Origin of the sequence: Tepidimonas sp. HKU78 (assembly GCF_049860815.1) — a bacterium.
Lineage (GTDB): Bacteria > Pseudomonadota > Gammaproteobacteria > Burkholderiales > Burkholderiaceae_C > Tepidimonas.
On the sequence record NZ_CP187547.1, the window covers coordinates 497679 to 554701 of the forward strand.

49 protein-coding genes, 1 tRNA gene and 6 pseudogenes (2 of these 56 cut by a window edge) are annotated in these 57023 nt (G+C 66.7%); 33 read left to right on the forward strand and 23 right to left on the reverse strand.

Translation table 11 applies throughout. The features are described from left to right. A protein-coding gene (gene hdeD-GI / locus ACPYIS_RS02495; protein ID WP_425973832.1) for a heat resistance membrane protein HdeD-GI crosses the window boundary here: on the reverse strand, positions 1-129 show its 5' end (the start). The gene continues 483 nt to the left of window position 1, outside the view; the window shows 129 of its 612 coding nt (coding positions 1-129); it begins with the start codon at positions 127-129; its stop codon lies beyond the left edge, outside the window. Positions 130-218: 89 nt separating this feature from the next. Then, positions 219-1106 carry a heat resistance protein YfdX2 gene (gene yfdX2, locus ACPYIS_RS02500; protein ID WP_425973834.1) on the reverse strand — a complete coding sequence of 296 codons (888 nt, stop codon included), beginning with the start codon at positions 1104-1106 and terminating at the stop codon, positions 219-221. 135 nt (positions 1107-1241) lie between these two features. Here yfdX2 and ACPYIS_RS02505 point away from each other — a divergent pair, with 135 nt between their 5' ends. After that, complete coding sequence (locus ACPYIS_RS02505; protein WP_424895139.1) at positions 1242-2207, forward strand: IS481 family transposase; 966 nt, start codon at positions 1242-1244, stop codon at positions 2205-2207. 69 nt (positions 2208-2276) lie between these two features. Here ACPYIS_RS02505 and yfdX1 read toward each other — a convergent pair whose 3' ends face one another. The 7 genes and pseudogenes from yfdX1 to ACPYIS_RS02540 form a co-directional block, all read right to left on the reverse strand. Further along, positions 2277-3191 (reverse strand): heat resistance protein YfdX1, encoded by a 915-nt coding sequence (gene yfdX1, locus ACPYIS_RS02510; RefSeq protein WP_424859294.1) that lies wholly within the window; start codon positions 3189-3191, stop codon positions 2277-2279. 22 nt (positions 3192-3213) lie between these two features. Beyond that, positions 3214-3672 (reverse strand): small heat shock protein sHSP20-GI, encoded by a 459-nt coding sequence (gene hsp20-GI / locus ACPYIS_RS02515; protein ID WP_395141910.1) that lies wholly within the window; start codon positions 3670-3672, stop codon positions 3214-3216. 87 nt (positions 3673-3759) lie between these two features. Next, positions 3760-5577 (reverse strand): ATP-dependent zinc metalloprotease FtsH, encoded by a 1818-nt coding sequence (ftsH, locus tag ACPYIS_RS02520; RefSeq protein WP_424859295.1) that lies wholly within the window; start codon positions 5575-5577, stop codon positions 3760-3762. 27 nt (positions 5578-5604) lie between these two features. Then, a complete protein-coding gene (gene cls, locus ACPYIS_RS02525; RefSeq protein ID WP_425973836.1) occupies positions 5605-7035 on the reverse strand; it encodes a cardiolipin synthase in 1431 nt (476 codons plus the stop codon). 17 nt (positions 7036-7052) lie between these two features. Beyond that, positions 7053-9902 (reverse strand): annotated as a pseudogene (gene clpK, locus ACPYIS_RS02530) (heat shock survival AAA family ATPase ClpK). A 93-nt stretch (positions 9903-9995) separates the two neighbouring features. After that, a complete protein-coding gene (locus tag ACPYIS_RS02535; RefSeq protein WP_425973837.1) occupies positions 9996-10565 on the reverse strand; it encodes an Hsp20/alpha crystallin family protein in 570 nt (189 codons plus the stop codon). Positions 10566-10600: 35 nt separating this feature from the next. After that, the gene (locus ACPYIS_RS02540) at positions 10601-10882 is read right to left on the reverse strand and encodes a helix-turn-helix domain-containing protein (RefSeq protein WP_425973839.1); all 282 of its coding nucleotides are present in this window, start codon (positions 10880-10882) and stop codon (positions 10601-10603) included. A gap of 195 nt (positions 10883-11077) precedes the next feature. On the opposite strand from ACPYIS_RS02540, the gene ACPYIS_RS02545 reads away from it, so the two are divergent. After that, positions 11078-12154 carry an IS5 family transposase gene (locus ACPYIS_RS02545; RefSeq protein ID WP_425973841.1) on the forward strand — a complete coding sequence of 359 codons (1077 nt, stop codon included), beginning with the start codon at positions 11078-11080 and terminating at the stop codon, positions 12152-12154. 340 nt (positions 12155-12494) lie between these two features. Next, positions 12495-13454 (forward strand): annotated as a pseudogene (locus tag ACPYIS_RS02550) (ISL3 family transposase); the annotation flags it as partial. A 41-nt stretch (positions 13455-13495) separates the two neighbouring features. Here the strand turns inward: ACPYIS_RS02550 and ACPYIS_RS02555 are convergent. After that, positions 13496-13828 (reverse strand): annotated as a pseudogene (locus tag ACPYIS_RS02555) (transposase family protein); the annotation flags it as partial. 105 nt (positions 13829-13933) lie between these two features. Here ACPYIS_RS02555 and ACPYIS_RS02560 point away from each other — a divergent pair. The 3 genes from ACPYIS_RS02560 to msrB all read left to right on the forward strand — a co-directional run bounded on the left by ACPYIS_RS02560 (position 13934) and on the right by msrB (position 16180). Continuing rightward, the gene (locus tag ACPYIS_RS02560; RefSeq protein WP_424859299.1) at positions 13934-14923 is read left to right on the forward strand and encodes a WS/DGAT domain-containing protein; all 990 of its coding nucleotides are present in this window, start codon (positions 13934-13936) and stop codon (positions 14921-14923) included. A 175-nt stretch (positions 14924-15098) separates the two neighbouring features. Continuing rightward, positions 15099-15740, forward strand: a complete 642-nt coding sequence (msrA, locus tag ACPYIS_RS02565) for a peptide-methionine (S)-S-oxide reductase MsrA (protein ID WP_143969927.1) — start codon at positions 15099-15101, stop codon at positions 15738-15740. Continuing rightward, a complete protein-coding gene (gene msrB, locus ACPYIS_RS02570; RefSeq protein WP_143969928.1) occupies positions 15737-16180 on the forward strand; it encodes a peptide-methionine (R)-S-oxide reductase MsrB in 444 nt (147 codons plus the stop codon). Before msrA ends, msrB begins: the two co-directional genes overlap by 4 nt. Before the next feature lie 262 nt (positions 16181-16442). On the opposite strand, the pseudogene ACPYIS_RS02575 reads toward msrB, so the two are convergent. After that, a pseudogene (locus ACPYIS_RS02575) lies at positions 16443-16886 on the reverse strand (transposase); the annotation flags it as partial. A gap of 39 nt (positions 16887-16925) precedes the next feature. Here ACPYIS_RS02575 and ACPYIS_RS02580 point away from each other — a divergent pair. Beyond that, complete coding sequence (locus ACPYIS_RS02580) at positions 16926-17201, forward strand: Rho-binding antiterminator (RefSeq protein WP_143969938.1); 276 nt, start codon at positions 16926-16928, stop codon at positions 17199-17201. A 52-nt stretch (positions 17202-17253) separates the two neighbouring features. Here the strand turns inward: ACPYIS_RS02580 and ACPYIS_RS02585 are convergent, their stop codons facing one another. Together ACPYIS_RS02585 and ACPYIS_RS02590 are read right to left on the reverse strand one after the other, a co-directional pair. Further along, positions 17254-17400, reverse strand: a complete 147-nt coding sequence (locus tag ACPYIS_RS02585; RefSeq protein ID WP_143969939.1) for a DUF2058 family protein — start codon at positions 17398-17400, stop codon at positions 17254-17256. Positions 17401-17566: 166 nt separating this feature from the next. Beyond that, positions 17567-18061, reverse strand: a pseudogene (locus tag ACPYIS_RS02590) (transposase); the annotation flags it as partial. Positions 18062-18196: 135 nt separating this feature from the next. Here ACPYIS_RS02590 and ACPYIS_RS02595 point away from each other — a divergent pair. The 6 genes and pseudogenes from ACPYIS_RS02595 to ACPYIS_RS02620 all read left to right on the forward strand — a co-directional run bounded on the left by ACPYIS_RS02595 (position 18197) and on the right by ACPYIS_RS02620 (position 23127). Next, positions 18197-19492 carry an ISL3 family transposase gene (locus tag ACPYIS_RS02595; protein ID WP_425973843.1) on the forward strand — a complete coding sequence of 432 codons (1296 nt, stop codon included), beginning with the start codon at positions 18197-18199 and terminating at the stop codon, positions 19490-19492. Positions 19493-19661: 169 nt separating this feature from the next. Further along, positions 19662-20270 carry a twin-arginine translocation signal domain-containing protein gene (locus ACPYIS_RS02600; protein WP_424895134.1) on the forward strand — a complete coding sequence of 203 codons (609 nt, stop codon included), beginning with the start codon at positions 19662-19664 and terminating at the stop codon, positions 20268-20270. 81 nt (positions 20271-20351) lie between these two features. Continuing rightward, on the forward strand, positions 20352-21920 hold the full coding sequence (locus tag ACPYIS_RS02605) for a GMC family oxidoreductase (protein ID WP_424895133.1): 1569 nt from the start codon (positions 20352-20354) through the stop codon (positions 21918-21920). A gap of 28 nt (positions 21921-21948) precedes the next feature. After that, complete coding sequence (locus ACPYIS_RS02610) at positions 21949-22530, forward strand: DJ-1/PfpI family protein (protein WP_424895132.1); 582 nt, start codon at positions 21949-21951, stop codon at positions 22528-22530. Between the two features lie 120 nt (positions 22531-22650). Then, positions 22651-22804 (forward strand): annotated as a pseudogene (locus tag ACPYIS_RS02615) (GMC oxidoreductase); the annotation flags it as partial. A gap of 35 nt (positions 22805-22839) precedes the next feature. Continuing rightward, entirely contained in the window at positions 22840-23127 is a 288-nt protein-coding gene (locus ACPYIS_RS02620; RefSeq protein WP_425973845.1) for a ribbon-helix-helix domain-containing protein, read from the forward strand. On the opposite strand, the gene ACPYIS_RS02625 is transcribed toward ACPYIS_RS02620, so the two are convergent. Beyond that, positions 23092-24330 carry an IS256 family transposase gene (locus tag ACPYIS_RS02625; protein ID WP_132963481.1) on the reverse strand — a complete coding sequence of 413 codons (1239 nt, stop codon included), beginning with the start codon at positions 24328-24330 and terminating at the stop codon, positions 23092-23094. The two genes, ACPYIS_RS02620 and ACPYIS_RS02625, sit on opposite strands and share 36 nt — an antisense overlap. A 246-nt stretch (positions 24331-24576) precedes the next feature. Between ACPYIS_RS02625 and ACPYIS_RS02630 the strand changes: the two genes are divergently transcribed. The 11 genes from ACPYIS_RS02630 (at position 24577) to ACPYIS_RS02680 (ending at position 34262) form a co-directional block, all read left to right on the forward strand. Continuing rightward, positions 24577-24972: a VOC family protein gene (locus tag ACPYIS_RS02630; RefSeq protein WP_424895130.1), complete on the forward strand. Its 396-nt coding sequence runs from the start codon at positions 24577-24579 to the stop codon at positions 24970-24972. A gap of 86 nt (positions 24973-25058) precedes the next feature. After that, a complete protein-coding gene (gshA, locus tag ACPYIS_RS02635; protein WP_424895129.1) occupies positions 25059-26363 on the forward strand; it encodes a glutamate--cysteine ligase in 1305 nt (434 codons plus the stop codon). After that, a complete protein-coding gene (gene gloB / locus ACPYIS_RS02640) occupies positions 26354-27157 on the forward strand; it encodes a hydroxyacylglutathione hydrolase (protein WP_424895128.1) in 804 nt (267 codons plus the stop codon). Before gshA ends, gloB begins: the two co-directional genes overlap by 10 nt. A 115-nt stretch (positions 27158-27272) precedes the next feature. Continuing rightward, positions 27273-28444 (forward strand): IS3 family transposase gene (locus ACPYIS_RS02645; RefSeq protein WP_424859250.1). Its coding sequence is split into 2 segments (ribosomal slippage): positions 27273-27528 and positions 27528-28444, totalling 1173 coding nucleotides; the frame shifts between segments, so codons are not numbered across the junction. 82 nt (positions 28445-28526) lie between these two features. Beyond that, complete coding sequence (locus ACPYIS_RS02650; RefSeq protein ID WP_425974141.1) at positions 28527-30566, forward strand: hypothetical protein; 2040 nt, start codon at positions 28527-28529, stop codon at positions 30564-30566. A 104-nt stretch (positions 30567-30670) separates the two neighbouring features. Beyond that, the gene (locus ACPYIS_RS02655; protein ID WP_424895126.1) at positions 30671-30865 is read left to right on the forward strand and encodes a hypothetical protein; all 195 of its coding nucleotides are present in this window, start codon (positions 30671-30673) and stop codon (positions 30863-30865) included. Further along, positions 30862-31305, forward strand: a complete 444-nt coding sequence (locus ACPYIS_RS02660) for a DUF2924 domain-containing protein (RefSeq protein ID WP_424895125.1) — start codon at positions 30862-30864, stop codon at positions 31303-31305. Before ACPYIS_RS02655 ends, ACPYIS_RS02660 begins: the two co-directional genes overlap by 4 nt. Beyond that, the gene (locus tag ACPYIS_RS02665) at positions 31305-32684 is read left to right on the forward strand and encodes a recombinase family protein (protein WP_424895124.1); all 1380 of its coding nucleotides are present in this window, start codon (positions 31305-31307) and stop codon (positions 32682-32684) included. The genes ACPYIS_RS02660 and ACPYIS_RS02665 overlap by 1 nt, the downstream gene beginning before the upstream one ends. Next, the gene (locus tag ACPYIS_RS02670) at positions 32681-33064 is read left to right on the forward strand and encodes a hypothetical protein (protein WP_004869841.1); all 384 of its coding nucleotides are present in this window, start codon (positions 32681-32683) and stop codon (positions 33062-33064) included. Before ACPYIS_RS02665 ends, ACPYIS_RS02670 begins: the two co-directional genes overlap by 4 nt. Next, on the forward strand, positions 33061-33567 hold the full coding sequence (locus ACPYIS_RS02675; protein WP_424895123.1) for a hypothetical protein: 507 nt from the start codon (positions 33061-33063) through the stop codon (positions 33565-33567). The genes ACPYIS_RS02670 and ACPYIS_RS02675 overlap by 4 nt, the downstream gene beginning before the upstream one ends. 239 nt (positions 33568-33806) lie before the next feature. Further along, on the forward strand, positions 33807-34262 hold the full coding sequence (locus ACPYIS_RS02680; RefSeq protein WP_024890394.1) for a GNAT family N-acetyltransferase: 456 nt from the start codon (positions 33807-33809) through the stop codon (positions 34260-34262). A 25-nt stretch (positions 34263-34287) separates the two neighbouring features. Here ACPYIS_RS02680 and ACPYIS_RS02685 read toward each other — a convergent pair whose 3' ends face one another. Continuing rightward, entirely contained in the window at positions 34288-35085 is a 798-nt protein-coding gene (locus ACPYIS_RS02685; protein WP_024890393.1) for an AraC family transcriptional regulator, read from the reverse strand. Positions 35086-35185: 100 nt separating this feature from the next. Here ACPYIS_RS02685 and ACPYIS_RS02690 point away from each other — a divergent pair, with 100 nt between their 5' ends. From ACPYIS_RS02690 to ACPYIS_RS02730, 9 genes are all read left to right on the forward strand, one after another. Beyond that, positions 35186-35572: a nuclear transport factor 2 family protein gene (locus tag ACPYIS_RS02690; protein WP_132765335.1), complete on the forward strand. Its 387-nt coding sequence runs from the start codon at positions 35186-35188 to the stop codon at positions 35570-35572. 136 nt (positions 35573-35708) lie between these two features. Then, positions 35709-35849: a hypothetical protein gene (locus ACPYIS_RS02695; protein WP_160170686.1), complete on the forward strand. Its 141-nt coding sequence runs from the start codon at positions 35709-35711 to the stop codon at positions 35847-35849. Continuing rightward, entirely contained in the window at positions 35839-35937 is a 99-nt protein-coding gene (locus ACPYIS_RS02700; protein WP_132765337.1) for a potassium-transporting ATPase subunit F, read from the forward strand. The genes ACPYIS_RS02695 and ACPYIS_RS02700 overlap by 11 nt, the downstream gene beginning before the upstream one ends. Beyond that, positions 35934-37679, forward strand: a complete 1746-nt coding sequence (gene kdpA / locus ACPYIS_RS02705) for a potassium-transporting ATPase subunit KdpA (RefSeq protein WP_144326737.1) — start codon at positions 35934-35936, stop codon at positions 37677-37679. The genes ACPYIS_RS02700 and kdpA overlap by 4 nt, the downstream gene beginning before the upstream one ends. Positions 37680-37707: 28 nt before the next feature. Then, positions 37708-39774, forward strand: a complete 2067-nt coding sequence (gene kdpB, locus ACPYIS_RS02710; protein WP_132765568.1) for a potassium-transporting ATPase subunit KdpB — start codon at positions 37708-37710, stop codon at positions 39772-39774. Between the two features lie 21 nt (positions 39775-39795). Next, complete coding sequence (gene kdpC / locus ACPYIS_RS02715; protein ID WP_043689643.1) at positions 39796-40383, forward strand: potassium-transporting ATPase subunit KdpC; 588 nt, start codon at positions 39796-39798, stop codon at positions 40381-40383. Between the two features lie 124 nt (positions 40384-40507). Beyond that, positions 40508-41311, forward strand: a complete 804-nt coding sequence (locus ACPYIS_RS02720; protein ID WP_165908687.1) for a TorF family putative porin — start codon at positions 40508-40510, stop codon at positions 41309-41311. A gap of 25 nt (positions 41312-41336) precedes the next feature. Next, positions 41337-44027 (forward strand): DUF4118 domain-containing protein, encoded by a 2691-nt coding sequence (locus ACPYIS_RS02725; protein WP_424895122.1) that lies wholly within the window; start codon positions 41337-41339, stop codon positions 44025-44027. Beyond that, a complete protein-coding gene (locus ACPYIS_RS02730; RefSeq protein ID WP_024890386.1) occupies positions 44024-44716 on the forward strand; it encodes a response regulator in 693 nt (230 codons plus the stop codon). Before ACPYIS_RS02725 ends, ACPYIS_RS02730 begins: the two co-directional genes overlap by 4 nt. Before the next feature lie 665 nt (positions 44717-45381). Here ACPYIS_RS02730 and ltrA (ACPYIS_RS02735) read toward each other — a convergent pair. From ltrA (ACPYIS_RS02735) to rpoC, 8 genes are all read right to left on the reverse strand, one after another. Next, positions 45382-46746 (reverse strand): group II intron reverse transcriptase/maturase, encoded by a 1365-nt coding sequence (gene ltrA / locus ACPYIS_RS02735; RefSeq protein WP_424858785.1) that lies wholly within the window; start codon positions 46744-46746, stop codon positions 45382-45384. A gap of 468 nt (positions 46747-47214) precedes the next feature. Continuing rightward, complete coding sequence (ltrA, locus tag ACPYIS_RS02740) at positions 47215-48579, reverse strand: group II intron reverse transcriptase/maturase (RefSeq protein ID WP_424859842.1); 1365 nt, start codon at positions 48577-48579, stop codon at positions 47215-47217. Between the two features lie 417 nt (positions 48580-48996). Beyond that, positions 48997-49072, reverse strand: a tRNA-Phe gene (locus tag ACPYIS_RS02745). A gap of 38 nt (positions 49073-49110) precedes the next feature. Further along, positions 49111-49908 carry a response regulator gene (locus ACPYIS_RS02750; RefSeq protein ID WP_424858565.1) on the reverse strand — a complete coding sequence of 266 codons (798 nt, stop codon included), beginning with the start codon at positions 49906-49908 and terminating at the stop codon, positions 49111-49113. Between the two features lie 9 nt (positions 49909-49917). Further along, on the reverse strand, positions 49918-52221 hold the full coding sequence (locus tag ACPYIS_RS02755; RefSeq protein WP_424895121.1) for an ATP-binding protein: 2304 nt from the start codon (positions 52219-52221) through the stop codon (positions 49918-49920). Then, positions 52218-52919, reverse strand: a complete 702-nt coding sequence (locus ACPYIS_RS02760) for a DUF4390 domain-containing protein (RefSeq protein WP_424895120.1) — start codon at positions 52917-52919, stop codon at positions 52218-52220. Before ACPYIS_RS02760 ends, ACPYIS_RS02755 begins: the two co-directional genes overlap by 4 nt. Beyond that, positions 52876-54282 carry a 16S rRNA (cytosine(967)-C(5))-methyltransferase RsmB gene (gene rsmB / locus ACPYIS_RS02765; RefSeq protein ID WP_424895119.1) on the reverse strand — a complete coding sequence of 469 codons (1407 nt, stop codon included), beginning with the start codon at positions 54280-54282 and terminating at the stop codon, positions 52876-52878. Before rsmB ends, ACPYIS_RS02760 begins: the two co-directional genes overlap by 44 nt. Next, positions 54266-57023, reverse strand: the 3' portion of a protein-coding gene (gene rpoC, locus ACPYIS_RS02770; protein WP_424895118.1) for a DNA-directed RNA polymerase subunit beta'. It continues 1442 nt past the right edge of the window; 2758 of the gene's 4200 nt are visible here — the last part of the coding sequence; the start codon falls outside the window, past its right edge — the gene reads right to left on this strand; it ends in the stop codon at positions 54266-54268. The genes rsmB and rpoC overlap by 17 nt, the downstream gene beginning before the upstream one ends.

The following is a 57023-nucleotide window of genomic DNA, read 5'->3' on the forward strand; positions in this document are numbered from 1 at the left end:
GAACGCAAGGGCTGCGAAAATCAATGCCAAGACACCGCGCAGCGCAAAAAGCCACCAATTCTGGCTCAGCGAACACAGTGCTTTGGTGGGGTCATCCGCATTGGAATTGGCGATGGTGTCTGTGTTCATGCAATATCTCCTAAAGATCTATACGAAATGAAAAATCAAACACTCATGGGACAAGAGAGGGGGCGCTATGCGCCCCCTCTCCAGGGGTTTCAGAACAACTTGGACAGTTTTGCCTTGACTTCATCGAGCCAGCCTTTTCCGCCGCCTCCCCCAGCCGTCTTTTGCTTGACTTTCTTGAGTTCAGCATACAGGGGCTCAAAGTCCTTCTTCTTTCCATAGCCCAGCAGTTCTGCCATTTCCAACTGCTGCCGCGCTTCGTTCAATAATGTCGCCAGGCGCTCATTGGACGCTTCGCTCCGCTGACCATCTTCTACCAAGGGCTCGGCGCGCTTCAGGAGCAGCTTCGCACGCAGGACGGGCAGCGGAAGCACGCTGCGCTCCTCGACCAGCGTGCTGAGCGCTGACTGCAGCGCGGCTTTGGCTTCTTCGATCTTGCCCTGATCGATCAGCGGCACGACTGCCTTCACGGCTGCGGGATAGGACGCCAGAGGGATGTTGGTGACCACGATCACGATTTCACTGGCCAGCAAAGCCAGCACGTGACGTGCCTGTTGCACCTCGCCATGTTTGAGGGCATCCAGCGCCTCGTCGATCATCGCCTCAATGGTTTCCGTGTTGGCGAACAAGTCGTGCACGATGGTGCGCACATCAACGGGGGCCAGGGCGAGCGTGGGTTCGCGCGCGACGATCAGCTCCAGCTTTCCCGTCACTTCGGCCAGCATTGCCACTGCGCGTGCAGTGTCCTTGCCGTCAAGTGCGGCCAGCGCGGATTTGGTCAGCGACAAGGCCGAGACGGCCTCATCGAGGACTTGTTTACGTTTGTCTGCCGCCTGCGAGTCCGTTTCCTTCTGAACCTCAGGCTGTACCTCCGTGACGACTTCAGGCTTGGCCTCTGGACTGACAGGAAGGCTGCTTACCGCGGCCTGTTCGTTTATTTCTTTGTTCGTCGCATTGGGATTCGATGTTTGCTCATTCATGGTGATATGCCTCGTATGAGTTAGTGAAAATAGGTGTAGGGTTCCGGACGATTGCATAGATCCTTCGCGTCGTGCACTCTTCGTTAGTCGCGCAGTGATGCGAGAGCTGATCGACAACCTCCGGAGCGCTCAACCATGATTATTCGCCTACACAAAAACGCCACCACAACCCCCGCCACCCGCGCCTACATCCAGTCCTCGTCCTTGTCGGTTGCGGCCTTGGCAGCCGAGTTGGGCGTATCCGAAGACACCATCCGCCGCTGGAAGCGTCGGGACTTTGTGGAAGATCGCCCGCATACCGCGCATCGTTTGCAGACGACGCTCACCCCGGCGCAGGAGCTTTTGGTGGTGGAGCTGCGCAAGACCCTCCAGCTACCCCTTGACGATCTGCTGGTGGTCACACGGGAGTTCATCAACCCCCGGGCCTCACGTTCTGGGCTGTATCGTCTGCTCAAGCGCCATGGCCTATCCCAACTGCCCAGTGAAGCCAAGGATGCGCCTGCTTCCAAGCCATTCAAGACCTACATGCCGGGCTACCTGCACATCGACGTCAAGTACCTGCCGCAGATGCCCGACGAACATCAGAGGCGTTATCTCTTCGTCGCCATTGACCGCGCCACCCGTTGGGTCTTCATCCAGATTAAGCCAAACAAGACCGCAGCCGCGGCCAGAAGCTTCCTGAAGGCCTTGCACAAGACCTGCCCGGTCAGAATCACGCACATCCTCACCGACAACGGCAAGGAGTTCACGGATCGCCTCTTCGCCTCAGGCGCGCGCGCACCGTCCGGGAAGCACGAGTTCGATCAGCTCTGCCAGGCCCTTGGCATCGAGCATCGCCTCACCAAGCCCAGACACCCTCAGACCAATGGCATGGTCGAACGCTTCAACGGCCGTATTGCCGAGGTCCTTGCCACCCATCACTTCAACAGCGCCGAGGACCTCGAGACTACCTTGACCCGTTATGTTTGGCTGTACAACCATCATTTACCCCAGAAGGCAATCGGACACATAACACCTCTGGAGGCCTTGAAAAAGTGGTACCCTCAACGCCCCGATCTTTTCATCTTCAAACCACGTAATCGTCCGGGACCTGACAAATAGGCGAATCTATTGGGGCTGACTGCGAACATCGGGAGACTGACCGACCGAACAGTCGGCCCCTTCATCACCTCAAAACAGCTTTTGGAGGCGCGTCTTCAACTCGTCGAACCATCCCTTGCCGCTTTTGCCACCAGCCGACTTTTGCTCAATGGACTTCAGCTGATCGAAGATGGGCTTGAAGTCCGCCTTCTTGCCATAACCCAGGATCTGCGCCATCTCGAGCTCCGTGCGCACGTACGCAAGCAAGGTGCTGAGCTCCTCGTTCTGCTTGGCATCGCGCTTGTCGGTCTCGGCCAGCTTTTCAGCTTTTGCTATCGCGGCTTCGGCCCGTAGCACGGGCAGAGGGAGTACAACTTGGGTGACCACCAGCGTGTTCAGTGCTCGGGCGAGCTCTGCTTTGGCTTCGTCGATCTTGCCGCTGTCGATGAGCCGTGCGGCCGACTTGATCGCTGCCGGGTACGTTGCCATCGGCAGGTTGTCGGTTTCGATCACGATTTCGCTGGCCAGATTGGCGACGATGGGCCGGGCCTTTTGCACCTCGCCATCACCCAACAATTCCCGAGACAACTTGACCGCTTTCTTCACCGATTCCACGTTGGCGTGGATATCGTGGGTGATGACGCGTACATTGACCGGCGCCAAAGCAAGTTTGGCGTCGCGTGCCAATACCAGTTCCAGCTTTCCGCTGGCCAGTTCCAGCGCAGCGAGCGCGTCCTTGGTCTTCTTTGCATCAAGGAGGATCAATGCCTCATGGGTCTTGGCCAGCGCAGTGATTGCATCTTGGGAGAGTTCGGCGCGCTTTTTCGCGGCTTCCCGGGCGACCTTGTCATCTACCTGTGGCTGCGCCGCCTTGGATGCGGCAGAGGGTGCTGCAGCACCTGGGCTAGAACCTGCCGCTGATTGGGCCAGAGCCGGTCCGCTCAGTCCGACGACGACCGCCAGGGCAAGTGCGGAGAAGATGTATTTTGGCTGTTTGATATTCATGATCTTGGGCTCCTAATTAAAGTTAGTTGACTGAGATTTCAATCTGTTTCGGTTTGGCTTGCTCGGCCTTGACAAGCCGCACTTCCAGCACGCCGTCTTTCATGGAAGCCGTCACCTTGGTCGGATCAACGTTGTCAGGCAAGACAAAGCTGCGCACAAAGCGGCCATACGCACGTTCGATGCGGTGGAACTTCTTGCCCTGCTCCTCTTTCTCCAGTTTGCGCTCGCCGCTGATGGTGAGCACACCGTTTTCCGCGCTGACGCGCACGGCATCCTTGGGGACCTCCGGCAGATCCAGTTTGAGGATGAATGCGTTCTCATCCTCGCTGATGTCCACCATTGGTGCCCAGTCCGCCGTGGTCATGGCTTCGTTGCCGGTACGGGCGCCCTGTCGCTGGGGTATTCGTCCGAACATCGTCGCCAGGCGGTTTTGCAATTCATCCAGTTCCCGGAAGGGGTCCCACGGAGTCAATGCAGACATATCGGTTCTCCTTGAACAATGCCGACGAATTGGATGACGCACCGAACAGAGCCGTCGGTTTACTCTGAATGGCACCTACTACTGTTTTCAGTTCCGAACAAGTCCTTGAGTCAATTGACGGATATCGCTTTCGTCGAGCGTTTCCCGCGCCAGCAGCTCGCGCGCGCAGCGCTCCAGCACTTCTCGGTTAATTTCGAGAATTCGGTATGCACGATCAAACACACCCATCACGATGTCACGGATGGCTTGGTCGATGCGTGTCTGAGTCGATTCGGCCACCCGGCAACCGCCGTGGGCCAGTTCAGGTGTATCGAGAAAGCGGGGCCGCTGCGCCTCGAAGGCGATGTAGCCCAGGCCCTCGTCCATGCCAAAGCGGGTGATCATGTCACGGGCGATGTCGGTGGCTCGCGCCAGATCGTCCGCCGCCCCGGTAGACAACTCGCCGAACACCAGCTTTTCGGCGGCACGCCCGCCCAGCAGTACGGCGATCTTGTGCTCGAGATCGGTACGCGTCATCAGGAAGCGGTCTTCGGTGGGGCGCTGCAAGGTGTAGCCCAGCGCGCCGATGCCGCGCGGGATGATCGATATCTTGTGCACGGGGTCGGTGCCGGGCAGCGCCAGCGCCACCAGCGCATGGCCCATCTCGTGATAGGCCACGGTTTCCCGCTCCTTGGGATTGAGCACGCGGTTCTTCTTCTCCAGGCCCGCCACGATGCGCTCGATGGCGGCGGTGAAATCCTGCAACTCCACGGCGGATGCTTTGCGCCGGGTCGCGGCCAGCGCGGCCTCGTTGACCAGGTTCGCGAGGTCTGCACCCGAAAAGCCCGTGGTCAGCGCGGCTACCTGTTCGAGGTCTACATCCTGGGCCAGCGTCACCTTCTTGACATGAACCTTCAGGATGTCCAGCCGCCCCTTCTTGTCGGGCCGGTCCACCAGCACCTGACGGTCGAAGCGGCCGGCGCGCAGCAGCGCCTGGTCGAGGATTTCGGGGCGGTTGGTGGCGGCGAGGATGATCAGCCCGACCGAGCTGTCGAAGCCGTCCATCTCCGTGAGCAGTTGGTTGAGGGTCTGCTCGCGCTCGTCGTGGCCGCCGATGGGGCCGCCGACGCCGCGCGCGCGGCCCAGCGCATCGAGCTCGTCGATGAAGATGATGGCCGGCGCCTGCCCGCGGGCCTGCTCGAACAGGTCGCGCACCCGCGCTGCACCCACGCCGACGAACATCTCGACGAACTCCGAGCCGGAGATGGAGAAGAACGGTACCCCGGCCTCGCCCGCCACGGCCTTGGCCAGCAATGTCTTGCCGGTGCCCGGTGGGCCGACCAGCAACACGCCCTTGGGAATGCGCGCCCCGAGCCGTCCATACTCCTGCGGATTCTTGAGGAAATCGACGATCTCAACCAACTCCGCCTTGGCTTCATCGACGCCAGCGACATCGGCAAAGGTCACGCCAGTGTTCTTCTCCATGAATACCTTGGCACGGCTCTTGCCGATGCTCAGGAAGCCACCCATGCCCTGCTTCTCGGCGAAGCGGCGGAACAGGAAGAACCAGACGCCGAAGAAGGCCACCGCCGGCAGAATCCAGGAGAGCACATCACGTAGCCAGGTGTTTTCCACCACCCGCGCGTAAGGCACGTCGTACTTGGACAGCCGCTCGGCCAGGTCGGGTTCGACGCGAGTGGCCACGATGGTGGTCTTGCCCTGGCTGTCCGGCGATTTCAGGCGCCCGGTGACCGTGCGGTCCGACACCAGCACTTCGGCGATGCGCCCCTCGGCCAGCGCCTTCTCGAATTCGCTGTAGGGCACGGGCTCGACGGTCTTGGCCGCCTGCCAGTAGTTCTGCAGCGTCAGCAGCAACAGGCCGGCGACGATCCAGTAGCCGATGTTCCATTGATCTTTCTTTTCCATGGGCAATGTTCCTCGCAAGTCGTGTCGCTAGAGAATGGGGGTGAACAGACGGGCCACCCCGTCGCGCAAGCGGATGGCCAGAGGGCGGGCGCGCAACGCCTTCGCCGATATCTCGCCCGACGCATCACGGGCGGCATCAAAAAGGGATTCCAGCCGCGTAGACAGCGCGGTGTCGTACACCTCCACATTAAACTCGAAGTTGAGGCGCAGGCTGCGCGCATCCCAATTGGCCGAACCCAGGCAGCACCACTGGCCGTCTATCAGCATCAGCTTGCTGTGGTCGAACGGGCCAGGCCGTTCGAAGATGCGCACACCGTGCTCCAGCACCTGCCAGTAGTGGGCGCGCGCGGCCCATTGCACCGTGGGATGGTCGCCGTTTGCGGGCGTCAGCACCTCGACGCGCACGCCGCGCAACGCGGCCGTGCTCAGCGCTGCGATCATCGGCTGATCGGGCACGAAGTAAGGTGTCCAGATGCGCACCGAATGCTTCGCCGCGCTCAAAGCGCCCATGAAGGTCCAGCGCATCCTGTCCAGGGCCTCATCGGGACCGGCCTCGATGCCGCGCGCCCAAGAGGTTCCTTGCTCATCAGCCGTTGCGGGCGGTTCGCCCCAGAAACCCTTGCTGAGCCGCTCGCCCGTGGTATCGCACCAATCGTCGGTGAAGCACCGCATCAGATGCGCAACCACCGGCCCGCGCAGACGAAAGTGCAAATCGTGACAGGCCTGCTCCGGCGCATCGGGCCGCCAATACGGGCTGAAGATGTTCATGCCGCCGGTGAAACCCGTCTCGCCATCGATCACCAGCAGCTTGCGGTGATTGCGCAGATGCGCGGCATGCAGGCGCGCGGGAATCAACGTCGGGTTGAACGCCGCCGCCGGAACACCGGCGCGTTGCAAGGCGCGGTAGGCGCTGCGGAGCCTCCAGCGGGCATAGACGTCGTCGATCAGCACCCGCACTTGCACGCCGCGCTCATGAGCCCGGCGCAGCGCATCGACGAACTGCGCCCCGATGCCTTGGCTGTCGAAGATGTACGAAGCCAGCGCGACGCTGTGCCGCGCCGACTCGATGGCAGCGAGCATGGCCGGGTAGGCCTGCTCGCCATCGACGAGCGGCTCGATGCGGTTGCCGCCGGTCAGCGACTGGCCGGTGGCGCGTCCCACCAGGTGCGCCAGGCCGGCAAGCGGTGGCGATACAGCCTCGGGCACCGTGGGCGAGAGATCCTGCCGAACAGCAGGATCTGCCCCCGGGAAGAGCCGCCGCGCGCGCCGCTGGTAGCGGTTAATACCGAACAGCAAGTACAACAGCGAACCGCCCAGCGGCAACAGAGCGATCAGCAGCACCCACAGCGTGGCCGAGCGCGGGTCACGCTTGTAGATGACCGCGTGCCCTGCCGCCGAAATGGCGACCGCAAGCGACACGAGGGCGGCTGCCCATGTCAGCCCGTTGGGGTCGGACACAACAGCCTCCCCATGACTCAAGATTCGCCGCCCGCTGACTTCTTCTTGCGCGCAGGCTTGCTCGCGTCGCTCGGCGGCGTCTCGGCCACGTTCGCGGCATCAGGCTTTTCAGGCTCGGCCGGCTTCGCGGGTGGCTCCTGGCGCTCGAAGACCACCCGTTCGGCCTTGTCGTCCCAGCGGGCGCTGACGTGATCGCCCTTGCCGATACCGCCACCCAGCATCTCGCGCGCCAGCGCGGTTTCCAGCTCGCTGCGGATCAGCCGCTTGAGCTCGCGCGCGCCGAACTCGGGTTTGTAGCCTTCCTCCGCGAAGTGGTCGATCAAGGTCTGGTCGAAGGTCAACGTCACGCCCTGACTGGCGGCGTTGCGGGCCACACGATCGAGCTGCAGGCCGACGATATGGCGGATCTCCTCCTTGCCCAGCGCATGGAAGACGATGATCTCGTCGATGCGGTTGAGGAACTCGGGGCGGAAGTGTCCGCGCAGCACGTCCATCACCTCGGCCTTGGTCTTTTCGTACTCCTCGCCGGCGGCGCCACGGGCCTTCAGCCGACGCTGGATGATGTCCGAGCCCAAGTTCGAGGTGGCGATGATGATGGTATTGGTGAAATCCACCACCCGGCCCTTGCCGTCGGTGAGCCGCCCGTCGTCGAACACCTGCAGCAGGATGTTGTAGACGTCGGGGTGAGCCTTCTCGATCTCGTCCAGCAGCAATACGCTGTAGGGCTTGCGACGCACCTTCTCGGTGAGCTGGCCGCCCTCGTCATAGCCCACATAACCCGGAGGCGCGCCCACCAGGCGTGCCACGGTATGGCGTTCCCCGTACTCGGACATGTCGATGCGCAGCAGCGCACCTTCATCGCCATAGATGGACTCGGCCAGCGCCTTGGCGAGCTCGGTCTTGCCCACGCCGGTCGGCCCGAGGAACAGAAAAGTCGCCACCGGCTTGCTGCCTTCGCGCAGGCCCGCGCGCGCCAGACGCACGGCATCGGCCACCGCGCGCACCGCTTCGTCCTGGCCCACCACGCGCTCGTGCAGCCGCTGCTCCAGATGCAGCAGCTTCTCGCGTTCTTCCACCGTCAGCTCGTTGACCGGAATGCCGGTCAGGCGCGAGACGATCTGCGCAACATGCTCTGCCTTGACCTCGGCGCTGCCGGAGGCGCGCTCGCGTTCCCATTCCTCGACGAGCTTCTTGAGTTCGGCCTCCTTGGCCTCGATGCGCTTGCCCAGCTCGGCGGCCTTGTCGTACTGCTTGCGCGAGGCCACATAGTCCTGCTCACGCCGCAGCTGGTGCAGTTCGGACTCCAGCTCTTGCACCGCCACCGGGCGGGCCGTGGCCGACAGCTTCACGCGTGCGGCCGCCTGGTCGAGCAGGTCGATGGCCTTGTCAGGCAAAAAGCGCGCGGTGATGTAGCGGTCCGACAACTCGGCGGCGGCGATGATCGCATCCTCGGTGATGCTGACCTTGTGGTGCGCCTCGAAGGTGTCGCGCAGGCCGCGCAGGATCATAATGGTCTGCGCCACGGTCGGCTCGGGCACCATCACCGGCTGGAAGCGACGCTCCAGCGCGGCGTCCTTCTCGATGTACTTCTGATACTCGTTGAGCGTGGTGGCGCCGATCAGGTTCAGTTCGCCGCGCGCCATCATCGGCTTGAACACGTTGGCCACGTCCAGCCCGCCTTCGCCGCCACCCTGGCCGGCACCGACGATGGTGTGCACCTCGTCGATGAAGAGAATCAGCTCACCCTGGTGCTCGGTCACTTCCTTGAGCACCTTCTGCACGCGCTCCTCGAACTCGCCGCGGTACTTGGCGCCGGCCACCATGGCATTGATGTTGAGTTCCACCAGGCGCTTGTCGCGCAGCGTCTAAGGCACTTCGCCGGCCACCATGCGCTGCGCCAGCCCTTCGACGATGGCGGTCTTGCCGACGCCGGGCTCGCCGATCAGCACCGGGTTGTTCTTCTTGCGCCGGGCCAGCACTTCGATGGTCGTCTCGATCTCCTGCGCGCGGCCGATGACCGGATCGAGCTTGCCCTCGCGCGCCATCTTGGTGAGGTCGCGCGAATACTTGTCGAGTTCCGGCGTATTGGTCGGCGTCTCGGCGCGGCCATCCTCGGCCCCCTTGCCGACCACCTTGCTTACCTGCTGGCGCAGCGCTTGCGGCGTGAGGCCGTAACGGCGCAGCAGGTTGGCCGCCAAGCCTTCGCCTTCCTCGGCCAGGCCAACCAGGAAATGCTCCGGCCCGACGTAGGAATGGCTCAGCTCGTTGGAGGCCACGAAAGCGCGGCTGAGCGCGTCCTTGACCCGGGGCGACACGCCGATCTCGCCCTCGAACGGCTTGTCGCCGCGCTTGGCTTCGGATTCGATCTGGCGCTTGAGGTCATCGACCTTGATCTTGAACTGCCCCAGGATGGTCTTGACCACGTCGCTGTCGGATAGCGCCAGCAGCAGGTGTTCGGTATCGACTTCGGCGCGCCCGAACTCTGCAGCGTGTCGGGCGGCCTCCTGCAATAGGGCCTCGGACTGTTCGCTGATACGGCTGGCGAGCCCACTGCCGCGACGGCGCGCGGTGCCCGTACCGGCCGGGGCGGGTTCGCCGAACGAGGCATCGACGACCTCGTCGGTATCGGCCGCCATGGACGGTGCGTCGTCACCGATGCGGAAGAAGTCGCTGCCAAGGAAGTCTTCGAACAGCCCGCTGCGCAAGCCGAACAAGGCTTCCAGCGGTGAGACGGTGCGCTTTTGCTGGCGCACCAGTTGGCGATAGTGACCGTCACACAACAGCATGGTGCTGTGGCGACCATTGAGATTGGTTTCCACCCGCACTGTGGCGGGCTGGCCGCAGACTTGGCATTGTTTTCTGGCCATGCTGATGCTCCTGAGAGGGTTAACTGGGCGAGGCACCGCCGATCACGGTGCCTCATCTCTTTGTGGTTTTTGAGAAAAACGCGCTGCTCCGCGTCAGCCGTTGATCGGGATCGAGCGCCCCTGCTTGGGCGCACTGGCCTCGCGCTTGTCCATCGTGATCGTGAGCACGCCGTTCTTGAAAGCGGCCTTGATCGTGTCCTGGTTGGCATCGGCCGGCAGGTTCAGAATGCGCTGAAAGCTGCCGTAGGAGCGCTCCACCCGGTGGAAACCACCGTCTTTCGTTTCCTGCTCCTGACGCTTTTCACCGCGCACCAGCAGCACGTCGTTGTCGAGCGTGATCTGGATGTCTTTTTCCTCGACGCCGGGCAGTTCCAGGGCGATCTTGTACTGCTTGTCGGTTTCCTGGATGTCAAGTGCCGGCTTCAGCAGGCCCGGCCAGTCCGACGGCCACCGCGGCATGGCCAGCGCCGGAAAGCCGAAGCCTCGAAACGCATCATCAAAGAGGCGGTCGATCTCGCGATGCAATTGCAGGATGGGACTGACGGGACCGCCTGCCACCGGCAGGTCATTGCGCTGCACGGGCAGAGAGGCAGTGCTCTGTTGTTCTTCCTGCTCCTTCTTGAACCAGTTCCAGGGAGCCAACTTCTTGAAATCAATGTCCATGTCACACCTCCAGAAGAAAAATTGAAGACTCTCGCTCACTCCGCTTGCCTGCGGCGACGGACAGCACGCCCAGGCGACACGGAGTGTTCCGCTGACTTTGGCTGCTCATCTGTGCGTATCCCCTCCTTCATTCTGCCTGCTTGGATCTGATCATTGATCCATCGATCGATTTCACTTTGACGAAACCGCCACGTCCCGCCCACCTTGAAGGCCGGAATCTCCCCGTGCGCGGCGAGCCGGTAGAGCGTCCGCTTGCCGACCTTTAAGTAGGCAGCCAACTCGTCGAGTGTGAAGATCGCCTGCTGGCGCGCTGTCATACCACCCCCACAAGTTCCGTCGTCACGCGGCCTCGCTCGAGGAAGTTCTTGCAAGACTTTGCAAGATATTGCGCCTAAACATGCCGAAAGTCAAGAGTCAACATCCAGCGACCTGCTGGCCGATTGATGTGACTCAAGGGCACTTCTCGAAACCTCCCTAACCGTTGTCGCCAGTGAGCCGGCATGATGTCGCCCATGATCACCCCGCGCATCAAGCCCTCGTCTTTCTGGCGTCACCAGCCTGGCGCTGACCTGTTCGTGCAGGACCAGCGCCAAGCCAAGCTCGGCGGCTTCATCGCCAACCTGGCAGCAATGGACGAACTGATCGACTTCGCGGCCATTGCCGCCCGGGTCGACACCGCCTGCCCTCGCGCTGACCGTAGCAAAGGCGGGCGCCCGCCGTACCCCACCGAGGTGATGGTGCGGCTGCTGTTCATCCAGTCGCTGTACAACCTCAGCGACGAGGACTGCGAGTACCAGGTGCTGGACCGCATGAGCTTGCCGCACTTCTGCCGCCTGGACGCAGCACTGCACATCCCCGATGCGCGCACGCTGTGGAGTTTCAAGCAGCGCTTGGCCCAAGGGGGACTGGGCGGGCGCGCCATCTTCGAGGCGGTGAGCCTGCAGTTGCAGCAGCACGGCTACATCCCGCGCGGCGGGCAGATCGTGGATGCCAGCATCGTGCAGGCACCGCTCACCCAGGCGAACAAGGACGAGCGCGAAGCGCTCAACGAAGGCCGCAGGCCCGAGGGCTGGAATGCCAAGCGGCTGCAGCACACCGACCGCGACGCGCGCTGGACCAAGAAGCACGGCAAGAGCTTCTACGGCTACAAGGTGCACGCCAACGCGGACGCGCGCTACAAGCTGATCCGCCGGGTCAAGGTCACGCCGGCCAATGTCGATGACGGCCAGACGCTCAAGGAGGTGCTGGACCGCGCCAACACCGGCGCGCGGCTGCTGGCCGACCGAGGCTACGACGCGCAGACCAACCGCCAGTTGCTGCAGGCCCACGGGCTGCGCGACGGCATCGCGCGGCGTGCCAAGCCCGGGCAGGAGCGGCGCGTGCGACTGGACGCGCGCAACAAGGCGATCAACCGCGTCCGCGCCAGAGGCGAACATGTGTTCGCCGGCCTCGAGCAGTTGGGCGGCAAGTGCGTGCGGGCGATGACGCTGGCGAGAAACGAACTGGCGATCCTGCTGAAGTGCGCGGCGTACAACGCCAAGCGGCTGGTCTGGCTGGTGCGCCATGACCCGTGCGGGTGTGCGCGATGAAGGGAGAGGTGCGCCCGCTGCAGCCTGCAAACGCCGTTTTGCAGGGCCTCGGGTGCCCGCCAAGGCTGCGATGACGGGGCCTGAGCGGCACCGAGAACCCCGAACTGAACGACGCGAGCGCCCTCATGCCGGTTCAGCCTTCGGAAATGGGGTTATGCGAAGTGCCCGTAGGGCTGTGTGACCCCCATCCTGCAGCGTGACCTGATGGCTCTTCGTCATTTCGTGTGGAACCCAACAGTCACAATGACTCCTGGTCGTCGAGCCCGGTGGGCATGTGTGCAGGCCGCTGGCCGGCCTGTGCACATGTCCACGAGGCGTGTTTGATCAGGAGGATGAGTCCATGGGCATTGCCGTAGAAGCTCTGTTCACCAGCGCGCTGGGCTTGCAGCCGCCGTGGGTCGTCGATGACGTCAGGCTCGACACCACCAAGCGGCGTATCGACTTCGAGATCGGCTGCCACACCAGCAGGCTCGCCTGCCCGGCATGCGGTGCGGCCACGCAACCGGTGCACGACCGGCTGCGCCGATCCTGGCGGCACCTGGACTTCTTCCAGTTCGAGGCCTGGCTGCACTGCGACGTGCCGCGCGTGGCCTGCGGTGCCTGCGGCAAGACCACGCAGGTGGCCGTGCCCTGGGCGCGTCCGGGCTCGGGCTTCACCGCGGCGTTCGAAGCGCTGGCGCTGACCTTGTGCCTGGACCTGCCGGTGCGCCAGGCCGCCGAGTTGCTGCGCTGCAAGGACAAGCGGCTGTGGCGGCGCATCGAGTTCTACGTCGCGCAGGCGCGTGCGCTGGAAGACTTCGCCGGCGTGCGCACGGTGGGCATCGACGAGACCAGCCTGCGGCGCGGGCAGCACTACATCACCGTCGTGCACGACCTGGATCGCAAGCGGCTGCTGTTCGCCACCGAGGGGCGCGAGCACCGCACGGTGATGGAGTTCGCCGAGGATCTGAGGGCCCATGGCGGTGATCCCGCCCAGGTGCGGCACGTGTGCATGGACATGAGCGCAGCCTACGCCAAGGGCGTGGCGCTGGCGCTGCCCGAGGCGCAGATCAGCTACGACCGCTTTCACGTCGTCTCGATGGCCATCGAGGCGATGGACCAGGTGCGCCGCGCGGAGATGGCCACCGACGCGCAGGCGGTGCGAGCCGCGCTGGGCGCTGGCGGCCGCAAGACGCTCAGGCAGCTGCTGTGGGGCATGCGGCGCAACCCCAGCAGCTGGAGCGCCCGCCAGCTCGATGCCATGCACTGGCTGCAGCGCTCGACGCTCAAGAGCGCGCGGGCGTGGCGGCTGAACTCGGCGGCCTGGCGCACCGGCAGGTCCAGGCACAAGGTCAGCGCCAGCGCTTCGAACGCCGCGGTGAAGCCCGAGCCCGGGCGCGCCCAGGGCACGGCCACCTGCGTGGTCTTGCCGCAGGCACCGCAGGCCACGCGCGGCACGTCGCAATGCAGCCAGGCCTCGAACTGGAAGAAGTCCAGGTGCCGCCAGGATCGGCGCAGCCGGTCGTGCACCGGTTGCGTGGCCGCACCGCATGCCGGGCAGGCGAGCCTGCTGGTGTGGCAGCCGATCTCGAAGTCGATACGCCGCTTGGCCGTGTCGAGCCTGACGTCATCGACGACCCACGGCGGCTGCAAGCCCAGCGCGCTGGTGAATAGAGCTTCTACGGCAATGCCCATGGACTCATCCTCCTGATCAAACACGCCTCGTGGACATGTGCACAGGCCGGCCAGCGGCCTGCACACATGCCCACCGGGCTCGACGACCAGGAGTCATTGTGACTGTTGGGTTCCACACGAAATGACGAAGAGCCCCTGCGCCGCGCCTGGCTCAAGGATGACCACGCCCGCGTCGCCCAGCGCGTCGGCGCGCTGGACCGCTACGTCAAGTTCGGCGGCAAGGTGCTGGAAAAGGGCATAGAGATGTACCGCGACCCCACGCTCGGCATGGTGCTGGCGCGCGAGGGCAGCGAGATCGTGCGCGAGCTGGCCGGCGCGCTCAGCCTGTCCGACGATCCGCCGACCGTGCTCAAGGGCCGGCTGGGCGTGAGCAAGCGCGTGGCCTGGGCCGAGCCGCTCGCACTGGAAGAGGTGAAGGCCGTCGGCCGGGCTTGCGGCTGCACCGTCAACGACGTGCTGCTTGCCTCCGCGGCCGGTGCGCTGCGCGGCTATCTCATCGACCGTGGCGAAGCCGTGGACGGCCTCACCCTGCGCGCCACCGTGCCGGTGAACCTGCGGCCGCTCGAGCATGCGAAGAAGCTCGGCAACCACTTCGGCCTGGTCTTCCTCGAACTGCCGGTGGGCGAGGCCAATCCGGTGCGCCGGCTCGAGCGCGTGGCCGCCAGCATGCGCCGGCTCAAGAAGGGCCGCCAGGCCGCCGCCACCTTCGGCGCCCTGGCCGCCGTGGGCATGGCGCCGGCCGGTGTGCAGTCCCTGGCGCTGGACCTGTTCAGCCGCAAGGCCTCCGCCGTCGCCACCAACGTGCCCGGTCCGCAGATGCCGCTGTACCTGGGTGGCAGCGAGATCCGCGAAATGATGTTCTGGGTGCCGCAGACCGGCTCGATCGGCCTGGGGTTGTCGATCCTCAGTTACAACGGCCGTGTCCATTTCGGCCTGATCGGCGACGCCCGCCTGCTGCCCGACCCGGACGCCGTCATCGGCCGCTTCCGCCCCGAGTTCGAAAAGCTGCTGTACCTGGCGCTGATGGCCGACTGGCAGCATCCGGTCGGCGCGCCCGATGCCGAGGCGCTGCTCGACGACGACGTCGCGGCCTGACCGCGGCTGAACGGCGGGGCGGTTTCGCGCACCCTTTCGCCCGGCTGTGGTATCCTTGCGGGACCCGGGGCGTGGAAATCTTCTCCATCCAGGGCCGCCGGCCCGGCGCAGCGCTTCCGCCGGCGATGCCGCGCCCCCGAGGAGCCCACACCGACCCGAGGATCCGACCACGACCATGACCCACTGCGACCTTGCCGGCAGCGCACTGCGCGTCGCCCCCGACCATCTCCCCGATCCGCCACTCGACATCCCGGCCACCGCCACGCCGCAGCAGGCCGTGCTCGCCGGCGGCTGCTTCTGGTGCGTCGAGGCCGTCTACCGCCGCCTCGACGGCGTGCTCGACGTGCGCTCCGGCTACGCCGGCGGCAGCGCCGACAGCGCCAACTACGACGCCGTTTGCACGGGCCGCACCGGCCACGCCGAGGCCGTGCTGATCCGCTTCGACCCCGCGCGCATCAGCTACGGTCAGCTACTCAAGGTGTTCTTTGGCGTCGTCCACGACCCGACCCAGCACAACCGACAAGGCAACGACATCGGCTCGCAGTACCGCTCGGCAGTCTTCTACGCCGACGACGCACAGCGCCGCGTCGCCGAGAGCTACATCGCGCAACTGGACGCGGCTGGCGTATACAACGCGCCCATCGCCACCACCCTCGAACCGCTGCAGGCATTCCACGAGGCCGAGGCGTACCATCAGGACTACGCCGCGCGTCACCCGACCCAGCCCTACATCGTCCACGTCGCCGCGCCGAAGGTGGAAAAACTGCAACGCCACTTCCGCGACCGCTTGCGCAACGACAGGAGCGACGTCACATGAGCGCTCATGCCCCGCGCCGCTCGGCCAGCGGCCACGACCTCACCCCGCCGGACCCGCAGACCCGCGAGCGGCTGATTGCCGCTCTCAGCCCCGAGGCGCGCCGCATCCTGCTCGACCATGGCACCGAGCGCGCCTTCTGCGGCGGTCTGCTGCACGGCCAGGGGCCCGGCACCTACCACTGCCGCCTCTGCCACCTGCCGTTGTTCCGCGCCGAGGACAAGTTCGACTCCGGCACCGGCTGGCCCAGCTTCACGCAGCCCTTCGACCCCGAACACATCGCCGAATACCGCGACAGCAGCCACGGCATGATCCGTATCGAAATCCGCTGCGCCCGCTGCGACGGCCACCTCGGCCACGTCTTCCCCGACGGCCCGCCACCCACCGGCCTGCGCTACTGCCTCAACTCCGCGGCGATGGCCTTCGTGCCGGCGGGCGGGTAGGCCTCGGGGTATAGGAAGTTCAACCGCCCTTTTTTGCGAGTCTGGCGGGTAGGAAGCGGCCGCGCAAGCGCCGCTTTGGGCACAGATCGGGCACAGATCGGGGGTTCATGCGTGGGTTTTCGACATCGCGGGGCCACGCAGCGGCTCAGTGCGTAGCCATTTCTCACCGAATCCCGGCACAGGGCCGAGCGCAGCCCTGCGGGGTCGTGGCCGCATTGGATCGGACTCTGGCTTGGCTGCCGGCTGTGTGGCCGGCGCCTCATCACGCGGCGGGCGGCGGGGCGCGCGCTGCGGGCCGGTAGTGCGCTTGCTCCAGCGCGCCGTGTTTCTCGAAGTGGGCGAGGATGGCGCGAATGGCCTTGGGGTCTTCGATGCTGGCGACGATCCGCACCGCGCCGCCGCAGTGGGCGCAGGTGGTGACGTCGATGGAAAAGACCCGCTTGAGCCGTTGCGCCCAGCTCATCGCACGGCGCTTCTGCTCGGGGCTGCGCGGTTCGTCGTGGGCGCTGACGTCCACCGGCACTGCATCGCTCGCAGGCCGCTTGCCGCGCCCCGAGGGCGTCAGCTGCGCGCGCAGGTTTGCATTCGGGGCGAATACGCCGTGGAAGCGGGTGAGATGCGCGCGAGGTGGCGGGACCAGTGCCGCCAGCTTGGCGATGAAGTCCACCGCATCCCATTCGACATGCGTGGTCCCATTGCGCCAGCTGCGCCAGACTGACTGGAAGACCCCACACCGGAAAGTCCCATGGACAGCTACCGACCAATCGACTGCCATCTGCACGACTACCTGGAGATCGCCTGCCTGTACCGTTACCGACTGCTGCTCGAACTGGTTGACGGCGGGCGACTCGAAGCCGATGCCATCAGCACCGAGACGCGCCCCAGCAAGGAGGAATTCCTGCTTGTGGCAAGCGAAAGCGGCCAGCAGGCCCTGCGCCTGGATCTGCTGCTGGCCATTACCCCGCTCACACCCGGTGCGCGCTTCGGCCGGGTACTGTTGGGCAACCGCCCGAAAACCTGAAAGAACCGCCCCTCCGGCGCAGACAAAAAACCGGGCAATGCCCGGTTCTTTCCTACCACATCAGGTCGTCAGGAACCTGATAGGCGGCGTAAGGATCATCGGCATCCGGGGGTATAGGAAGTTCAACCGCCCTTTTTTGCGAGTCTGGCGGGTAGGAAGCGGCCGCGCAAGCGCCGCTTTGGGCACAGATCGGGCACAGATCGGGGGTTCATGCGTGGGTTTTCGACATCGCGGGGCCACGCAGCGGCTCAGTGCGTAGCCATTTCTCACCGAATCCCGGCACAGGGCCGAGCGCAGCCCTGCGGGGTCGTGGCCGCATCGGATCGGACTCTGGCTTGGCTGCCGGCTGTGTGGCCGGCGCCTCATCACGCGGCGGGCGGCGGGGCGCGCGCTGCGGGCCGGTAGTGCGCTTGCTCCAGCGCGCCGTGTTTCTCGAAGTGGGCGAGGATGGCGCGAATGGCCTTGGGGTCTTCGATGCTGGCGACGATCCGCACCGCGCCGCCGCAGTGGGCGCAGGTGGTGACGTCGATGGAAAAGACCCGCTTGAGCCGTTGCGCCCAGCTCATCGCACGGCGCTTCTGCTCGGGGCTGCGCGGTTCGTCGTGGGCGCTGACGTCCACCGGCACTGCATCGCTCGCAGGCCGCTTGCCGCGCCCCGAGGGCGTCAGCTGCGCGCGCAGGTTTGCATTCGGGGCGAATACGCCGTGGAAGCGGGTGAGATGCGCGCGAGGTGGCGGGACCAGTGCCGCCAGCTTGGCGATGAAGTCCACCGCATCCCATTCGACATGCGTGGTCCCATTGCGCCACGGCGTCTTGAGCTGGTAACGCACCCTACCCTGCGGTGAGATCGACAGCCGCTGCGGTCCTTCGTCATTTCGTGTGGAACACAACAGTCACAATGACTCCTGGTCGTCGAGCCCGGTGGGCATGTGTGCAGGCCGCTGGCCGGCCTGTGCACATGTCCACGAGGCGTGTTTGATCAGGAGGATGAGTCCATGGGCATTGCCGTAGAAGCTCTGTTCACCAGCGCGCTGGGCTTGCAGCCGCCGTGGGTCGTCGATGACGTCAGGCTCGACACCACCAAGCGGCGTATCGACTTCGAGATCGGCTGCCACACCAGCAGGCTCGCCTGCCCGGCATGCGGTGCGGCCACGCAACCGGTGCACGACCGGCTGCGCCGATCCTGGCGGCACCTGGACTTCTTCCAGTTCGAGGCCTGGCTGCACTGCGACGTGCCGCGCGTGGCCTGCGGTGCCTGCGGCAAGACCACGCAGGTGGCCGTGCCCTGGGCGCGTCCGGGCTCGGGCTTCACCGCGGCGTTCGAAGCGCTGGCGCTGACCTTGTGCCTGGACCTGCCGGTGCGCCAGGCCGCCGAGTTGCTGCGCTGCAAGGACAAGCGGCTGTGGCGGCGCATCGAGTTCTACGTCGCGCAGGCGCGTGCGCTGGAAGACTTCGCCGGCGTGCGCACGGTGGGCATCGACGAGACCAGCCTGCGGCGCGGGCAGCACTACATCACCGTCGTGCACGACCTGGATCGCAAGCGGCTGCTGTTCGCCACCGAGGGGCGCGAGCACCGCACGGTGATGGAGTTCGCCGAGGATCTGAGGGCCCATGGCGGTGATCCCGCCCAGGTGCGGCACGTGTGCATGGACATGAGCGCAGCCTACGCCAAGGGCGTGGCGCTGGCGCTGCCCGAGGCGCAGATCAGCTACGACCGCTTTCACGTCGTCTCGATGGCCATCGAGGCGATGGACCAGGTGCGCCGCGCGGAGATGGCCACCGACGCGCAGGCGGTGCGAGCCGCGCTGGGCGCTGGCGGCCGCAAGACGCTCAGGCAGCTGCTGTGGGGCATGCGGCGCAACCCCAGCACCTGGAGCGCCCGCCAGCTCCAGGCGATGCACTGGCTGCAGCGCTCGACGCTCAAGAGCGCGCGGGCGTGGCGGCTGAAGATGGCGCTGCGCGAGGTGTACGCGCGGGCCACAGCGCACAACAGCATCGAACAGGCCGCTTCCGATCTCGGGGCCTGGCTGAGCTGGGCGCGGCGCTGCCGGCTCGAGCCGTTCAAGAAGCTGGCCGCCACGCTCAAGGAGCGGTTCGACGCGGTGGTGCGCGGCATGGTCGATCACCGCAGCAACGCCTTCGTCGAGGCGATGAACGGGCTGCTGCAGCAGGCCAAGCGCGCCGCGCGCGGCTTCAGGACGAGCCAGAACTTCATCGCCATCGCCTACCTGCGCATGTCCAAGCTCAGGCACCTGCCGGCCAGTCCGTTCGCGCCGGCGATGCCCCAGTGACGGTGTTGCTTTCCACACGAAACGACATGGAGCCTAGGGGAATCCCTGTAGGTATCCCGTTATGACCTACCCCATGGGGCTGATTTTTAGAATTTCACCCGTGTAGAGAAAGTGCCACCAAACCAGTTCTCTACACGGGTGAAACTCTAAACATACCGGAGACGACACCATGCGATTCATCCCAATTTCTCAAAAGCAGGCGCACGAATCTTCCACGCCGGCCACGCAGCTGCCCCTGACCCGCCGCAGCCTGCTCAAAGGCTCGGGCGTGCTGATGGGGACGCTGGCCGCTGGCAGCACGCTCGCGCTGCTGGCACCCTCCACCGCCTGGGCGCTGGAGCTCAAGCAACTGAGCCAGGTCGAGGGCAACACCCTGCTGCAGATGGGCCGGGTGCTGTTCCCGCACGCCAAGCTTCCCGACGCGGTGTACGCGCTGCTGGTCAAGGACCTCGACGGCCGTGCCGCGGCCGATCCGGAAATGGCGAAGATGCTCCAGGCCGGCATTCAGAACCTGGACCACCTGGCAGGTGGCAGCTTCCTCAAGGCCAGCAAGCAGCGCCGCCTTGAAGCGGTGAAGGCCATGGAGGGGCAGGACTTTTTCAATACGGTGCGCGGCCAATGCGTCACCTCCCTTTACGACAACGAGATGGCTTTCGCGGTCTTCGGCTACGAAGGCTCGGCCTGGGAAAAAGGTGGCTATCTCCTGCGCGGCTTCCAGGACCTGAAGTGGCTGCCCGCGCCCCCCGCCGAGGCCAGCCCAGCGCCCTATCTGGGCTGAACGCAGCCCATCTTCCGGCATTTCGCACTCACATATTGATAAAGCGTGCCCCTCAGCGATTGGGCGCACCAGGAGACACTCATGGCCAAATTTGATTACAGCGACGACTCGGTGGTCGTCATCATCGGCTCCGGCGCGGGCGGCGGTACCCTGGCAAACGAGCTGTGCCAAAAGGGCATCAAGGTTGTCGTGCTGGAGGCGGGCGCCCGGCAATCGCCCGACACCTTCGTCAACGACGAATGGAAGGCCTTCAACCAGCTGGCGTGGCTGGACAAGCGCACCACCTCGGGCAGCTGGCGCATCGCCAAGGACTTTCCTGGTTTGCCGGCCTGGATCTGCAAGACCGTGGGCGGCACCACGACCCACTGGGCCGGCGCCTCCCTGCGCTTCCAGGAGCACGAGTTCAAGGCGCGCACCGTCTATGGCGAGATCAGGGACGCGAATCTGCTCGACTGGCCGCTGACGCTGCAGGAACTCGAGCCGTACTACACGAAGGCCGAGGACAAGATGGGGGTGACGCGGACCCACGGCATTCCGGGGCTTCCGGGCAACAACAACTTCAAGGTGATGTACGCCGGCGCCATGAAACTCGGCTACAAGGACGTGCACACCGGCCGCATGGCCATCAACAGCCAACCGCGCGACGGGCGCGGCAGGTGCCTGCAGTTGGGCTTCTGCTTTCAAGGCTGCAAGAGCGGCGCCAAGTGGTCCACGCTGTACACCGAGCTGCCGAAGGCCGAGGCGACCGGAAACCTCGACCTGCGCCCGGAATCCCATGTGGTGCGCATCGAGCACAATGACGCGGGCAAGGTCACGGGCGTCGTCTACTTCGACAAGGACGGCAAGGAGCAGCGCCAAAAGGCGCGCATCGTCTGCGTGGCCGGCAACGCGATCGAAACGCCGCGGCTGCTGCTATTGTCGGCCTCGAGCAAATTCCCGGACGGGCTCGCCAATTCGTCAGGGCAGGTAGGCAGGAACTATATGCGCCACATGACCGGTAGTGTGTACGCGGCATTCAACCAGCCGGTGCATATGTACCGGGGCACCACGATGGCCGGCTATATCGGCGACGAAAGCGGCAACAATCCGAAGCGCGGCTTCGTCGGCGGCTACGAGATGGAGACCCTGTCGCTCGGCCTGCCTTTCATGGCGGCATTCCTGAATCCTGGCGCCTGGGGTGAAGAGTTCGCCTGGTGGCTGGATCATTACACGCACATGGCCGGCATGTGGCTGGTGGGAGAAGATATGCCGCGCGAGAGCAACCGCGTCACGCTGAACAAGGACGTCAAGGACAAGTACGGCAACCCGGTGCCGAATGTGCACTTCGATGACCATGCCAACGACATTGCCATGCGCAACCACGCCTATGAACAAGGCGAGAAGGTCTACAAGGCGGTGGGTGCCATCAGGACCTTCCGCACGCCGCCCTACCCGTCGACGCACAACCTCGGAACCTGCCGCATGAGCAGCAATCCGCGTGACGGCGTCTGCAACAAGTGGGGGCAGACCCATGACATTCCGAACCTCTTCATTTCGGACGGCAGCCAGTTCACGACCGGCGGCGCGGAGAACCCGACACTGACCATCGTCGCGTTGGCGATCCGGCAGGCCGATTACATCGCGCAGCAGATGACGCAGCGCGCAATCTGACAGATCCCTCTTGCTGAAGGAGAAAGCCATGGCAGCCAAGAAAATTCTGCAACTGGTGGGCGACTATGTCGAAGACTACGAGGCGATGGCGCCGTTCCAGATGCTGGTGATGGTCGGGCACACGGTGCACACCGTGTGCCCGGACAAGAAGGCGGGCGACTTCGTGCACACCGCGATCCATGACTTCGATGGCGCACAGACCTACAGCGAGAAGCCCGGGCACCGCTTCACGCTGAACGCCACTTTCGCCGAGGTGGATCCGGCCAAGTATGACGCTTTGTTGATCTCCGGCGGCCGCGCGCCGGAATACATCCGGCTGAACAGCAAGGTCATCGAGATCACCAAGCACTTCGTGAGCACCGGCAAGCCGATTGCCGCAGTCTGCCATGGCGTCCAGATCCTGGCCGCGGCCGATGCCTTGCGCGGCAAGACGGCGACCGGCTACTACGCATGCCGCCCCGAAATGGAACTCGCCGGCGCCACCTTCAAGGACCCGGGCGTCGACGGCGCGGTGACGGATGGCAATCTCGTCACGGGCGTCGCGTGGCCGGGCCACCCGGCCTGGATCGCGCAGTTCCTGAAAGTGCTCGGGACGCGCATCGAGCCGTGATCCGGCGACGGAGTCCGCGAGGCCGCGGGCTCCGTATGCACCCACGCGGTGAGTGCCTCTGTGCCATCGTGTGGAAAAGCCTCTTCCAACGCAAAGAACGCAAAGGCGCAAAGTACGAAGTGGGGGCAGACCCATGACATTCCGAACCTCTTCATTTCGGACGGCAGCCAGTTCACGACGCGGCGGCGCGGAGAACCCGACACTGACCATCGTCGCGTTGGCGATCCGGCAGGCCGATTACATCGCTTCGCAGATGGCGCAACGCGCCCTGTAAGCAAGGCCCCAAACGCTCTACGCAGGAGACTCCCCATGTGTGAATTCTTCGTTACCGCCGATCCGATTCTTTACGAATCGCGTACCCGCACCGTGCGCATCCGGGGGGTGTCGACCAGCATCCGGATGGAAAACCTCATGTGGGACACGCTGGCGCGCCTGGCGGCCGAAGAGGGGGTTACCACCAACTCCCTGATCGTGCAGCTCCACGACGAGATCCTGCGCCACCGGGGGGGGATGTCCTGTTTTTTGTGTGTGGGGCGGTTTCTGAATCTGTCCTCGTGTCGTTCAGCGTGGTGCGAGGGTGAAGCGGTCGCCGTATAGTATCGCGAACTGGTTCATCGCCGATTTCCACTCCTTGCTCGCCCGCTTCCAGTCCGCGGTGATGTTGCGCAAGGCCAGCCAGATCAGCTTGGTGGCCGCCTCGTCGCTTGGGAAGTGCCCGCGGCTCTTGATGATCTTGCGTAACCGCGAATGCACGCTCTCGATGGCGTTGGTGGTGTAGATGATCCGCCGCACTTCGGGCGGGAACGCGAAGAACGGGATCACCCGGCTCCACGCCCGCCGCCAGGCCGCGACCACGGTCGGGAAGCGCTGGCCCCACGGCCCTGCCTCGAACGCGTCCAGCGCGCGCTCGGCGGCCTCCGCGCTCGGTGCGGTGTAGATCGGCTTGATCGCCGCGGCCAGCGCCTTACGGTCCTTCCAGCTCGCATAGTCGAGGCTGTTGCGGATCAGGTGCACGATGCAGGTCTGCAGGGTCGTGGCCGGAAACACCGCCTCCAGTGCCTCCGGCAGGCCCTTCAGGCCGTCGGCCACGCCGATCAGCAGGTCCGTGACCCCGCGGGTCTTGAGATCGTTGAACACCTTCATCCAGAACTTCGCGCCTTCGGTGTTCTCGATCCAAAGCCCCAGAATGTCGCGGGTCCCGTCCGGCAGCACGCCCAAGGCCAGATACACCGCCTTGTTGCGCACCACGCCGTCCTCGCGGATCTTCACCCGCAGGGCATCGAAGAACACCACCGGGTACATCGGCTCCAGCGGCCGGGCCTGCCAGGCCCCCACCTCGGCCATCACCGCGTCGGTGACGGCGCTGATGAACTCCGCTGACACCTCGATGGCGTACATCTCGGCCAGATGGCCCTGAATCTCGCGCACCGACATGCCGCGGGCATACATCGAGATGATCCGGTCGTCAAAGCCGGCAAACCGGCGCTCATGCTTCGGGATCAGCTGCGGTTCGAAGCTGCCGGCCCGGTCGCGGGGCACCTCGATCCGCAGCGGCCCGCCGTCGGTCAGCACGGTCTTGCCGCTGCGGCCGTTGCGATGGTTCCCGCAGCCGCCCTCGGGGCTGGCCAAGTGCACGCCCAGCTCAGCCCCCAAGGCGCGCTCGATCACGGCCTTCTTCAGCTTCTGGAACACGGCCTCGACGCCGGCGGCGTCCATCGGTCCGGGGATCAGCTTCTCAAGCAGCTCGTCGGGAAGAATGGCGTCCGGCTTCGCGGCGGGGGTGGTCTTCTTGCGTGGCATGGGGGCTCCTGGAAGTCGTCATGGTAGGCCCCTCACACAAAAATCCTGACACCCTCCCACCGGGGCGATGTGCTGAATTTCACCTCTTTCCTGCGGGTCACGTGCCTGCGCTACCTTCGACGAAAGTGCGACCAGCTCGAAGCGGCTGAAACCGTGGAAGACGCCGTAGGTGGCCACGTGCCGCATGTCCGCAACCCCCAGCATCTCCCACACTGAGGCAACCCCTCTCAACCAATAACGCAACGTATGGCCAAACTGATTCACACCATGATCCGGGTGCGCGACCTGGACGCATCCCTGAAGTTCTACCGCGAGGTCTTCAACCTCACGCCCGCCCACCGGCTGGATTTCCCTGACTTCGCGCTGGTCTACCTGCGCAACGAAGAGAACGACGTCGAGATTGAGCTGACCTGGAACAAGGGACGCGAAACGCCCTATACGCATGGCGATGGTTACGGCCACGTGGCCGTGGTGGTGGACGACGTGCCGGCGCGGCACGCCGAGCTGATCGCCGCAGGTTACGAGCCGTTGCCGGTCAAGGAATTCAAGAGCGGCGACGAACTGTTGGCGCGCTTCTTCTTCATCCTGGACCCGGACGGCTACAAGATCGAAGTGCTGGAAAAGCACGGCCACTACCGCTGAGCGCAACGCCGCGTTGCCTCGGCCTGTGCGGGGGAACGCCGTGTGCGTGGACAGCCCCTGCTTCTTGAACCGCAAAGGCTGTCATCATGGTTCCCCATTTCCTCACGGCGCTGGACGGCGCCCCCTCTGAACTTGGTCAGCACATTCTGGACGCGTCGCCGGCGATCGAGCGCTGGTTCCGCCTGGAATGGACGCAGCACACACCTGTCTTCTACAGCTCGGTGGACATCCGCAACGCGGGCTTCAAGCTCGCGCCCGTGGACACCAACCTGTATCCCGGCGGCTGGAACAACCTCTCGGCCGAGATGCTGCCGGCGGCGGCGCAGGCCGCACGCCTGGCGCTGCAGCGGCGAGCGCCGCAGGCCCGCAGACTGCTGCTGGTGCCGGAAAACCACACCCGCAATGGCTTCTACCTACAGAACGTGGCGCAACTGCAGCGCATCCTGGGCGACGCTGGTCTGGAGGTACGGATAGGCTCCCTTAACCCTGACATCGCCGAGGCCACGGCGCTGGCGCTGCCTGATGGGGGCACACTCACTCTGGAGCCGCTGCTCCGGCGCGGCAACCGGATCGGGCTGCGGGACTTCGATCCCTGCGCCATCCTGGTCAACAATGACCTCAGCGCCGGCGTCCCTGGCATCCTCGAAGACCTGCAAGGGCAATTGCTGCTGCCGCCGCTGCATGCTGGCTGGCATGTGCGCCGCAAGAGCCGGCACTTCCAGGCCTACGACGAGGTCTGCAAGCGCTTCGGCAAGCTGCTGGGCCTGGACCCCTGGCTCTTACAAGCCCTTTTCGACCATTGCGACAACCTCGACTTCGCCGAAGGCCACAGCCTGGAGCGCCTGCAAGAGCAAGCCAATGCGCTGCTGAACCGCATCCGCCGCAAGTACAAGGAATACGGCATCGCCGAGCGCCCCTTCATCGTGGTCAAGGCCGACAACGGCACCTACGGCATGGGCATCATGATGGTGCGCGACGCCAGCGAGCTGGGCGCGCTCAACCGCCGCACGCGCAACAAGATGGCCGTGGTGAAGGACGGCCTGCAGGTGTCCGAGGCCATCCTGCAAGAAGGTGTGCGGACGCGCGAATGCGTGGGCGGTGCCACGGCCGAGCCCGTGGTGTACATGATCGACCGGGCCGTGGTGGGTGGGTTCTACCGCCTGCATGCCGAGCGCGGGGCCGACGAGAACCTGAATGCACCAGGCGCCCGGTTCCAGCCCATGGCCTGTGACCCCGCAGCGCTGTCGGTGCAGCACGGCCAGCCACCGGGGACGAGCGGGCCCAACCTTTTCTACCTCTATGGCGTGGTCGCCCGGCTCGCGGCCCTGGCCGCCAGTTCCGAACTGGAGCAGGGGCCGGCGCGGGCGGCCGAGGAGCTCGCATGCGCCTGAACACCACCGCCCCTTCGCCCCAACTGCAGTGCATCCCCGCTTTCAGCGACAACTACATCTGGCTGCTGCATGACGGCCAGCACGCCTGGGTCGTGGACCCTGGCGATGCCGGCCCCGTGCGCGCAGCGTTGCAGGAGCAGGGCCTGATCCTGGCGGGCATCCTGCTGACGCACCACCACCACGACCACACCGGCGGCGTGGCCGAGCTGGTGGCGGACAGCGGCGCCGCCGTCTTCGGCCCCGTGGGCGAGGTGCTTCCCGAACCCGTCACCCGCGTGGGCGAGGGCTACCGGCTGCAGGTGCTGGGGCAGGACTTCGAGGTCATCGCCGTCCCCGGCCATACCGCCGGCCACGTGGCCTACTTTGGCAATCACGTACCGGGCGGGCCGCTGCTGTTTTGCGGGGACACGCTGTTCTCGGGCGGCTGCGGCCGGCTGTTTGAGGGCACGCCTGCGCAAATGCTGGCCTCGCTGGACCGGCTGAACGGCCTGCCGGCGGCCACGCGCGTCTGTTGCGCTCACGAATACACCCTGTCCAACCTGCGGTTCGCGCAGGCGGTGGAGCCGGGCAACGCCGCGCTGCAAGCCTACATCTCACATTGCGATGCACTGCGCGCGCGCGGCGCACCCACGCTGCCCAGCCAACTGGCCACCGAGCGCCTGGTCAATCCCTTCCTGCGCTCGCGCGATCCGGGCCTGCGCGCTGGCCTGGCCGCGCTCGCCACGGTCCCGGATGGCGACGTGGCCGTGTTTGCCACGCTGCGCGAACTCAAGAACAACTTCCGACCGGCTTGAGGCCGGCAGCTACCCTATGAAATACCTCCACACCATGGTCCGCGTGACAGACTGACCTTGCCCCTGGAAACCGGATCCCTTGCTGAGTGGTTGAATACAGGCAAGGAGAACGGAAGTGACGAAGGCAACGAGAGCGCGCTACACGCTGGAGTTCAAGCTGGAAGCGGTCAGGCTGGTCAAGGCTGGCCAGAGCATGGCGGCGACGGCGAAGATCCTGGGCATTGCGCAACAGACGCTGCACAACTGGATCCGTGCGGACCGAGACGGTCGTCTGGCGGGGGCTGGAAGCAAGCCGGTGAGCCCAGAGCAGATGGAGATCGCCAGGCTGCGCGCGGAGCTGGCGCGGGTCAAGATGGAGCGCGACATCCTGGGAAAAGCGACGGCGTACTTCGCGAAGGAGCGGGGGTGAAGTACGCCTGGATCGAGCGTAACCGCAAGCGCTGGCCCGTGTCGGTGGCGTGCGCAGTTCTGGGGGTGAGCCCCAGTGGGTACCACGACCACCGTGTGCGCCAGGCACGACCACGACGTGGGATCAGCAACGATGCTCTGCTGGTTCATATCCGAGCGATCCATGCCGAAACGCGTGGCGAGTACGGCTGGCCGCGGATCTGGAAGGAACTGCTGGCACGCGGCATTCGGGTGGGTAAGGAGCGCGTTCGCAAGCTCATGAGCCTGCACGGCATCCGCGCCCGAGGCAAGCGCAAGTTCAAGGCTACGACCGACAGCAACCACAAGCTGCCGGTGGCGCCGAACCTTGTGGATCGGCAGTTCAAGCCGGCCACGCCGAACGCCGTGTGGACGAGCGACATCACGTATGTGGCCACCGACGAGGGCTGGCTGTACCTGGCGGTGATCATCGACCTGTTCAGCCGCCAGGTCGTGGGCTGGTCGATGCAGCCGCACATGCGGCGCGAGCTGGTGATTGACGCGTTGCACATGGCCTGGTTCCGCCGCCATCCGCCGCCGGGACTGATATGCCACAGCGATCGCGGCAGCCAATACTGCAGTGCCGACTTCCAGAAGGCGCTGACCGGCTACGGCATGCGCAGCTCGATGAGTCGCAAGGGGAACTGCTGGGACAATGCGCCCACGGAAAGCCTGTGGGGCTCGCTCAAGGTGGGCAGGCTGCACGGCAAACGCTTCAAGACCCGGCGCGACGCCATGGACGAGATCGTCGACTGGCTGACGTTCTACAACCACCGGCGGCTTCATTCGTCGTTGGGCTATGTCAGTCCGATGCAATTCGAACGGGCTTGGCTTGCCGCCCAGAAAAGGCAGGCTGCGTAACGGTCTCAGCTATGGGATCCGGAACTCGCGGGCAAGGTCAGACCTGGATGCATCCCTTCGCTTCTATTGCGATGCCCTGGGCCTGCGCGTGCTGCGCCTGTCCACGCCGCGCGGCGCGGCCGTGCTCTCCACGGTGGCCGAGCAACTCTACGACGAGGACCTGATCGCGTGTTTTCGGAGGCAGGACGGCGGCGAGGTAGGGCGTGCGGTCTGGATGCGCACCCACTCGGAGGAGACGGCCAAGCTCTTCGACACTGCCGAGTCCATCGTCAACACCCAGGACCTGAAGGGGCTCAAACGCCTGCACGACGCGTTCGACGTGCCTGGCGAGGCGCCGCCCTTCCTGTGGAACGATGCGGTCAAGGACCGGCTGGAAGCGCAACTCACCGAGGCGATGCGGCTGGCCGAGCCCTGCGAGGTCATCCACGTGGCCATGGAGGAGCCGAACCGGCAAGGCCAGACCCAGGCGACACACTACCTCGTGGTGCGTTTCGCCGGCGATCAGGTGGCCGCGGTGGAGATGCGCAACCGCCAGCGCAAGAGCTTCTTCTACTTCCCGGCGCGCGACGCCACCCTCATCTACGCGCCTCATCGTGGGCTCGTCGAAGTCTTTGCCCCGACGCTGGGCACCCGTGCGCCGCTGGCCAACGTGCTGTCCCGGCACGGCTTCAAGGCCCCCTTGTCGAACCGTCCGCTGGACCGCTCGCGCTACGACCTGTCGCGCTTTGCGCGGCCACTGAAGGACACCAAGCCGCGCATCGACGGGGGCCGCATCGAGCGGCTGTATCTGACCGAAGCCAAGGCTTTGCTTGGGCATGCCACGGACGCCGTCACGCTGCACATCGACAGCGGCGCAGAACTGCACGAGGTGATCGACGAGCGCTGGGGCAACCACCCCTTCGCGCAGCCTGGTGCCTTGCTCGGTGTGACCCTGGTGGCCGAACTGGTGTTCGAGGGGGAGACGGCGGCCACCCCGCTGGCCATCGTGCTGGCCGAGCCCGGTCGCTGCAGCCTGGCTGGCGAGAAAGACCAACGCCTGCGCCGCGCCGGGATGCAACTGCTCGAGGCCCTGGGGGTGCGCAAACCGCTGCACCCGGGCTGCGGGCGGGACGATCCGAGCCTGATCGCGCAGGTGGCCCGGCTTCTGGAGAGCGCCAGCAGCCCGATGGACGGCTTCGCACTGCATAAGCTCGGCATCGACATCGAGCGGCTGCAGGACGAAGGCATCCTCATCGAAGGCGAGCGCATTGCCGAGCTGTCGGTCCCCGTCGACGAAGGCGAGCCGATGAAGGTGGTGCTCGAACGTTGCGCCGATGCCGACACCGTGCGCTACCGCGATCCCCTGACAGGCAAGGACGTGGTCCTGCCGGCCCGTCTCGCCCGGCGCTGGAAGGTGCAGCTGGACTGGTTGCGCGAGGAATTGATCACGGCGCTGGGATCGGCCTTGAAAGGACCCCGCAGTCGGCACTTCGACGACGAGCCGGTGTTCCTTGGCGAGATCGACATCGACGGCCATGCCGTGGCGCTGTACTTCGCCTCCAGGATGTCCCACGAGCGCGCGTACGCGAAAGTCGACGCTGCGCTGAGGCTTCGTCCGCGCCCGGTGGCGGGCGTGGTGTTGACGACGACCTCGACGCCGCTGCCATTCGCCGGCACCAATGTCGTCATTCCCATCGAGGATGTGCTCGCCGATGCGGGCAACGGCAGCGCCATCGACCTGGACCGGCTGAAGGTGGCCTATCGCCACGGGCAACTGGCGGCCATGGGCGGGTCGACGGTGACGCTCAAGGTCGCCCCCGATGGTCACGCGGCGACGCTGTACCTTCCGGGCAAGGCGCCGTGGCGGGTCACGGGCAAAGCAAGGATCGCCGTCTTGCAGCGGCTGGTGGAGGCCTGGGCCGCAGGAACGCCCCACGTCAACACGAAGGCGCTGATGGCCGGCACGGGCTGCACGTCTCCGGCCAACCTCTTCACCGGCAAGCACTCGCCCTGGCGCGACTATCTCGAAAGGGTCCCAGGCACGCGGGCGTGGCAGCTGAAGCTGACCCCACTCGATCGAGTGGTCGTCGATGACAGCGACACGCGCAGCGCTGCGATCGAAGCAGTCACCGAAGACGTCTGACCGCCGTTGAGGCGTCAGCGCGCCGCGCCGATTGATCGGCGTTGCGATCCGCTTCGGAAATCTGCGCACATCATCCCTGGCGGTTTCGATTCCCTGGAGCCGTCATGAGAAACCTCGAACTTGCATCTCCGGCAGAGATGAGCGCAAGCGCCCGTGCTGGCGAAATCACCACCATCCTCGCGGCCGCCATCGTCCGTACCCTCGGGTCTTCCGGGCTGGAACAGAGCGCGGTTCGCCTTGGCTTCCTGCCCGACCAGCGCGTTCATGCAACCCCCTATCCAACGGAGAAGTTGTCATGAGCGAGAAGTCAGCGTCCATTGCGACGCGGATCGCCGACCTGGGTCATCTCCCGATGGCCGAGCTGTGGGTCCTGTGGGACCGGCACTTCGAGCGCCGGCCCGAACATCCGAATCGCACGCACGTCGAGTCCCGCATCGCCTACAAGCTGCAGGAAGAAGCCTTCGGCGGACTCGCACCCGAAACGCGCCAGCGCCTTGAGGCCATCGGCGCGAAGCACTCCAAGATCAAACTGCGCGCGCGCCCGCGCAAGTTCGACTTCGCACCGGGCACCGTGCTGCTACGCGAATGGGGCGAGCGCGAGCACCGGGTGACGGTTGACGCCGATGGTCACTTCGAATACGAAGGCCGCCGCTTCAAGAGCCTGACCGCCGTGGCGCGGCACATCACCGGCCAGCATTGGAGCGGCCCGCTGTTCTTCGGCCTGAAGGGAGGCGCCTGATGACGGAAATCGCCTCCACCAAGGCACGCAAGCGCTGTGCGGTCTACTGCCGGGTGTCCTCGGACGAGCGGCTCGACCAGGAGTTCAACTCCATCGACGCGCAGAAGGAGGCGGGCCACGCCTTCATCGCTAGCCAAAGGAGCGAGGGTTGGATCTCTGTCGCCGACGACTACGATGATCCCGGCTTCTCGGGCGGCAACACCGAGCGCCCGGCCTTGAAGCGCCTGATGGCCGATATCCAGCGCGGGCTGATCGACATCGTGGTGGTCTACAAGATCGACCGCCTGACGAGGAGCCTCGCCGACTTCTCCAAGATGGTCGAGGTGTTCGAGCGCCAGGGCGTGTCCTTCGTCTCGGTGACCCAGCAATTCAACACCACGACCTCGATGGGGCGGCTCACGCTCAACATCCTGCTGTCCTTCGCCCAGTTCGAGCGCGAGGTCACCGGTGAGCGCATCCGCGACAAGATCGCCGCGGCCAAGAAGAAGGGGCTGTGGATGGGCGGCGTGCCGCCACTGGGCTACGACGTGGCGAACCGGCAACTGGTCATCAACGAAGCCGAGGCGGCCGTGGTGCGCCGCATCTTCGAGGAGATGCTCTCAATCGGTTCGCCGACCCAGATCGCTGCTCGACTGACTGCCGAGGGCATCACGACCAAGGCGTGGACGACGCAGGACGGGCGGGTTCGCACCGGCACACGTATCGACAAGAAGTACATCCACAAGGTGCTGCGCAACCGCATCTACCTCGGGGAGCTGTCGAGCCGGGGCCAGTGGTACCCCGGCGTGCACGAGCCGATCATCGAACGCCAGCTGTGGGACCAGGTTCACGCGGTGCTGGCCCGCGACAGCCACGCGCGCTCTGTGGAGACCAAGATCCGGTCACGCACCGACGCCTTGCTACGGGGACTGCTCTATGCCCCTTCGGGCGAACGCATGTACCCGACCTACTCGCGCAAAAACGGACGCAAGTACCAGTACTACGTCTCCAAGTCCGAGAGTCGCTTCGGCGCGCCGGGCAAGAGTTACGAGCGCCTGCCCGCCGGGGAGATTGAGGCGGCAGTCGTAGCCCAGATCCGCACCGTGCTGACCAGCCCCGAATCCATTGCAGCGGTCGTGCGTCACGTCCAACGCCAGGGCGCACCGATCGACGAGGCCACGGTCGTGATGGCGATGGGCCGCCTCAACGACGTGTGGGATCAGCTCTTCCCGGTTGAGCAGCACCGCATCGCCAACCTGATGATCGAGCGCATCGATCTCGTCCACACCGACGAGATGCAGGGCATCCGGGTGAAGTGGCGCGAACTGGGCTGGGACGCCTTGATCGGCGAGTTCGCGCCCAGGAGCATCGGCGCCGAGCTGCTGGAGGTCGAGGCATGAAGGACGGGACGCTCGAGACCTTCGTGCCGCTGACCCTGCGGCGGCGCGGCGTGCGCCGGCTGGTTCAGCACCAGGCCGAGGACCGGGACGCGCACGACAGCACGCTCATCGAAGGGATGGCACGGGCCTTCCACTGGCAACGGCTGCTAGACAGCGGCGCGATGCCCAGCGGCTCGGCCATCGCGCGTGCCGAAGGGCTGCACCACTCGGTGGTCAACGAGCTGCTGCGCCTGACGCTGCTCGCGCCCGACATCGTCGAGATGCTGATGGCCGGGCGGCAGCCACGCCGGATGAGCCTGATCTGGTTCCAGCGCCACCCGCTGCCGGTGGACTGGGCGGCCCAGCGCGAGATCGTGCGGCGCTTCGAGGAGAAAGCGTGAGCACGAAGCACCGGGGACGCATCGAGGGAGCGCCGGTCACCCAGAAACTGCCGACGCCGGCGGGCGGCGTGAAACTGGAAACCTTCGTGCCCTGGCGGCTGGTGCAGCGCGGTATCCGCCGCGAGGTGATCGCACCGCCCGGTGTGCAGAAGGCGGTCGAGGTGGGGTCGGCGGGGGGCGAGCCGCTGCGCACCGAGGCGAAGGACACGGCGTTGTTGCGTGCGCTTGGGCTGGCGCACCACTGGCAGAGACTGCTCCACGAGGAGCGGGTGGCGTCGGTGACGGAGATCGCGCAGGCCGAGCATCTCGACGTCACCCAAGTGCGCCGACTGCTGCGCTTGACCTTGCTGGCGCCGGCGGTGATCGAGACCTTGCTGCGCGAGCCGCAGCATCGCCTCGACCCGGTGCTGCGCCAGCCATGGGCGACGTTGTGGCAGGATCAATGTAGTCAGCTTAAGCGGCTTCATCGTCGGGGCGCGCTCGAGGAATCTTCCAGGCGATGAGCACTTGCGGATCCGAACTCGCCGTACTTCACATGCGCAAGATCACCGGACCGTTTCGATGCAAGACGGTGGGTGCCCTTCATGACGCTCTTGCGAGCAGCGCGCGAAGCTCGGCTTGGATGGCGCGTCGTCGCAGCAGCAGGGTGGACCCCCGATGCACAGACCCGCGAGGTCTACCACGTCTGGCACGGTCCCGACTCGCCCGACGACCGCATCGAACTCCAGATTGGCCTCGCCCCATGACGCCCGAGTCCACGCTTGAAGTGCGGCGCTTTGCCGCCGAGGATTTCCCCACCTACCGCGCCTGGTACGCCGACGCGCGCTTGAACCGGCATCTGGGCCCGATGGACGAGGAGTGGCTGGCCCATGTGCTGGCCGACACCGAGGGCGAGCAATGGACGGTGCGGTATGGCGCGGCGCTGGTCGCCGTCATCGGCCTCACCCCTGACCCCGAGCACGGGGCTTGGGTCCTCACCGACTGGGCCGTCGATCCCGCCCTGCGCGGCCAGGGCTGGGGGCGGCGCGCCTGGGCGGCCTTGCTGGCGCAGCCCGCGCTGCGCGAGCGCCGATGCTTTCGTGCCTACGTGGCCGAGGACAACCCCGAAGCCCTGGCCTTCTTCGAGGCGCTGGGCTGGCGGCGCCTGGCCGCGCCCAGCCGCGAGGATCCGTTTTGGGCCTTGGCTTGGGTGCAATGAGGCCCGGTGCGGCAAGCGGCCGGCGTCAGCGTCTGCGGCGTGGGCTTGTCGCTGCATACTGCCCCGGCGTCGTGCCGAAGACCTCGCGGAACACCGCGATGAAGCTGCTGGGGTTGCGGTAGCCCGACTCGGCCGCGACGGCGACCACCGGCACACCCTCGGCCAGACGGCCGGCGGCGTGCAGCAGGCGCAGGCGCTGGCGCCAGTGCGTGAAGCTGTACCCGGTCTCGGCCACGAAACGGCGCGAGGCGGTGCGCGACGACAACCCCGCCCAGCGGGCCCAATCCGCCAGCGGCCGTGGGTCGCCGGGGTGGTCGCACAAGGCTTGGGCGATGCGCCGCAGGCGGCGGTCGCTGGGCATCGGCACGCTCCAGGGCAGCGGTGTCGAGGCGGCGATCTCGTCGAGCATCACGGCCGCCAAACGCTCCAGCCGCTGCGGGTCGGTCGTGCCGTCGGCCGCCAGATGGGCCGCATGCCCCACCGCCGCGCGCAACAGCGGGGTGAGCGCCAGCACGCAGGGCTCGGCCGGCAAGGCCGCGCAGGCTTCGGGGGCCAGGTACACGCTCCAGCCCGCAAACGGCCCGTGCGAGTGCGCCGCATGCAGCGTCTGCGGCGGCACCCACACCGCATGCGAGGCCGGCACGATCCAGCGGTGCCGCGCTGCCTGCACCGTCAGCAGCCCGGTCTCGGTGCCCAGCAGTTGGCCGCGCACGTGACGATGCTCGCGCGTGTGCCGCACCCGGCCGCTGCGCCGCAGCACCGCACACATCACCGGCCCCTGGCGGGCCTCGGCCCAACGGGGCGCGATCAAGGGGTCGTCCATGCTTGGCATCGTAGCGGTATCGCATGGCGTGCAGGCCGCATCGCAGCCCTGCGCATGTCGATACGCTGGACGCTCCTTCTGTTCGATCCCTGGACCCCCCATGACTTCGATCCACCACGCCTTGGACGACCTGCTCAACCGGCAGGACATACCGCTCGACACCTTCCTCGATTGGCATTTCAGCCCCGACTACCGCCAGCGCACCGATGGGCACTGGGACGACCGCAACGGCTTTGCCGCGCATGCGCGCAGGCTGCGCGAGCTGGTGGCGTCCGCCCGCATCGAGGTGCTCGACGAATGGCGCGATCTGCGACGCTACGCCAGCCATCACCGCGTGCACGTGCGCAAGCGCGACGGCGCCACCGTGGTGCAGGAGGTCTACCTCTTCGCCCGCTTGGATGCGAGCGGCCGCTTCGAGTGCGTCGACGAGGTGACGCTGATGCTCGAAGGCCAAGAGGCGGACCGGGGCTTGGGTCGCGTGCGGTGAGACCGGACCTCACAGGATGGCGTCGACGACGCCTCGTCTTGATGCCGCCTTGATACCGCTGGGCACGAATCGGGCGCCGGCTTGATGCCGCACGGGCCAGAATGTGCAGCGTGTACATCCCCTCGTGGAGGACTGCATGGACATCGTGTTTCTTGGCTGGGCGGCCGCCTTCGCGCTGATCACCCTGGGCGCGCTGGCGGGATGCCGCCGGCTGTCGCCCCCTGCCCCGCAAGGCAACCGAATCGAGTCGAACGGAGGTCACGGCGATGGAGCCTGAGGCACTGATCATGACCGCCGGGGTGCTCGTCATCGGGCTGCTGGCCTATCTCGTCTACGCCCTGCTGGCGGTGGAGGACTTCGAATGAACGCCAATCCCTGGGTGCAGCTCGCGCTGTTCCTGGCGCTGTTGTTCCCGCTGGCCTGGGCGCTGGCGCGCTGGCTCGATGGCGTCTTCAGCGGCCGGCTCGCCGCGCGCGTGCGCTTCGTGGGCGCGATCGAGCGCGGGGTGCTGCGGCTGGCCGGCAGCCGGCCGGACGAGGACATGCCGTGGTGGCGCTATGCGCTGGCGATCCTCGTGTTCAACCTCGTGGGGCTGGCGGCGCTGTACGCGATCCTGCGGCTGCAGGCAGTGTTGCCGTTCAACCCGCAGGGCTTCGGTGCGGTGGCGCCGGATCTGGCGCTGAACACCGCCGTCTCCTTCGTCACCAACACCAATTGGCAGAGCTATGGCGGCGAATCCACGATGAGCCATGGCACGCAGATGCTGGGGCTTACCGTACAGAACTTCCTGTCGGCGGCCACCGGCATCGCGGTGGCGCTGGCGGTGATCCGCGGCTTCGTGCGCAAAACCAGCTCCGGTGTGGGTCACGCCTGGCTAGATCTTACGCGCGCCACTCTGTGGGTGCTGCTGCCGCTGTCGGCGGTGTTCGCGCTGTTCCTCGTTAGCCAGGGCGTGCCGCAGACGCTGGCGGCCGGACACGAAGTGACTCTCATCGATCCTGTTTCCTACACTGTTCAGGAAGCAAGTCGGCAGGTCACGCACACCGCAGCGACCCAGACCATCGCGATCGGCCCGGTGGCCTCGCAGGAGGCGATCAAAATGCTGGGCACGAATGGCGGGGGCTTCTTCAACGCCAATTCTGCGCATCCGTTCGAGAACCCGACGGCTCTGTCGAACCTGCTGGAAATGGTCTCGATCCTCCTCATCCCGCTGGCGCTGGTGTTCCTGTTCGGGCGCTGGGCGGGCGATGCACGCCAGGGCGCGGCGCTGGCCGGGGTGATGACCGTGCTGTTCGTCGCACTCTATGCCGTGGGGGTGATCGCGCAGCATCAGCCCAACCCGCAGCTTGCGGCGCTGGGCCTGAGCGGCCCGAGCCTTGAGGGGCTGGAGACGCGCTTCGGCGTGGTCGGCTCGATGCTGTTTGCTGCGGTCACGACCGCCGCCAGCTGCGGCGCGGTCAATGCCATGCATGACAGCCTGATGCCGCTGGCTGGCTCGGTGCCGATGTTCCTGATGCAGCTGGGCGAGGTCGTTTACGGCGGTGTCGGCTCGGGGCTGTACGGCATGCTGCTGTTCGCGGTGATCGCGGTGTTCATCGCCGGGCTGATGGTCGGCCGCACGCCGGAGTACCTGGGCAAGAAGATCGGCGCCTACGAGATGAAGATGGTCTCGCTGGCGGTGATCGTGGTGCCCGCGCTGGTGCTGGCGGGCACGGCGCTGGCGCTGCGCGTGGAGCCGGGCCTGGCAGGCCTGACGAACCCCGGCGCGCACGGCCTGTCGCAGGCGCTGTATGCGCTGACCTCGGCCGGCAACAACAACGGCTCGGCCTTTGCAGGCCTGTCGGCCAACGCGCCGTTCTGGAACGTGCTGCTGGCCGCGGCGATGTGGTTCGGGCGCTTCCTGGTGATCGTGCCGGCGCTGGCGCTGGCCGGCAGCCTCGCGGCCAAGCCGCGCGTGCCGCCCTCGGCCGGCACGCTGGCCACCAACAACGGGCTGTTCGTCGTGCTGCTGGTGGCCGCAGTGCTGCTGGTGGGAGCGCTGAACTATGTGCCGGCGCTGGCGCTCGGGCCGGTGGCCGAGCACCTGACGCTGATGTCGGGCCGCTGAAGCGCCCGGGAGGAACGACATGACGACGATGGTGACGAATCCGCGCGCGGCCGGCCCCTGGGATGCGGCGCTGCTGCGCGCCGCCTTGCGCGAATCGCTGTGGCGCCTGGCGCCGCAGGCGCAATGGCGCAACCCGGTGATGTTCGTGGTGTGGGTCGGCGCCGCGCTGGTGACGGCGATCGGCGTGGCCGCCGCCACGGGGCGCATGGCCGCGCCGGTGGGCTTCACGCTCGCGGTGGCAGCCTGGCTGTGGCTGACGGTGTGGTTCGCCAACCTGGCCGAGGCGCTGGCCGAGGGCCGGGGCAAGGCCCAGGCGGCGGCGCTGCGCTCGGCCAAGAAGCGCGTGTACGCCAAGGTGCTGCAAGAGCCGCACCACGGTGCGTCCTGGATCCCGGTGCCGAGCGACGAGCTGTCCGCCGGCCGCGTGGTGCTGGTGGAGGCCGGCGACGTGATCCCGGCCGACGGCGAGGTCATCGAGGGCGTGGCCTCGGTGGACGAGTCGGCCATCACCGGCGAGTCGGCCCCGGTGATCCGCGAGTCCGGTGGCGACCGCTCGGCGGTGACCGGGGGCACGCGCGTGCTGTCGGACTGGCTGGTGGTACGCATCACCGCGCAGCCGGGCCACACCTTCCTGGACCGCATGATCGCGATGGTCGAGTCCGCCAAGCGCCGCCGCACGCCCAACGAGATCGCGCTGACCATCCTGCTGGTGGCGCTGACCCTGGTGTTCCTGATCGTTTGCGCCACGCTCTGGCCGCTGTCGCAGTACAGCGTGCAGGCGGCGGGCCAGGGCCAGCCGGTGTCGGTGACGGTGCTGGTGGCGCTGCTGGTGTGCCTGATCCCGACGACGATCGGCGCGCTGCTGGCCGCCATCGGCATCGCCGGCATGAGCCGCATGCTGCGCGCCAACGTGATCGCCACCTCGGGCCGCGCGGTGGAAGCCGCCGGCGACGTGGACGTGCTGCTGCTGGACAAGACCGGCACGATCACGCTCGGCAACCGGCAGGCGGTGGCCTTCCACCCCGCGCCCGGGGTCACGGAGCCGGCCCTGGCCGATGCGGCGCAGCTCGCCTCGCTGGCCGACGAGACGCCCGAAGGGCGCTCCATCGTCGTGCTGGCCAAGGAACGCCACGGACTGCGTGGCCGCGAGACGGCAGGCCTGCACTTCATCGCGTTTTCCGCGCGCACCCGGATGAGCGGGGTGGACCTCGACGGCCGGCGCATCCGCAAGGGCGCGCTCGATGCGGTGCAGCGCTTCGTCGAGGAGGCGGGCGGCCGCCTGCCGGAGGCGGTGCGTGAGCGCGCCGAGGCCATCGCGCGCGAGGGCGGCACGCCATTGGTGGTGGCCGAGGACGCGCGCGCCTTGGGCGTGGTCGAGCTCAAGGACATCGTCAAGGGAGGCATCCGCGAGCGCTTCGCCGAGCTGCGCCGCATGGGCATCAAGACGGTGATGGTCACCGGCGACAACCGGCTCACGGCCGCTGCGATCGCCGCCGAGGCCGGGGTGGACGACTTCCTGGCCGAAGCCATGCCCGAGGACAAGCTCGCGCTGATCCGCCGCTACCAGGCCGAGGGCCACCTCGTGGCGATGACCGGCGACGGCACCAACGATGCGCCCGCGCTGGCGCAGGCGGACGTGGCGGTGGCGATGAACGCGGGCACGCAGGCGGCCAAGGAGGCCGGCAACATGGTCGATCTCGACTCGAACCCGACCAAGCTGCTGGAGGTGGTCGAGGTCGGCAAGCAGATGCTGATGACGCGCGGGGCGCTGACCACCTTCTCGATCGCCAACGACGTGGCCAAGTACTTCGCGATCATCCCGGCGGCCTTCGTGGGCACCTATCCGCAGCTCGCGGCGCTGGACGTGATGCGACTGACGAGCCCGCAGTCGGCGATCCTGTCGGCGGTGATCTTCAACGCGCTCATCATCGTGGCGCTGATCCCGCTGGCACTCAAGGGCGTGCGCTGGAGGGCGCAGTCGGCCGAGGCGTTGCTGCGCCGGCACCTGCTTCTCTACGGTCTGGGCGGCGTCATCGCGCCCTTCATCGGCATCAAGCTGATCGACCTGGCGCTGGCGGCGCTGGGCCTGGCCTGAGCCTTGGAACGGAGCTCGTCCATGAACACCTTGCGAACCCTTGTGCGTCCTGCCCTCGCGCTCTTCGCCGTACTGGCCGTGATCACCGGACTCGTCTATCCCCTGGCGCTCACCGCCGTGGCCCAGGGCCTGATGCCGGTGCAGGCCAACGGCAGCCTGATCGAGCGCAACGGGCAGGTCGTCGGCAGCCGGCTGATCGGTCAGGCCTTCGACGACCCCAAGTACTTCTGGGGCCGCCCCTCGGCGACCGCGCCCGTGCCTTACAACGCGGCCGCCTCCAGCGGCAGCAACCTCGCGCCGAGCCATCCGGCGCTGGTGGACGCAGTGCGCGCGCGCATCGAAGCGCTGCGCGCGGCCCAACCGGAGACGACGCAGCCGGTGCCGATGGAGCTGGTGACCGCCTCGGCCAGCGGGCTCGACCCTCACGTCTCGCCCGAGGCCGCGCGCTGGCAGATCCCGCGCGTGGCGCGCGCGCGGGGCATGACGCCTGCGGAACTCGACGCGCTCGTGCAGGCGCATACCGAGCGGCCATGGCTGGGCCTGATCGGCATGCCGCGCGTCAATGTGCTGGCGCTGAACCTTGCGCTCGACGCGCGTCCGCCACGGTGACGCCCGCGCGCTGATTCACAACCCACTGCGTCCTTCGCAGACCGCCCGCAGGGGCGGTCAGGGGATGTCTTTTCCTTCGCTCCGGTCGGCGCCCGCCGGCCGTCGGACCCACAGGAGTCTTTCGATGCATCACTTCGCTTGCACGCTGCGTCGCCTCGCCGGCCTGTCGGCCGCGGCGCTGGCCCTCGCGCCGGGTCTGGCCTGGAGCCAGTCCGGGGACGAGAACCGCGACGCGTCCGCCGTCACGGTGTCCGGCACCGCCACCCTGACCAGCGACTATCTGTTTCGCGGGCTGACCCAGACCGGTGGCAAGCCCGCGGTCCAGGCCGGCGTGGAACTCGGCGGCAAAGCCGGCTTCTATGCCGGGTCGTCGGGATCGAACGTTGGCTGGCTTCAGGACTACCAGGGCTATCGTGCCGGCAGCCTGGAGCTGGATCTCTACGGCGGCTGGCGGTTCAAGCCCGATGAGGCCACGACATTCGACGTCGGTCTCATTCACTACCGGTATCCGGGCAGCCGCCCGGCGGGCGTGGTGCGCGCCGACACGACCGAGCTGCTCGTGGGCGCCGCATGGCGGCAGTTGGCCGCCAAGCTCTACGTCAGTGCCGGTGACACCTTCGGCTTCGACGCGCCCGCCGGCAGCACGTACCTCGACCTCTCGGCGGCGGTGCCGATCGGCGACGGGCCGTGGACGATCGACCTGCACGCGGGCCGACAGCGTTTTCGCGGTGCGGCGGGCCCGTTTTCGTACACCGACTGGAAGCTCGGCGTCCGCTACGATGCCTCGACGATCGGCCCCGCCTGGAACGGCACGACCGTGAGCCTGCAGTACACCGACACCAACGCCGACCGCGCGCTGTGGACCGACCTCAATGGCGTCAACATGGGACGAGCGCGCCTGTCCGTCATCCTGACGCGTAGCTTCTAGGCCCTTGCGGCATGATGGAGGGCCCATGAGCCGACCTCCCGACCGCCCCGATCCCGACCGCCTGCTCGCCGAAGTGCAGGCCGATGAGGCGCGCCAGCGGCGCGGCCGGCTCAAGCTCTTCTTCGGCGCCTGTCCGGGCGTCGGCAAGACTTACGCGATGCTGCAGGCGTTGCACGAGCGCCAGCGCGAAGGCGTGGCGGTGTGCGTGGGCATCGTCGAGACCCATGGCCGCAAGGAGACCCAGGCGCTGCTCGAAGGATTGCCGGTACTGCCGCGCAAGCGCCTCGAGTACCGGGGCCGCGAGCTCACCGAGTTCGATCTCGATGCGGCGCTGGCCTCGTCGGCCGCGCTGATCGCGGTGGATGAGCTGGCGCACACCAACGCCCCCGGCAGCCGCCATGCCAAGCGCTGGCAGGACGTGGAGGAGCTGCTCGCGGCCGGCTTCGACGTCTACACCACCGTCAACGTGCAGCACCTGGAGAGCCTGCACGACGTGGTGGCCGCGATCACCGGCGTGCGCGTGCGCGAGACGGTGCCGGACCGCGTGTTCGATGCCGCCGACGACGTGACCCTGATCGACCTGCCGGCCGCCGACCTGATCCAGCGCCTGCGCAACGGCAAGGTCTATCTGCCCGATGTGGCGCAGTCGGCCGTCGAGCGCTTCTTCCGTCCCGGCAACCTGATCGCCCTGCGTGAACTGGCCCTACGGCGGGTGGCCGACCGCGTGGATGCCCAGATGCGCGCGCAGCGCACCCGGGAGGATCCCGGCCGCGTCTGGCCGGCGCGCGAACGGCTGCTGGTGGGACTGGGCGGCGCGCGCGATGCCCCGGTGGTCCGCGCGGCGGCGCGGCTCGCGTCCCGGCTGGAGGCCGAATGGATCGCCGTGTACGTGGACCGGCTCGACGATCGCGCCTCGCGCCAGGAGCGGGAAGCGGTGCTCGAGCTGCTCGGCGAGGCCCGTCGGCTGGGCGCCGACGTCCTGACCCTGGCCGGCGACGATGTGCCGGCCTCGCTCGTGCGCTGCGCGCGGGAGCGCAATGCCAACCGCATCGTGCTGGGCGCGGCCGCCGAGGCCTCGGGCTGGCGCCGCCTCTGGACCGCCCTGCGCGGCGACCTGGCGAGCGCGGTGCAGCGACGGGCGCCGGAGGTGGACGTGGTGCGCATCGGCGTGGCGGCGGGCCGTCCCGGCGCGGCGGTGCAGGCACGGCCGGCGCTCGGCGCGCCGGACCGGGAGCCTCGCACCCGTCACCCGCTGGCCTGGGCCGCGGCCGCCTGTGCCCTGGCCACCGTCGTCGCCTGGCCGCTCGCACGGGTGTTCGATCTGGCGAACATCGTGATGGTGTACCTGTTGGCGGTGGTGCTGGTGGCGCTGCGGGCTGGACGCACGGCCGGCGCCCTCGCGGCCTTGCTGGCGGTGCTGTGCTTCGACTTCTTCTTCGTCCAGCCGCAGTTGTCGTTCGCCGTCAGCGACACGCAGTACCTGCTGACCTTTGCCCTGATGCTCGCCGTCGCGCTGATCATCGGCCAGCTGACAGCACGGCTTCGCTTTGCCGTGCTGGCGATGCGCGAGCGCGAACGGCGCAGCGCACTGCTGACCCGCCTGGCCAATGCCTTGTCCGGTGCGCTGGAAAGCGAACGGATCGTCGAGATCGCCGAAGAGACCGTGGGCGCGCACTTCCAGGCCGCCATCACGGTCGTGCTGCCCGACGCCGGGCACCGCGTGCGCCCGGCGCGGCCGGAACGATCGGTGGACGTGAGCATCGCGCAGTGGGTGCTCGACCACGGGGAGAGCGCGGGCGCCGGCACCGGGACGCTCGCCGCGGCCCCGGCGCGCTATCTGCCGCTGAAGGCGCCGATGCGCGTGCGCGGCGTCCTCGTCGTCGCCCCGCGGGCGGAGCCGCCCTGGCGACGGCCCGAGGATCTGGAAACGCTGGAAGCCTGCGCCGGGCAGATCGCGGTGGCGCTGGAGCGCGTGCACTTCGTCGAGGTGGCGCGCGACACGCTGGTGCAGATGGAGGGAGAACGCCTGCGCAACACCCTGCTGCTGTCCCTCTCGCACGATTTGCGCACCCCGGTGGCCGGGATGCTCGGCACCGCCGAACTCGCCCTGCAGCGCGGCGCCGAGGGGCCCGCCCGCCCCCTGCTGCAGGCGCTGGTCGAGCAGGCCCGGGCCATGCAGTCGCTGCTCGACAACCTGCTGCAACTGGCCCGACTGCAGTCCGGCCAGGCGCGCCTGGACCGACAGTGGCATGCCCTGGAGGAGATCGTCGCCAGCGCGCTCGGTCACGTCCGCAGCGCCTGCGCCGGACATGGGCTCGAGGTCCGGCTGGCGGCCGGCCTGCCGCTGGTGGAGGTGGATGCCCTGCTGCTCGAGCGCGCCCTGGTCAATCTGCTGGACAATGCCTGCAAGCACACCCCCGCCGGCTGCCGCATCGCCGTGGACGCGCGGCTGGATCCCGGCGGCACCTTGGTGATCGAGGTGGCCGACGATGGCCCCGGCTGGCCCGGCGACGACCCCAGCCGCCTGTTCGCGCCGTTCCAGCGGGGTGCGGCGGAGTCGCCGATGACCGGCATGGGCCTGGGACTGGCGCTGGTGGAGCGCATCGCCGCCCTGCACGGCGGACGCGTGGAGGCGCGCAAGCGCGAGCCGCAGGGCAGCGTGTTCGCCTTGCACCTGCCGCAGCGGCCGGCGCCGCAGGAAGGAGTCGAGACGTGAGCACCGATGCCCCGGGCGGCCATGTGCTGCTGATCGAGGACGACGCGCCGATCCGCCGCTTCGTCCGGCTCGCACTGGAGTACGCCGGCTACAGCGTGAGCGAGGCCGAGAGCGTCAAGCGGGGCCAGATCGACGCCGCCACCCGCCGGCCCGACCTGCTGATCGTGGACCTCGGCCTGCCTGACGGCGACGGCAAAACGCTGATCACCCAGGTGCGCGGCTGGTCCCCGGTGCCGATCCTCGTGCTGTCGGCGCGCGACCAGGAGCGCGAGAAGGTCGCCGCGCTGGATGCCGGGGCCGATGACTACCTCACCAAGCCCTTCGGCATCGACGAACTGCTGGCGAGGCTGCGCGCGCTGCAACGCCGGCTGCAGCCGCAGGCGGCCGAGCCGGTCTGGCGCTTCGGCGACGTCGAGGTGGACGCGCGCACCCACGACGTGCGCCGGCGCGGCGAGACCGTGCACCTGACCCCGATCGAGTTCCGGCTGCTGGTGACGCTGCTGCGGGCGCAAGGCGCGGTGCTCACCTACCGCCAGCTGCTCACCCAGGTCTGGGGGCCGGGCCACGCCGAGCGCACCCATCACCTGCGCGTGCACATGGCCAATCTGCGCCGCAAGCTCGAGGACGATCCGGCGCAGCCGCGCCATCTGCTGACAGAACTGCAGGTGGGCTACCGGCTGGTGGTCTAGCAGCAGCGGCGATGAGGCGCAGCAAGCGCGAACGACCCCCAGCATCGAGGACACGGATCGTCCTGATGTCCGCTGGATCGTCGTGGATCGAAGGGGGCCCGCATCGGCGCGGCTCGGGGATCGAGCCGAGCGGCCGCATTGAGTGCGCTGACGAGGGGACACTGATGCTCCATGGCGAGGAGGCGGACCGGGGCTTGGGTCGCGTGCGGTGAGAGCGTGCGCCGCGCAGCGCCAGGAGTGCATTTGCTTGGCACACCGAGCCGCGGTAGGCTCTTAACTTCGGAAGGGTGCCCGTTGAGCTACCGCGATGGGCCGGGGTGACCCGGCCCTTCGTTTTTTCTGCAGGCCATCACGCCGTCGTGGCCCGTTCGACTCCACGCCGCCTACCACTCACACACCCCAACCTGCGCGCGTAAGGGCTTGATCGGCCAAGCACTCGTCTCACGAGTCCTCGCGAGACCGGCAGAGAACACACCCGCTCAGAGAGGCGGAAATGACCGAAACGGGAGGCGCGGCTACCGCCAGCGCTCGCGAGGCCTTACTCGGAAGCCGCGCCAACACTGGCGTTGCGGGCAATCGGGATAGGGGCGGTCAGGATACCTGACCGGGCCCCTCCCACACCACCCGGCATGCGGGTCCGCACCGGGCGGTTCGAGAAGTTGAGGTCATGAGAGACGGGGAACGCCAAGTTTGTCGAAGTAGGCAATGGTCAGCACCCGGTTGAGCTCGCCCGCGCTATTCCGCCACCAGCAGCGGGAATTGCCTGCCACCCGCTTTGCCACGTGTTCGGACGCGCCTAGGTTGAGCAGTTCCCGGTAGATCGTGCTACCCCGCTTCCAGTGCTTGAGGTGGATCGCCCGTAGTCGGTGGCGCAGCCATTCGTCCAGCGATCGCCAGACGCCCGGTGTTTGCGCCAGCCCAAAGTAGGCTTTCCATCCCAACAGATAAGGTTTCAGTCGCTCAATGACCTCCGCCATGCTGCGTCCGCCTGAGCGCCGGGTCAGTTGCCTCACCCGCTGCTTGAACGTCGCCATCGGCTTGTCGGCCACCCTGCGCTTGACGCCCTCCTTGCCAAACCAGAAGCTGTAGCCCAAGAACTTCCTTCCCTTGACGCTGGCCACCGCACTCTTGGCTTCATTGATCTTGAGCCTCAGCTTGCCGTAACACTTGCGCAGCAGCGCCATGACCCGTTCGCCAGCTTTCCGACTACGGACATAGACGTTGCAGTCGTCGGCATAGCGCGCAAAGCAGTGGCCGTGCTTCTCCAGTACCTTATCCACTTCGTCCAGCATCACATTCGCCAGCAGCGGCGACAGCGGCCCACCTTGCGGCGTGCCTTGATACCGCTCAAACACTACGCCATCGCTCATGATGCCGCTGTTCAGGTACGCCCGTATCAGCCGAATGATTCCAGCATCGTCGATGCGTTTGCGTAGGCGGTCGATGAGGATGTCGTGATTGACTCGATCAAAGAATTTCTCCAGATCGACATCAACCACGATCTTCCGTCCGGACTGGATGTAGCCCTGCGCCGCCAGTATCGCGTCGTGGGCTCGTCGGCCCGGCCGGAAGCCGTAGCTGTACTCGCTGAATGTCGGGTCAAGTAGCGGTTGCAGCACTTGCAGCAGTGCTTGCTGGATCAGCCGATCCGTGACCGTCGGAATGCCGAGCTCGCGCTCGCCACCGTCCGGCTTCGGGATCGTTACCCGTCGTACCGGACTGGGCCGGTACCTCCCCTGCAGCAGTTGTTCCCGAATCAATGGCCACGCCGTCACCAGATGGCGGGCGGTCTGGTCAATGTCCAGCCCATCCACGCCGGCTGCGCCTTTGTTGGCTTTGACTCTCTTCCATGCTCGCCGCAGGTTCTCTCTCGCCAGAACCGCTTGCAGCAGTCCCGGCCCTGTGCTCTCGGTGTCCCGTCGCGGGCCGGCCGCTTCGTCGCTGACAGGTTCCCGCCCGGCTTCACCGTGCGCTACCCCCGCCCGCTCTGCTTGCGCAGACTTCTGACGCCTTGCTTCCAGCATCGACATGGTCTCAAGCACTCCTTCTCGTTCGGCCCTTCGCCCACGACTGGCAGCTACTATGGCCTCTGCTGACTTCTCGCTCCGTGTCACCACGTCGCCCTTTCAGGCATAAGGCGAGATCTCCCCGGGTAAGAACGCACTCCTTCACTGCACAACCGCCGGATTTACGCCGCTTCGCCTTGATCACGAGAGCTTCGCGGATTCATGCCCGCTCGCCCTGCTCGGCAGCGCCTTCTATCCGGTTCTTGTCCATCGGCTCGCAGTTTCGCTCCACGCTTCCTCCCCACACTCGGTCGCCCTCATGCAGTTGCGCTTCGCTTCGTTCGCTGTGATCAACTTACGGTGGGACTTTCACCCACAAGAGTGCGCCCGTGCCGGGCGCACATCGAGATAGGGGCGGTCAGGATACCTGACCGGGCCCCTCCCACACCACCCGGCATGCGGGTCCGCACCGGGCGGTTCGAGAAGTTGAGGTCATGAGAGACGGGGAACGCCAAGTTTGTCGAAGTAGGCAATGGTCAGCACCCGGTTGAGCTCGCCCGCGCTATTCCGCCACCAGCAGCGGGAATTGCCTGCCACCCGCTTTGCCACGTGTTCGGACGCGCCTAGGTTGAGCAGTTCCCGGTAGATCGTGCTACCCCGCTTCCAGTGCTTGAGGTGGATCGCCCGTAGTCGGTGGCGCAGCCATTCGTCCAGCGATCGCCAGACGCCCGGTGTTTGCGCCAGCCCAAAGTAGGCTTTCCATCCCAACAGATAAGGTTTCAGTCGCTCAATGACCTCCGCCATGCTGCGTCCGCCTGAGCGCCGGGTCAGTTGCCTCACCCGCTGCTTGAACGTCGCCATCGGCTTGTCGGCCACCCTGCGCTTGACGCCCTCCTTGCCAAACCAGAAGCTGTAGCCCAAGAACTTCCTTCCCTTGACGCTGGCCACCGCACTCTTGGCTTCATTGATCTTGAGCCTCAGCTTGCCGTAACACTTGCGCAGCAGCGCCATGACCCGTTCGCCAGCTTTCCGACTACGGACATAGACGTTGCAGTCGTCGGCATAGCGCGCAAAGCAGTGGCCGTGCTTCTCCAGTACCTTATCCACTTCGTCCAGCATCACATTCGCCAGCAGCGGCGACAGCGGCCCACCTTGCGGCGTGCCTTGATACCGCTCAAACACTACGCCATCGCTCATGATGCCGCTGTTCAGGTACGCCCGTATCAGCCGAATGATTCCAGCATCGTCGATGCGTTTGCGTAGGCGGTCGATGAGGATGTCGTGGTTGACTCGATCAAAGAATTTCTCCAGATCGACATCAACCACGATCTTCCGTCCGGACTGGATGTAGCCCTGCGCCGCCAGTATCGCGTCGTGGGCTCGTCGGCCCGGCCGGAAGCCGTAGCTGCACTCGCTGAATGTCGGGTCAAGTAGCGGTTGCAGCACTTGCAGCAGTGCTTGCTGGATCAGCCGATCCGTGACCGTCGGAATGCCGAGCTCGCGCTCGCCACCGTCCGGCTTCGGGATCGTTACCCGTCGTACCGGACTGGGCCGGTACCTCCCCTGCAGCAGTTGTTCCCGAATCAATGGCCACGCCGTCACCAGATGGCGGGCGGTCTGGTCAATGTCCAGCCCATCCACGCCGGCTGCGCCTTTGTTGGCTTTGACTCTCTTCCATGCTCGCCGCAGGTTCTCTCTCGCCAGAACCGCTTGCAGCAGTCCCGGCCCTGTGCTCTCGGTGTCCCGTCGCGGGCCGGCCGCTTCGTCGCTGACAGGTTCCCGCCCGGCTTCACCGTGCGCTACCCCCGCCCGCTCTGCTTGCGCAGACTTCTGACGCCTTGCTTCCAGCATCGACATGGTCTCAAGCACTCCTTCTCGTTCGGCCCTTCGCCCACGACTGGCAGCTACTATGGCCTCTGCTGACTTCTCGCTCCGTGTCACCACGTCGCCCTTTCAGGCATAAGGCGAGATCTCCCCGGGTAAGAACGCACTCCTTCACTGCACAACCGCCGGATTTACGCCGCTTCGCCTTGATCACGAGAGCTTCGCGGATTCATGCCCGCTCGCCCTGCTCGGCAGCGCCTTCTATCCGGTTCTTGTCCATCGGCTCGCAGTTTCGCTCCACGCTTCCTCCCCACACTCGGTCGCCCTCATGCAGTTGCGCTTCGCTTCGTTCGCTGTGATCAACTTACGGTGGGACTTTCACCCACAAGAGTGCGCCCGTGCCGGGCGCACACGAAAACGCCCAACCGGAGAGGGTTGGGCGCTGAATGGTGGTGGCCTGGGGCGGAATCGAACCACCGACACGCGGATTTTCAGTCCGCTGCTCTACCAACTGAGCTACCGGGCCGTCTAAGTGCTCATTGTAACACAAGCAGGGACGCGACTTCAGGCTGCGCAACGTTTGGCACGCGACAGGTCGACGCCCAGCTGTTTGAGTTTGCGGTACAGGTGCGTGCGCTCCAGCCCGCTTTTTTCGGCCACACGGGTCATGGAGCCGTTTTCCTTGGCCAGATGGAACTCGAAGTACGCCTTCTCGAAGGCGTCGCGTGCTTCGCGTAGGGGGGCATCCAGGTCCAGCGTCTGCCAGCCCAGTCCTGCCACGGGAACCGCCACCCCACAAGCCTTCGGTACCATCCCGTTTAGGGTGTCTCCTTCGTCGGCCGCACCTGCTGGGCGATCGACCAGCCGCACCCCCCCGTCACCCACCGCACTCGGGCTGCCACCGGCGGCCAAGGCAGCGCGTACCGGGGCACCGTTCGCCGGCGGCACCGGCGAGATGCCCCCGTTGCCCGGTTGTGAGCGCGCGGGCCCGCCCATGGCACCGCGGGTCAACCCTTTGTCGACCGCCTGCAGCAGCTTTTGCAGTGTGATGGGTTTCTCGAGGAAGGCCATGGCCCCGATGCGGGTGGCCTCGACCGCAGTATCGATCGTGGCATGGCCGCTCATCATGATGACGGGCATCGTCAACAACCCAGACGCCGCCCACTCCTTGAGCAAGGTGACGCCGTCGGTGTCGGGCATCCAGATATCTAGCAACACCAGGTCGGGGCAGGCACGCTGGCGAAACTGTCGCGCCTGCGCAGCGTTTTCGGCCAACTCGACGGTGTGTCCCTCGTCGTTCAGGATCTCGGACAGCAGTTCACGGATACCCAGCTCGTCGTCGACGACCAGAATGTTTGCCATCGTCTGCACTCACCCCTGGATGGGAGCCCCCTGTTGCCAGTGTTGCGTATTTGCAACCCTGAATGATAGCGACACTTCCGCGCCGACGATAGTGTCGCCCTCGCGCCGGTTGACCAGTTCGACCCGGCCACCGTGCTCGTCCATGATCTTTTTCACCACCGCCAACCCCAGACCCGTGCCCTTGGCCTTGGTGGTGACGTAGGGCTCGAAGGCGCGCTGCAGGATCGTCTGTGCAAATCCTGGCCCGTCGTCGATGACCGACAGCCGCACCCATGTGCCGCTGCCGGAGCGCCGCGTGCGTAGCGTGATCACTCCCTGACTGGCAGCCGTGGCGCTCGCGTCCTGCGCGTTTTGCACCAGGTTGTGCACCACCTGTCGCACCTGTTGGGCATCGGCCAGCACCGGCGGGCAGTCAGGATCGAGATCCAGCCGCACCGGCACGGCAGACGACTCGTACAGGGTGACGATGTCCTGCAACAAGGCGTTGAGGTCCACAGGGGCGAGCTGGGCCGCGGGCAGCCGAGCGTAGTCGCGGAATTCGTTGACCAGCCGCTTCATCGCCTCGACTTGATCGACGATCGTCTTGACCGACTTGTGCAGCATGGCCAAGTCGGTGCCCTGCAGTCGGGGTTCGAGCTTGAGGGCGAGTCTCTCGGCCGACAGCTGAATCGGTGTGAGGGGATTTTTGATTTCGTGCGCCAGGCGCCGCGCGACCTCGCCCCACGCCTGGGCCCGCTGCGCCGAGATGAGGTCGCTGACGTCGTCGAGCACGAGCAGGTAGTCGCCACCGGGCAGCAAGGCGCCGCGCACGACCAAGGTGCGAACCGCGCCCCCAGCGGGTGTGTCAGTATCGGGCTGCAGCTCGTAGGGTTGCTGCCAATGCGCGCCCTCGCCTGTCGGTTCACCGTCGGCGACGAAACGGGCGAACTGCGTCCGTACCCAGGCACCGAAAGGCTGCAGCCCTGGCACAGCGTCCAGCGGCAGGCCCAGGTAGTCGTCCAGTGGTACGCGCAGGATGCGCGCCGCACCGGGGTTGGCGCTGCGCAGCCGACCGTCGGGCGCCATGACGATGACCCCCGCCGTGAGGTTGTCCAGCAGCGTTTGCAGGCTGGCGCGCGCCGCATCGACTTGTTGCATGGACGATTGCACCGCCTGGCGCGCGTCGGCCAGCTCCTGCGTCATGTGGGCAAAGGTACGTGTCAAGCCCGCGAGTTCGTCGCGAGCGGGCAAGGCCACCTTGGGCCCCAAGTCGCCGCGGGCGACGTCACGCATCCCCTCGGCCAGCAGCAGCAGCGGCCGCACGAGCTGGTTACCCAGCAGCACGGCCAGCAACACGGCACCAAAAACCGACAGAAACAGCGCCAGCGTGAGTGTGCCCAGGTACATGCTGCGCAGACCGTCGCGCACCAGCGCGCGTTCCTGATATTCGCGGTTGGCCGCCTGTACCGCCAGCGCGTTGGCCACCAATGCCGCCGGCATGGGTGCGGTCACGTCCAGGTACCGAGACTCCACACCGAACGAGAGGCTGCCAGTGGGCACATAGGCCAACACACGCACGCGCGGCAGTGCCTCGGCCGGCAACCCCAACACCTCGCGCGGGTCGCGCAGGCTCTCCAGCTCCTCCAGGCCCTCGATCCAGGTGACCACCCGCTCGGCGCGGGCCCGGCGCATCAGCGTCGACGATGGGCGCTCCGGCGCCAGCCGAAAGCGCGACGCACCCGCGCTGGCCACCGCGCGCCCTTGGGTGTTCCACAGCACCACGTCGGTGGCGCCCAGTTGCTCGCGCCACCCCTCGAGCATCACACCAGCGGCGCCGTCAGAGCTGTTGGCGATTGCGCCCGCCAGCGTGCGCGTCTTGGCCGCCCAGTCGGCACTCACGGTATCGAGCGCGGTGCGCCCGAGTTCGAGACCGGCGCGCAAGGCCGTCTCTACCCGGGCATCGAACCAGGTTTCGATGGCCCGGTTGACGAACTGGTACGACACCAGGTAGATCAGTGCACCCGGCACCACGCCGACCAAGCCAAAGATGGCCGCGAGTTTGAGCAGCAGCACGCTGCCAAAGCGCCGTCGGCGCAAGCGTATCAGCAGGCGCAGTGCCAGCCAGACGAGCACGCCCGCCAACACGGCGGCCACCCCCAGGTTGAGCACCAGCAAATGCGTGTACGTTTGGGGCTGGACGGCGCGGTGGTCGGTGGCCAGCGTCAGCAGGTAAAACAACACCAGGCCCACGCCCAGGATAAATACCAGCGCCAGCGCCAAAAACCAGCGCAGATGGCGCGCGCGCTGGAGGTCGCGCTGGCGCGCCTCGCTCATGGGCGCGCCTCCGACGTCTCGGCAGATTCGACGTCACCCGGTGCCGGCACGGCCAGCACGGTGCGCCAGACGGGTGCTTCGACAGACCCGCCGGGCAGGATCTGCAAGGGCCGCGGCAGTTGGCGGACATCGAGGCGAAATTCCACCTCCAACCGTTCGTCGCCTTTGAGCCCTTCGGACGGTGCGACACGCCAGCGCTGCACGCGGCGCACGAGCGCTAGCGCCTCGTCCAGGCTGTCCAGGTTGCGGTGCAGCGCCGTGAGAGCGGCGGTGTCCCCTTCGGGTGCGTCACTCTCTTGCACGCTCAGGCGCCAGCGCTGGGTCAGCGGCTGAAAGACCAGGCGGACCGTGCGCACCGCCCGCGCCAGGTGGCGGTCGGTCCAGTACCAGCGTGGACGGCGCAGCTCGGCGCGCCAGACGAAGTGCAGCGGCACCCCGCGTTGCAGCGCATCGAGCAAGGTTATGGGCAATTCCAGCGGGATGCGCGCGTCCAAATACAGGCCATCGGCACCGCGCTCGAGCTGCCAGACTGCGCCGTCGCGCTGGGCCGATGTCGCCACGACAGGCAAGGCCGCCAGACTGGCCACGACCAGCCCCCCGGCTGCGCGCAGCAGTGCGCGGCGGTACAGCGCGGGCGCTTGTGCGCCACGCGGCTCAGGCCTTGGTCCACAAAGCGTAGAAAAATCCGTCCATGCCACGGCGCGCATTGTCGCCCATGGCAGGGCCGAATACGAAGCCCGGCGTTGCATCGGCCGCATCGGCCGCATCGGCCACCACGCGGCCCGGCAAGAGATGCCCTGGTGCGGGCAGTGCACGCGCATCGGCATGGCGCGCGGCAAAGTCGGCCTCCACGTCGGCGCCCTCGGCCCGAAAGACCGAACAGGTGGCATACAACAGCCGCCCGCCACGCGCCAAGAGCGGCCACAGCGCGTCCAGCAACCGGCGCTGCTGCGCCGCGAGCCGATCGACGTCGTCGGGCTGGCGCAGCCAGCGCACATCCGGGTGGCGGCGCACGATGCCCGAGGCACTGCACGGCGCATCCAACAAAATCGCATCGAACGGCCGCCCATCCCACCAGTCGGCGACGCTGCCCGCGTCGGCCGCGCGCACCGTCACGGTCGAGCCTGCCGCGGGCAAGCGCAGCCGTTCGAGCGTTTCGCGGACGCGCTCGATGCGCGCCGCATCGGCATCCAGCGCCCACAGCTCGATGTCGGCCCGCTCCAGCAGGTGCGCGCTCTTGCCGCCGGGGGCAGCGCAAGCGTCCAGGACCCGCGCCCCCGCGGGCAACCCCGCCCCCAACAGCAGTGGGGCGGCGAGCTGCGCGGCCCCGTCCTGCACCGACACGGCACCTTCGGCCCAACCGGGTAGCCGCTCCACCGGCACGGCTTCGGCCAAAACCAAGCCGTCCTCGCCTATCGGCTCGGCCGCCCAGTCCAGGGCCGCCAGCTGGGCGAGGTAGGCGTCGCGGCTGCCGTGCCGCCGGTTGACACGCAGCACCATCGGCGCGGGCTGATCGTCCGCCTCCAAGATGGCGCGCCAGCGCTGCGGGTGGTCCCGCTGCAGCCGCTCGACCCACCATGGGGGGTGATTCCATCGACCCAGCGGGGTGGCACGGGCTTGCGCGAGCAACGCCTCACGCTCGCGCAAGAAGCGACGCAGGCAAGCGTTGACGAAGCCCGCCAACGCCGGCTGGCGCAGCGGCGTCAGGGCGCGCACGGCTTGATCGACCACCGTGTGCGGGGCGTACCCTGTCCCATCGACAAGCAGGGCCAGCGCCGCCTCCAACAACCCAGCCACCGGCGCGGGTGGCGCCCGCTTGGCCAGCAAGCCCAGCAGCACCTGTGTTTCGCCCCCGCGGCGCAACGCCCCAAACACCAGCGCCTGCACCCCTGGCCGCAGGGGTGCAGGCACCTGAGGCAAAACGGCCGCGAGCGAGCGCCCCTGCCGCACCGCGGCGATCGCGCGCGCCACCACGGCCAACTGGGCCGACAAAGGGACCGATGTCGGCACCACTGACTGGGCCGACCGCACGGCCCGCCCAGCCTTACTCGGTGGCGGCATCCGCATCCAGCGGCGACGCGGACAGCGCGTCCGCCTCGGCGATGGCGCGGCGCTCTTCCTCGTCCATGCGCTCCTTGGCGCGGCGCGCCTCGTGGAACGCCATGCCGGTGCCGGCCGGGATCAGGCGGCCGACGATGACGTTCTCCTTCAGGCCGCGCAGCTCGTCCTTCTTGCCCATGATGGCGGCTTCGGTGAGCACGCGCGTCGTCTCCTGGAACGATGCGGCCGAGATGAACGAGTCGGTCGACAGCGAGGCCTTGGTGATGCCCAGCAGCAGGTTGCGGAAGGTCGCCGGCGTCTTGCCCTCGGCGCGCAGTGCGTCGTTGGTGTTGAGGATCTCGGAGCGCTCGACCTGCTCGCCGGCGATGTAGTGGCTGTCGCCGGGGTTGTCCACCTCGACGCGGCGCAGCATCTGCCGCACGATCACTTCGATGTGCTTGTCGTTGATCTTCACGCCCTGCAGGCGGTAGACGTCCTGCACCTCATCGACGATGTAGCGCGACAGCTCCTCGATGCCCAGCAGGCGCAGGATGTCCTGCGGGTCGGCCGGGCCGTCGACGATGAGCTCGCCCTTGTTGACCACCTGGCCTTCGTGCACGAGGATGCTCTTTTCCTTGGGCACCAGCTCCTCCCAGACCTTGCCATCCGGGTCGGTGATCTGCAGGCGCACCTTGCCCTTGGTCTCCTTGCCGAACGACACCGTGCCGGTGATCTCGGCGAGGATCCCCTTGTCCTTCGGCGAGCGCGCCTCGAACAGCTCGGCCACGCGCGGCAGACCGCCGGTGATGTCGCGCGTCTTCTGCCCTTCGACCGGGATGCGCGCCAGCACCTCGCCGGGGTGGATGCTCTGGCCGTCGCGCACCTGGATCAGCGCGCCCACGGGGAAGGTCACCGTCACCGCGTGGTCGGTGCCCGGGATCTTGACCTCCTTGCCCTCGGCGTCGATGAGCTTGACCTGCGGCCGCACGACCTTGGTGGCCCCGCGCCGCTTCGGGTCGATGACCACCAGCGTCGACAAGCCTGTGACCTCATCGACCTGCTTGGCCACGGTCAGGCCTTCTTCGACGTTTTCGAACTTCACCACACCGGCGAATTCGGTGATGATGGGGCGCGTCAGCGGATCCCAGTTGGCTAGGATGGTGCCGGCCGTGATGCGCTGGTCGGCCTTGACGGCCAGCGTCGCGCCATACGGCACTTTGTGGCGCTCGCGCTCGCGGCCGTTGTCGTCGTGGATGATGATTTCACCCGAGCGCGCGATCACCACCTGCTCGCCCTTGGCGTTGGTGACGTAGCGCATGGTCGGGTTGAAGCCGACCACGCCGTTGGACTTGGCTTCCACGCTGGAGGCCACCGCCGCGCGCGACGCCGCGCCCCCGATGTGGAAGGTGCGCATCGTCAGCTGCGTGCCCGGCTCGCCGATCGACTGCGCCGCGATGACACCGATGGCCTCACCCACGTTGACCAAACCGCCGCGGCCCAGGTCACGCCCGTAGCACTTGGCGCACACGCCGTAGCGCGTGTCACAGGTCAGCACGGTGCGCACCCGTACCTCGTCGATGCCAGCCTGCTCGATCAGGTCCACCGCGTCCTCGTCCAGCATCTGGCCCGCCGCCACCAGCACGCGCTGCGTCTCGGGGTCGACGATGTCTTCGGCCGTGGTGCGGCCCAAGATGCGCTCGCGCAGGCTCTCGATGACCTCGCCACCCTCGACGATGGCGCGCATGAGCGTGCCGTTGGTAGTGCCGCAGTCCTCCTCGGTCACCACCAGGTCCTGCGTCACGTCCACCAGACGGCGCGTGAGGTAGCCCGAGTTGGCAGTCTTGAGCGCCGTGTCGGCCAGACCTTTACGCGCGCCGTGCGTCGAGATGAAGTACTGCAACACGTTCAACCCCTCGCGGAAGTTGGCCGTGATGGGCGTCTCGATGATGCTGCCATCGGGCTTGGCCATGAGGCCACGCATGCCGGCGAGCTGGCGAATCTGCGCCGCCGAACCCCGTGCGCCCGAGTCGGCCATCATATAGATCGAGTTGAACGACTCTTGCTCGACCACGTTGCCGTGGCGGTCGACGACCTTCTCCTTCTTGAGGTGCTCCATCATCACCTTGGAGATCTCGTCGCCGGCCTTGCCCCAGATATCGACCACCTTGTTGTAGCGCTCGCCTGCCGTCACCAAGCCCGAGGCGTACTGCTGCGCGATCTCCTTGACCTCGGCCTCGGCCCGCTCGATGATGGCTTGCTTCTCGGCCGGCACCAACATGTCATCGATGCAAATCGAGATGCCGGCTTGCGTCGCCAGCCGGAAGCCGTTTTGGAGCAGCTTGTCGGCAAACACCACCGTCTCTTTCAGGCCGCACTTGCGGAACGAGGCATTGATGAGCTTGGAGATCTCTTTTTTCTTGAGCGGCTTGTCGATGAGCTCGAACGGCAACCCCTTGGGCAGGATTTGCGACAGCAGCGCACGACCCACCGTCGTGTCGCGCAGCTTGGTCACCGGCTCCAGTTCGCCGGTTTCCTTGTTTTTGAGCCACTCGGTCAGGCGCACGCTGACCCGGCTGGTCAGCTCCACCACACCGGCGTCCAACGCGCGCTGCACCTCGGCCACGTCGGCAAAGACCATGCCCTCACCCTTGCCGTTGATGCGCTCGCGCGTGGCGTAGTACAGCCCCAGCACCACGTCCTGCGACGGCACGATGGAGGGCTCGCCGTTGGCAGGGAAGAGCACGTTGTTGGACGACAGCATC

Bases quoted from the DNA above. Each gene is read 5' to 3' on its own strand.
- ACPYIS_RS02755 (WP_424895121.1), bottom strand. From the start codon at position 52,221: ATGAGCGAGGCGCGCCAGCGCGACCTCCAGCGCGCGCGCCATCTGCGC.
- ACPYIS_RS02600 (WP_424895134.1), top strand. From the start codon at position 19,662: ATGCGATTCATCCCAATTTCTCAAAAGCAGGCGCACGAATCTTCCACG.
- ACPYIS_RS02670 (WP_004869841.1), top strand. From the start codon at position 32,681: ATGAAGGACGGGACGCTCGAGACCTTCGTGCCGCTGACCCTGCGGCGG.
- ACPYIS_RS02595 (WP_425973843.1), top strand. From the start codon at position 18,197: ATGGGCATTGCCGTAGAAGCTCTGTTCACCAGCGCGCTGGGCTTGCAG.
- ACPYIS_RS02580 (WP_143969938.1), top strand. From the start codon at position 16,926: ATGGACAGCTACCGACCAATCGACTGCCATCTGCACGACTACCTGGAG.
- yfdX1 (WP_424859294.1), bottom strand. From the start codon at position 3,191: ATGAATATCAAACAGCCAAAATACATCTTCTCCGCACTTGCCCTGGCG.
- kdpA (WP_144326737.1), top strand. From the start codon at position 35,934: ATGAACGCCAATCCCTGGGTGCAGCTCGCGCTGTTCCTGGCGCTGTTG.
- ACPYIS_RS02685 (WP_024890393.1), bottom strand. From the start codon at position 35,085: ATGGACGACCCCTTGATCGCGCCCCGTTGGGCCGAGGCCCGCCAGGGG.
- ACPYIS_RS02720 (WP_165908687.1), top strand. From the start codon at position 40,508: ATGCATCACTTCGCTTGCACGCTGCGTCGCCTCGCCGGCCTGTCGGCC.
- ACPYIS_RS02505 (WP_424895139.1), top strand. From the start codon at position 1,242: ATGATTATTCGCCTACACAAAAACGCCACCACAACCCCCGCCACCCGC.
- ACPYIS_RS02695 (WP_160170686.1), top strand. From the start codon at position 35,709: ATGGACATCGTGTTTCTTGGCTGGGCGGCCGCCTTCGCGCTGATCACC.
- ACPYIS_RS02540 (WP_425973839.1), bottom strand. From the start codon at position 10,882: ATGACAGCGCGCCAGCAGGCGATCTTCACACTCGACGAGTTGGCTGCC.
- rsmB (WP_424895119.1), bottom strand. From the start codon at position 54,282: ATGCCGCCACCGAGTAAGGCTGGGCGGGCCGTGCGGTCGGCCCAGTCA.
- ltrA (WP_424858785.1), bottom strand. From the start codon at position 46,746: ATGTCGATGCTGGAAGCAAGGCGTCAGAAGTCTGCGCAAGCAGAGCGG.
- yfdX2 (WP_425973834.1), bottom strand. From the start codon at position 1,106: ATGAATGAGCAAACATCGAATCCCAATGCGACGAACAAAGAAATAAAC.
- ACPYIS_RS02630 (WP_424895130.1), top strand. From the start codon at position 24,577: ATGGCCAAACTGATTCACACCATGATCCGGGTGCGCGACCTGGACGCA.
- ACPYIS_RS02655 (WP_424895126.1), top strand. From the start codon at position 30,671: ATGAGAAACCTCGAACTTGCATCTCCGGCAGAGATGAGCGCAAGCGCC.
- ACPYIS_RS02545 (WP_425973841.1), top strand. From the start codon at position 11,078: ATGATCACCCCGCGCATCAAGCCCTCGTCTTTCTGGCGTCACCAGCCT.
- ltrA (WP_424859842.1), bottom strand. From the start codon at position 48,579: ATGTCGATGCTGGAAGCAAGGCGTCAGAAGTCTGCGCAAGCAGAGCGG.
- kdpC (WP_043689643.1), top strand. From the start codon at position 39,796: ATGAACACCTTGCGAACCCTTGTGCGTCCTGCCCTCGCGCTCTTCGCC.
- ftsH (WP_424859295.1), bottom strand. From the start codon at position 5,577: ATGGAAAAGAAAGATCAATGGAACATCGGCTACTGGATCGTCGCCGGC.
- ACPYIS_RS02680 (WP_024890394.1), top strand. From the start codon at position 33,807: ATGACGCCCGAGTCCACGCTTGAAGTGCGGCGCTTTGCCGCCGAGGAT.
- ACPYIS_RS02660 (WP_424895125.1), top strand. From the start codon at position 30,862: ATGAGCGAGAAGTCAGCGTCCATTGCGACGCGGATCGCCGACCTGGGT.
- gloB (WP_424895128.1), top strand. From the start codon at position 26,354: ATGCGCCTGAACACCACCGCCCCTTCGCCCCAACTGCAGTGCATCCCC.
- ACPYIS_RS02625 (WP_132963481.1), bottom strand. From the start codon at position 24,330: ATGCCACGCAAGAAGACCACCCCCGCCGCGAAGCCGGACGCCATTCTT.
- gshA (WP_424895129.1), top strand. From the start codon at position 25,059: ATGGTTCCCCATTTCCTCACGGCGCTGGACGGCGCCCCCTCTGAACTT.
- ACPYIS_RS02750 (WP_424858565.1), bottom strand. From the start codon at position 49,908: ATGGCAAACATTCTGGTCGTCGACGACGAGCTGGGTATCCGTGAACTG.
- ACPYIS_RS02690 (WP_132765335.1), top strand. From the start codon at position 35,186: ATGACTTCGATCCACCACGCCTTGGACGACCTGCTCAACCGGCAGGAC.
- ACPYIS_RS02610 (WP_424895132.1), top strand. From the start codon at position 21,949: ATGGCAGCCAAGAAAATTCTGCAACTGGTGGGCGACTATGTCGAAGAC.
- hsp20-GI (WP_395141910.1), bottom strand. From the start codon at position 3,672: ATGTCTGCATTGACTCCGTGGGACCCCTTCCGGGAACTGGATGAATTG.
- ACPYIS_RS02620 (WP_425973845.1), top strand. From the start codon at position 22,840: ATGTGTGAATTCTTCGTTACCGCCGATCCGATTCTTTACGAATCGCGT.
- kdpB (WP_132765568.1), top strand. From the start codon at position 37,708: ATGGTGACGAATCCGCGCGCGGCCGGCCCCTGGGATGCGGCGCTGCTG.
- ACPYIS_RS02605 (WP_424895133.1), top strand. From the start codon at position 20,352: ATGGCCAAATTTGATTACAGCGACGACTCGGTGGTCGTCATCATCGGC.
- ACPYIS_RS02535 (WP_425973837.1), bottom strand. From the start codon at position 10,565: ATGGACATTGATTTCAAGAAGTTGGCTCCCTGGAACTGGTTCAAGAAG.
- ACPYIS_RS02725 (WP_424895122.1), top strand. From the start codon at position 41,337: ATGAGCCGACCTCCCGACCGCCCCGATCCCGACCGCCTGCTCGCCGAA.
- msrB (WP_143969928.1), top strand. From the start codon at position 15,737: ATGAGCGCTCATGCCCCGCGCCGCTCGGCCAGCGGCCACGACCTCACC.
- ACPYIS_RS02700 (WP_132765337.1), top strand. From the start codon at position 35,839: ATGGAGCCTGAGGCACTGATCATGACCGCCGGGGTGCTCGTCATCGGG.
- msrA (WP_143969927.1), top strand. From the start codon at position 15,099: ATGACCCACTGCGACCTTGCCGGCAGCGCACTGCGCGTCGCCCCCGAC.
- ACPYIS_RS02665 (WP_424895124.1), top strand. From the start codon at position 31,305: ATGACGGAAATCGCCTCCACCAAGGCACGCAAGCGCTGTGCGGTCTAC.